The sequence below is a fragment of the Lacihabitans soyangensis genome (assembly GCF_024343775.1).
GTDB lineage: Bacteria > Bacteroidota > Bacteroidia > Cytophagales > Spirosomataceae > Leadbetterella > Leadbetterella soyangensis.
In genome coordinates, this window is record NZ_RJUF01000003.1 from 115343 (window position 1) to 173013 (window position 57671).

Genomic DNA, 57671 nt, shown 5'->3' on the forward strand with positions numbered 1-57671 from the left:
AAATCTTTTCTGGTCGCAAAGGCAACTTTTCCCTCTCCTGCCGGAAAAAATACCCCCGTTTCTGTTACATTCTCACCCAAAAACATAGGTAACACCTCGGCATATAGTCCATTTTCAAGAAATGTGTACTTAAGGCCACTCGCCTTTATGTAGTCTTCGGTGAGATAATGGTCCTCCAAAAATGGCTTCAGTGGTGATGTCTGGATATCATTCATACTTACGCCTGTGTAAAATATGTGTTTTACTCCAGCCTCTACAGCGGCATCAACAGCATTTTTGTGTTGCCCAATACGGTCATTAAAATCGTTTGAGGATATCAAAAGTAGTTTTTCGACATTTTGAAATGCTGTTTTAAGGCTTTCTTTACTATGATAATCTCCCACCCTAATCTCTATTCCTTTTGCTGCTAAATGCTCTGCCTTTGAGGGGTCTCTCACCAAAGCTGCTATCTGGTTGGTTGGCAAGGTCTCTGCCAGCTTTTCAATCACAATTTGCCCAAGTTGTCCGCTTGCTCCTGTTACTAGTATCATTTTTCTGTTCGTTTTAATTATTAATGTCCAAAAGTATATTACATTTGCTATATAAAATATATCAGTATACTTTAGTATAGCGATATCAAAAAGTATAGTTATTTGATTATCAGCGAGATGAAATTCTTTGAAAAACTCGAAAACGTAAAGAAGTGTCCGGTATCCTATGTTTTGGCAGTCCAAGACACTCTAAATGCATTTCACGGAAAATGGAAAATGCCCATCATAGGCACCCTCCTTTTTGGCAAGAAACGATTTAAGGAAATAGAAAGGGAAATAAGCAAAATAACCCCCAGAATGCTTTCTCAAGAACTCAAAGACTTGGAAGTAAATGGCATAGTGACTCGCACGGTTTATAACACCACACCTGTGACTGTAGAATACGAACTCACGCCTTCTGGCCGAGAATTGCACCTAGTGATGGAGTCTATGATAACCTGGGGGCTGCAACATCGCCAAACTAATATCATGGAAAGCTTGCCAGCATTGAATATGGGTAGACGGAGTGCCTGAGGGTGTTTAAATATTGTAGGTCGGTACCTAAGGTCAGACCTGTCTAAAATTCATGCTTTATCCGAATGTGTTTCTAGGCTTTATCCTTTTTCAGGTCCGGCCTGCGGTACTTACCTTACTCTTGAATTACCTCTGATTGCTTATGTCAGTCACATATTTTGGTGTTTCTGGGTCACCTTTGAAGAAATCACCTGTTTTGCCTTGTGAAATGGCCCAGCGGTCAAGCCACGAAATGCCGCACCTACCAAATTTTGTTATGGGTGTTTTATAAGCTTCATCGGCCATTGTTTGGTCCATTGAGGTAAATTTATAGCCGTTTTTGGTATATATTTCGGCTAAAGCTTGGATATAATCTGCATTTAGAAGGTTGGCGTGAATCAGCAATATTTGTGGAATTTGTCTACCAAAAAGTGCATGAGACATCTTTTCGTAGTAAAATATCTTTTGCTCCATGTAGCTGATATAGTCTTTTCCTATCGTTTGGGCTAAAACCGTATCTTTCTTTATCAAGGCTTTTTGGTAGGCATTTGCAAAGAGGTAATCTTCGTTATCAATAGTAACTGGGGCGGTGATATAATTGTGCTTTTTGAGGAAGTTTTCTAAAGAATCTGCCCGATTTTTGGTAGCTCCGACATGCAAAAATGGATGCCTGAAGTACTTCATTTCCTTGTTGTATTTGCGAAGCAATGCTTTGGTGATTTTCTCTCCTTTCAGTATTTTGGCCATATAATCACTAAAATCCACATTGTTGAAATCTTTGTGGAATAGCGTATGATTGCCCAAATCCATTCCATATTTCAACCATTTCTCGAGATTCGCCTTTTTAAAAGCAATGACTTTCCCTTTGGCATCATACATTTTACCTTCGTTTACAAAACCAATGGCCTGTATATCATACTTTTTTAAGCCTGATAATAATTTGTCTGTGATTTGATTATGAAATTCAGGCGTATTTATTCCGTAATTCACCACAGGGAGGTCATCAATGCTGAAACAGACTTGCTTTTGTTGGGCAAATAGTGGGTTTGTGGAGAGAATTAGGAGAGATAGTAAGGTTTTTAGTGTTTGCATTTTCTTTCTAATGGAATTGGTTTTCCTAATTTTCTCACGTTTTCTGAGCGTAATCAGATAACTATCGGTACGCTTTAGTGACATATAAAGGAAACATTCTTCGTACAACTAGGTTTCTGTGGGTTTCGCCCTCTTTACCAATTTAAGAAGGCATACAAACGCTATTACGAACCAATTATAAATGTTAAAAATCCTTTTTTAGCAATCTAGCTTTTCTTATTGAATCTAAACCTCCCTCTTCTACTGAATAGTCTAGTAATCTAGAAAAATTTTCAAACAAATTCATTTCATCTATTTCTTTATTTTTTACTACATCAAAAATACATTCATTAAGTACTTCGCCATTTTTCAAAATATTTACTTTTAATATTCCAACTTTATCACAAGGTATGATGTAGCAGTAAAAATTATCTCTAATACGATTATAACAAATATTGCTTTTTTTGTGAATAACTTGAATATCAGGTTTCTTTCCGAAATAAAAAATCTTAAGTGCCCCATTGAGTTCGCAAATTTCATTTGAAAAAAAAACATTATGACCCATTTTCTTCAGAATGGGAAAATAGAACGAATGATTGATGAGCATGTTATTAATTCCAAAAAACTGTTTTACGATAACTCCATTAAGCAAGGACGTATCTATTTTTTCTATATCAAATGATAAAGAATAAGCTTCTCCCAAAGAATCTACCTTCAAAAGATAAGATGTATAAATAGGCTTATCTGGGCATTCATCATCTTGTTTGTTTTCTGAATCTGAACGGCAAGAACTTAAAATAAAAACAAACAATATTAAATATTTCATTTAGAATAATTTCAAAACTTAACCCTTTTTATAAACTCCATATCAGAACTCTTGTTATTTTATCATTTACATTTCTTTAATTTTTCAATTGTGTTAACGTATTTAGAATAGTATAAGTTATATCTATCATAGTCTGTCCGTGACAGTAAACCAATTGATTCCTTCGGGTTTACTGTGTCACAAAATACTTCAATTTTCAAATTGTTAATATACAAACTGTCTGAAGGCTTAAAGCAATGAGTTGGATTTAAAATACTATATTTTTTTCTTTTGTATTCAAATTCAACAATAACGGCTGATCTGGTTTTAGAATACTCGGTAACCCCTGTTATTTGACCAACAATTATTCTTCCATTTTGCAAACGTTTTTTATCCACATTAGCTTTTTGTAAATAAAAAAAAGCTACCAATCCAGACAAAAGAGCTATGGATATAATCATCTGTATTTTGGGGTTTATCCTCATTTTTTATAATTTGAATTTAAAATTTAAATCGTCCTCGCAAAATACCATTTTCGGAACTTTTGATGTGTATTATTTATATTCCTTCTTTTCTTGGGAGTGAAACCTAAATAACGTCGGTTCGTACTCAATTGCCTTACTAAAGCTGGCTATTTCCTATTTATTTTATTACAGATGAATTTTCTGCAAATGAAACAAATAGTTATCGGGTGGCTCGACACTCCCACCTACAAGGGAAATATCCTTCACACAACAGGTGCTAATCGCTGTGCGAAGGATCCGACCTTCGTACGTGTGTATTTCGGTCTTTGACCGAAGTGAAACAGAAAGAGAATTTTGTTACAAGTCATAATTCCTTTCTTTTTAATACATTTTGCCAACATTCTCAGGTCCGACCTGTGGTACTGACCTTATCTGGTTAATTTTCAATCTTATACCCTATAAATACTCCCTTCCTCCAAAATGTCCCTCCCATTCATTTTGAGGTATAATTGTGCTAGGACTACAACGTCTTCGCGGCAATATTCGGCTATTTTGGAGAGGTTTTTTTGGTGGTAATAGTTGGGGTTTACTTCTGAGCCATCCATGAGGCTTTTGGAGCCTGGGATGTCGAAAACTGAGGCGAGCAGGTCGAGTGAGGTATAGTTTTTATAGTCGCCAAATTTCCAGAATTCAAGGGTGTCTATGTGCATTACTTCCCATGGCTTTTTGCCGGTTATGTCTAAAACCGCAGGTAATTTTATACCATTGATGAGCATCCGTCGGCACAAATACGGGAAGTCAAACTCTCGGCCGTTGTGGGCACAAAGTATCAGATTTCCTTTGGCAGTGTGTTCTTCCAAAAGGTTTTTAAATTCGAGCAACAATAGTTTTTCATCAGTATTGACCAAAGTTTTGGCTCTGAACTTGGTGTCTTGCTCATAAAACCCTCCTACCCCAATGCATATCACTTTCCCAAACTCGGCGTAGATGGCCGCTCTTTCGAAATACAAATCCTCAGGCTCTAGCTCACCCTCATTTTTGAGTTTGCTAGCTTTTCGTCTCCAATGGTCTTTAAGCCTTTCGGGCAACTCCGAAAAGTTTTCTGTAAGCGACACTGTCTCGATATCGAGAAAGAGTATGTTTTTTAGTTGTAATGGGCTCTGTGACATGCTTTTTTGTGTTTTATAACCCAAACCTAGCCGAGATCTCCAACATGCGATCTATGGCTGCTCTGGCGTCTTTTATGGTTTTTTCTGGTAAAATAATCTCTGGGGTTTCGTCTTTCAAGCAATTATAAAGTTTCTCCATGGTATTGAGCTTCATGTGCGGGCAATCTTGACATGCTTGACATGCACGACCGTCTTTAGAAGTTGGTGCCACGTGGAACACTTTATCTGGAGAAGCTTTCTGCATTTGGTGCAAAATGCCTGATTCGGTGGCTACTATGAATTCTTTTTTCGGGCTGTTGATGGTATATTTCAATAATCCTGTGGTAGAACCGATGTATTCTGCAAGATCTAAAACTGGTTTCTCTGATTCTGGGTGGGCAATAACGCAGGCTTCAGGATATTTTTCTTTCATATCCTTCAACATTCTCGCTGAAAATGCCTCATGAACCATACACGCTCCGTCCCAAAGTATCATGTTTCGGCCAGTTACCCGGTTGATATATCCGCCCAGGTTTTTGTCTGGTGCAAATATGATTTGTTTGTCGGCCGGTACGCTTTCCACTATTTTGATGGCATTGGTACTGGTACAAACTATGTCCGTGAGTGTTTTGAGTTCTGCTGAACAATTGACATAAGAAATCACGACGGCATCAGGATAATTTGCTTTGAATGCTTTGAACTTATCAGCAGGAGCAGATTCTTCAAGCGAACAGCCTGCATTCATATCTGGCAAAACGACTTTTTTGTTTGGCGAAAGGATTTTGGCAGTTTCTGCCATGAATTTTACCCCAGCAAAAACTATCAAATCAGCTTCAGTTTTAGCGGCTTCTTGCGAAAGTCCCAAGCTATCACCAATGTAATCGGCCACATCCTGAATGTCGGCTGTTTGGTAATAATGTGCTAGTATTACGGCGTTTTTCTCTTTTTTAAGTCTGTTTATCTCTGCTACAAAATCCATCTTTATTATTTACAAGTATATTTAAATGTTGCTACGTTTATGATTTGACCATCTCTGTTAAAGCTGGTTTCCTTTATGCAATTGTTATTTGCGTCGTACTCTTTTACTTTTCTGTTTGCCAGTTCGTTTCGGTAATAACTTAGCACCTCGGTTTGATTTTTGCCAGTGTAATTGTATTCCAAACGATAATCTTCTTGGTTGTTTTTTGTGAAAGCCATGACTTTAATTAGGTTGCCATCTGCATAGTCATAGATGCTGTAACTCTCCAAAATACCGTCAAGATAATTTTCAGAACGGGTCATTTTATCTTCTGAATTGAACTGAAATTTCTCGGTCTTTTTTACTTTACCTAAGAAGTCTTCATACTGGTTTTCCACAACTTTTCCAGATGTGGATAGTATCTTTTTCTCACTGGAGAGTATGTTGTTTTGGGCATCATATTTCGTGATAGACTCTGTATTGGCATTTATTTCTGAAATATGTTTTGCCGAAATAGAACCGTCTTCGTTTAGAAAAACCTGCTCTAATTTATTGTCTAACTTAATGGCTCTGTTGGTAACTTTACTTTCTTTTGACTCTGATTCACTCAAAAGGTTACCTGCATTGTCATACGTTTTATTGACAGTTCTTGTGAGTTGATTTCTAAAAAAATAATCTGTTTTTACTGGTTTGTTTTTGGCATTATACTCATGACTAACACGAGAGCTTACCCCTACTCCATCGTAATACTGAATGGTTTCTTTAGAAAGTATATTATCGAATTTATCGTACTGAATCAATATCTTGTTAATCGGCTGATTATCCTTTGTCAAGAGCATTTCGGTCATCAGACATTTATTGCTCTGAGCAAATGATAAATTGTTTAAAAGCAGAGAAGCAAATAATATTTTGATAGAATTGCTCATTCAGAATCTATTTTTTTTCAAAGATAATTACTGACATCCGACTAAAATCAATTTCATTAAAAAATATACCCGCAATAGTCAAAGTCAATCTTCAAATCAAAAAACACCATATATTTCACTGGCGTCACCTCGCCGGTGGGGCCTTCATTTTTGCCAGTCGTGGCACCGTTCGAAAAAAAACGAATCGGAGTGGCGTACCACCAAAAAAAACAGCACCCAGCAAACTCACGCACTTAAAATTCTCTTAGTAAGTAGTTTATGTATAAAATATTTTCGAAAGAGAATTTTAATTGCGTTCAAACAGTGCTGGCTGATATAATGAACCATTTTTATTTATTTTTAATCGTTTAACAGAAATTGAAAATGTGATATTGACTTCTTGAAAATTTAATTCGAACAAAGTTTTATTGATTTCTATTCAAGTATTTAAATGATAATACGTATAGTTATCAACATATAAAACATTGTTAATGAATTAATTAACAATATCTCCACGCAATTCTCTGAAACGAATTCTTGACTGTGCACCATAAATACTACCTGGATAATCTTTAAGCAATTGTCTGTAGTATTCCATGGCTTTTTCTTTATCCTTGATGTTTTCTTCGGTTATTTTGGCCAAAGTAAACAAGGCATCGTCAGCCAAAATATCGTATTTGTAGTTTTCTAAAATACTTTTCAAATCTGCTACGGCCTCATCTATCCTATTGATTTTCAGTAAGGTATTTGCCTTTAGCCAAAGAATTTCGTCCGCCAAACTATGGCTTTTATACTGTTTGAAAAGCTCATTTAGCTTAACAACACTCTCCTCGTATCTATTTTGGAATATCAGTAAGTCTATTTTAGAAAAATCAGCCATAGCCACTTCAGAAGTATCCAAACCTGTATTGTCCTGAATCAAAAGACTCAGCTGCATTGCATCGTTCGATATTTCTCTGGTTGTGGCTTTCTTGAGAACATCCAATATTTCTTTGGAAAGTTCAAACTGACCTGTGTAATATTGAAGTTTTGCATTTTTAAGCTTGGCTATTTCACCCAAATTGTCCTCTTTCTGCGACTTTTCCACTTGCATGTACAATAGTGTAGACTCCCAAGGCTCATCTTTAAGAATATAGATATCTCCAAGGTCGAGTTTGCACTGATCCTTGAATTTTTGGTTGTTTCCAGCCCCTGCAATGGCCGATTCGAGTATCTCTATGGCCTTGTTGTGGTCTTGTAAATAAAAGGCGTTTAAAAGGGCCATATTGCGTAAAGCGTCAACTGTTTTGGGATTGATGCCCACATCTACAATCATCTGTTGATATTGATTGATCAAGTCCTTAATCTGTTGATTATCAATAGGAAAAGTAGTTTTTACCAACTCTTCTTTGCTCTGAATCAACCACCTACGAGCATAAGGATACAGTTCGCCGTCGGGATATTCCTCCATTATGTACTGATACATTTTGGAAGAGTTTTTGAAATCTTTGGCGTTAAAACTCTGACCAGCAAGTTCGAATACCTTGAAGCCATTGAGTTTTTCACGTCTATCTAAGGCACGAGCTTGTATAAACGCACGGGCATAGTCTGCTTTTTGGGTAAAATGCCAGATCAGAATTTCAATATTAAAAGTTTCGTTGGGTTCTGCTTGAATTTTAGCGTAAAGCATTTTTTCGAGCATATCTATCTCCTTATCGCTTTTAATGTTGTCTTGAATGGTAGCCTGTACATACGAGTAGTTCTTGCTCCTCTGGCCAAAGCCAAGCACCTCTTCGAGCATCTTATCCTTTTGGTCTAGATAGAGATATGCTCTGGCCAGCTGCGTATCGAATTTGAACGGATCTTTACTTTTAGTTCTGGCAGTGAGCAATAGTCGCACTGCAAAATCTATTTTATTGGCTTTATAGAAGAAATTCTGTAGCTCATACACATAAGCGTCCGTTTTTGAGGCTTCCTCTATGAGTTTATCGTACTCTTGGTTCGCTAGGTCTGTTCTGCCGGATATTTCAAACAATTGAGCCAAATCTGCTCTATAAGACAACAGATTACTATTGTTCTTAATCTGTGTCTTTAAGAATTTTTCAGCTGAGGGTATGTCTTTCAACTTAATCATAGTGACTAGATAATCATTGTGGATTAATCTGGCTTGATCTTTATTGTTGCTGAGCTTCTTGTATATTTCCGCGGCTTTGTCGTACTCTCCTTGCTTATAATACGTGTTCGCTAATTCCATTTCTTGTGCAGCCACAGAAAAACAAACGGCGAGCCAAATGAAAATAGTTTTTCTTATTTTAGAATTCATATAATATAAAAGAAGATTATTAATATAAATTATTGTTATTAATTATTATGTCTGTGAATAAGTGGAATACTTTATTTGGTAAATATAAATGTTTATTTCTTAAGTTTTCTGTGGATAAGTTATTCCTTTATCCACATATAAACGCTTGTTTTTAAGTTTTTTAGCTTTGAATGTTAATTTATTATTAAATTTAATTAACAAGTTTATTATGCTTTTTGATTGTTTGATTCCTGTTAGTAATTTTCTCTAAGTTGTTAGTTATATTCTTTTATTGGTTATTGTGACAATATATTCTTGAAACTATGTTTTTAACTTTGATTACCCACGCTTTAATCCACATTTATACGAGGTTTTACACAGGCTTATCCACATGTTACTCTATTTTTTGATCTTTTAGTTCAAAATTTGCTCTTACACGAATTGATTCCTTACTTATTAACACTCTTTCGGGTAGTTTTAAAGTTTTAATATTTCCTGGATCCCAAATACCATTCTGGTTTTCATCAAAAATTATTTTAACGAGGTATGAGCCGGGAATGATATTTTTAAAATAAAATTTATTTGTGAATACTTGTGTATCGGTTACTAAGCCAGAATCTTCATTTATCAATTGTGCAATTTTTGTGCCTTTGTCTGTTATTGTATTTCCTTCCATGGTTCCTAGGTCGTCTGGGCCTAGGATGGGATTTTTTATTGCAAAGATGGAATTGGTATCGCCCTTATAATTTTCAAGGATGTTGGAAGGAAATATTATCTCAGTTTGTTGCTTGGCTTTGGTAGTTAGGCTGACTTCAAGATTATTTTTGGATATCCATTTATAATTTGGTTTTTCAATTTGTAACGTGTCTGTTTTGAAAATGACCTTGGAAGAATCAAATCTAGTTATGGGATATTGAAATAGAAAATTGAATTTTAAGTTTTTGGTGAGTTCTTGTCCATTTTTAATATTACTGTTAGCAGTGAAGCTTTGTATTTTTCTTTTAGTTTTTAGAGGTGATGAAAAATAGATCTTTTGGCTGATGGTGTCGGAAATATTCAGTGAATCGGTAAGAATTATTTGTGTTAATGTGGTATCTGTTTTGGGTGAAGAAAGTTTGAAAACATTTATGTTCAGTTTATCATAATTATAGACCAAGGCACTGTCCTGAATATTTATACTCGCAGATTTAATAGGTTTGTCTAATTGTAATACAAACTCACTTTCCCTACTTATACTTTTTTTGATTCTGTTTTTTGTAAAGTTAGCTGAATAGGTTTCGAGTGTGTCTATGGTTTTATTTTGATTTAAGACAATGGAGTCTTTCTTGAATGCAATGTTTTCATTTTTTTGGTCATATAGGAGATTTTGATTTTTATCCGTAAAGGCCATCAAGAAATATTTATCAGCTTTTATGTTTTCAAATTCATATTTACCTGAAGAATCGGTTTTTATAAAGTAGTCTGGTTTCTTTTTGCCGAATGGTATAGTGTCTTTCTTGTAAAGTCCTACAAGGGCGTCTAAAACAGGCTGCTTGTTCTGTAGGTCTATTATCGTCCCTGTTAGCTTGAGAGAGTCTATTTCTGGGCCTGTGCTAAATACTATCTTGAGGTTTTTACTAGGGTTTCTTTCGCTCAAATCTTTAATACCATTTCTGAAGTTAAATGTGTAGGTGGTACTATCAGCGAAGTCTTTATCAAAGATTAGTTTAACGTTTTTATCCTTTTGTTTTATAACGTACAAGGAATTGGGATCAGGAATAATAAGGAGCTCTTGTTTGAGTGCCGTTATATCTATGTACTCATCGAATTCCATGTTAATTGTCCTCCCCTTGAAGTTTTTGGTTTTTGAGACAGGATCTGAACCCAATAGTTTTGGTTCTGCTTGGTCGGTGGGTCCGCCTGTTGGTGGAACAAACTGAGCACAGCCATAAAAGATGTAAGATATGAATAGAATTATTAGGTATCTCATCGTCCAAGGTGAAGCATAATAACAGATATATCTGCAGGTGAAACTCCGCTTATGCGAGAGGCTTGTCCCAAAGTAATGGGTTTTAGTTTTTTTAATTTTTGTCTGGCCTCTATTGAAATAGACTTCAAATTTTCGTAGTCAAAATCTGGATTGATTTTGAGGTCATCAAACTTGGTAAGTTTCTCGGCAAGGAGTAATTCTTTTTCTATGTATTTTTCGTACTTGATTTTTATTTCAGTTTGTTCTAATTCGTCTTTGGTATATTCATTTACTATACTTTCAAAAACGCTATTTCCAATTTTAACATTTTCTATATTCAATTCTGGTCTTTTCAAGAGGTTGTAAAAAGTTGTTTTTTCTCTGATACTTGCCGAGTTATGAGATTCTAAAAACTCGTTTATCTCGTTAGGGTTAATTTTTGTTTCTCCTAAAATTTTATATAGCTCCTCTGATTTTTCTATTTTCTTTTTGACATTTGTTAGTCTTTCATCAGAAGCTAGACCAATTTCGTGGCCTTTGGCTGTTAGTCTTATATCGGCATTGTCCTGTCTTAGAATTGTTCGGAATTCTGCTCGGGAAGTAAACATTCTATATGGTTCTTCGGTACCCTTGTTTACAAGATCATCTATTAATACACCTATATATGCTTCATCACGTTTCAAGATAAAAGTATCAAGTTCGTGTGATTTTCTATGTGCATTTATACCGGCCATTAGTCCTTGGGCACCTGCCTCTTCATAACCAGTAGTACCATTTATTTGACCTGCAAAAAATAGATTTTCTATGATATGAGTTTCAAGCGTTAGTTTCAACTGAGTAGGTGGAAAGAAATCATACTCTATGGCATAGCCCGGACGTAGCATTTTTATGTTTTCAAACCCAGGAATTTTACGTAAGGCAGAAAATTGGATTTCTTCTGGAAGTGAGGTTGAGAATCCATTTACATACATTTCTATGGTTGTTCTTCCCTCGGGTTCCAGAAATATTTGGTGACTATCTTTATCGGCAAATCGGTTTATTTTGTCTTCGACTGATGGGCAGTAACGTGGACCGAGTCCTTGGATACGACCGTTAAACATAGGGGATTTATCGAAACCCTTACGGAGTTCGTCGTGAACACTGAGGTTTGTGTAGCTGATCCAGCAGCTGTTTTGGTTTACAAGCTTTGGTGTATTTGTGTATGAGAACTTCTCTGGATTTTCATCGCCTAGTTGTTCTTCCATTGCCGAGTAGTTCACAGTACGAGAGTCTACTCTTGGTGGAGTTCCTGTTTTCATTCTACCAGATTCGAAACCTAGGCTTATTAATTGTTCAGTAATTCCAAATGCTGCCGATTCACCCGTGCGTCCACCACCGAAGTTTTTTTCACCAATGTGTATTTTGCCATTTAAGAAAGTACCATTTGTCAGGACTACAGATGTCGCTTTTATTTCTAAACCTAGTGCAGTTTTAACGCCGATTACTATATTATCTTCAATCAAAAGACCAGTAACCATTTCTTGCCAGAACGACACATTTTGATTCTTTTCGAGTTTATCTCTCCAGTTTAATGCAAACTCCATCCTGTTCGATTGACACCTAGGTGACCACATTGCAGGACCTTTTGAGCGATTGAGCATTCTGAATTGTATCATTGTCTCGTCAGATACTATACCCGACATTCCTCCTAGTGCATCTATCTCACGTACTATTTGTCCTTTTGCGACTCCTCCCATTGCTGGGTTACAAGACATCTGTGCTATGGTTTGAAGGTTCATAGTTATAAGTAAAACTTTTGAACCCATTGTGGCGGCTGCATGAGCGGCTTCACAGCCGGCATGTCCCGCTCCTACTACTATTACATCGTATTTTTCGAACATATATATTTGTGTTTCACGTGAAACATGCACGTAATAGTTTCACGTGAAACATTTATTAATTGATTCTTTTGAAATAACTATCTGTTTGTTTTTTATAGAAAGGCGTAAAGTTTGGAGGTGTAGTTCTTAGTAATTCCACCTGTTTTTCTTTTTCCTTTCTGAACTTTTCAAGGTCTGGTGGGCTGACACGATTAAATGTAACACCAGTATTTGATTTACGTTTCGCGTCTAACTCTTGTTCTTTTATAGCTTTTTCGGCTTCAAGAAGTCTGATTTCAATTTCCTTTTGACGCTTAAGTAGATTAGGTGTGATACGTTTGTTTACCAAATCGTTTTCACTCTCATCCATTTTCTTTTGTATTTCTTCAAGGTTATTACCCATTTTTTTACCTTGCTCAGTACCATTCATTTGCTCCTGTAGGTCTTTCAACTGTTTTCTGATCTTCGCTTGCTCGTTGGCTATTTTGGCTAATTCCTCAGACATCTGTTTTCCGCCTTGACCCGATTGTCCCAGGCCTTGAATTTTTTTGTTAAGTTCCTGTTGTTTTTGGCCCATGCCATCACTTGGAGCATTGCCATCTTTTCCACCTTTTCCAGAGCCTGGCATAGACATGGCCATCATTTGTTGCATTTGTTTAAAGGTATCTCCCAACATCAAGGCTAGATTATTCATCGATGTCATTGAGAATTGTTGTTTGGATGCGGCCTGTGGTGTTTTACGCTCTTTGATGAATTTCACAGACTCGTCAATGCTATTTTTCATATCCGTTACTTCTTTGGTTATGAAAGATTCTATTTGCATTACACGTTTGGCTAGTGAGTAAAGGGAGTCTTCTACTACTTTTGCATCGTCAGAGATTTTCAATTGTTCCTGCGAGAGAGAGACAAACCGAGGGTCAGAAACCGAAATTGATCGGAAGTTTTTCATTACTCTTTCTTGGTCATGTGATACTTTTAGAAGGTTTTCCAGAATATCTCTTAAGGCATCTATGTCAAGGTCAAGTTGTTTCATCTCTCCTTCTTGCATGCTTTCGGCCATTTGAGCTGCCATGTTACGCATTGATTTCGAAGCCTTCTTTTGAGCCTTACTAGCGGCTTTGTTATCTTTGTTCTCCATCTCCTTTTGAGCTTTTTTCTGCTCTTCAGAGACTTCTTTTTGGTCTTCCTTTTGTGTGTCTACATCTTTCTTAAGTTCTTTACTCAGTTTTTCTATGTCTTTTAGTTTTTCTTTTTTCTCCTCAAACTCCTTGTTTAGTTTTTCTTGTTCCTTCTTTAGTTCTTCGTTTTTTGGCGATTCTTTGTTTTCTTTATCGGTTTTTTCAGCCAACTCTTCTTGTTTATCAGCAAGTTTTTCTAGTTCTTTTACCGTCTCTTGTACTTTTTGTTTAAGTTGTAAATCTTTAAAGAGCTTCATGGTGCGGTCTATCTCCTTATCTATATTTCTTTGGTCTTTTTTGAAGTCATTCATTTTATCCAAAGATTTTTCATTAAGCTGTTCCTCCATCATTTTTTTCAGATCTTCTAATACTTTACTTTCCTCACTTTTCATGAGTTCGTCTAGCATCTTTTGTAGGAGATCCATTTTCTGCTGTAATTCTGGACTTTGTTTGTCAAACCTATTTTGCTTTTCTTTGAGATCTTCTAATTGTTTTTGAAGATCTTTAAGTTCCTTCATCATTTCGTCTTTCTTTTTCAACAGATCCTCAAACTCTTTTTTGTCTTGAAAATCCATTTCTTTTTTCTTCTTTAAATCGGCTTCAAGGTTTTCAAGAGCCTTTTTAAATTCCTTGGACTTTTGAAGTAAATCCTCAAACTTATCTTCTGTTTTTTCTATTTGTTTTTCTACCTCTTGGTCAAACTGCTGGGCTGTTGGCATTCCAAAAACCATAGTACCCGACTTAGTAGATTTACGGCCATTTACGCCATCGTTGTCAGTAACTTGGAGATAATATTCTAGTTTATCACTTTTTTCTAAGCCAAGATTGTTGATGTTTACTTGATAAAAGAATGTTTGTGAAAGAGATGTTTTGTTGAATGGAATATCTACTGCCTTAAAGGGCGTATTGCCCGATTTGGTGCGGTACATAAATTTAAAATCAGAAAGGCCGTAATCATCTGTTATGCTCCCTCCTATTCCGATATAATTGTAAAGACTGCTGTCTTTTATTTGTTCAAAGCTTATCTGCGGGTACTTGTCAGGTATTACATTGATGTAATAAGAAATTTTGTCTGCGTTGGTGGTAGCATTTTTGTTTTTTAGGAGTACCTCGTAGTTTTGGGACTTTGCAAATCTTTTTTGAAAGTTGAAGTCTGTTATTAGACCTTTAGAAACTTTTAGAGGTTTTGAGCCTTCAAAAATTACATTCAATGAATCGGCTTCGTCAGTTTTGAATTTCCACTCCACAACGGTTCCTTCTGGCACTATGAGGTTACCAACGTTGTCAAAATCTTCTGAAGTTTTGTTTAAGTAAGCTGGATATTTTAGCTGAACATTGAACGACAATAAACTTGGCCTGGCTATCATACCGAGCTTGAAAGTGTTCGAAGTAAATCCGCCCGCAAGAAAGTGGAATTCGGTTTCTTCCTGAACTTTGGAAAATACGAAATCAAAGTTTCTTGGGTCTTTGAGGTTCATTTTGTATTTTCTGTCATTATAGACTAGGAATACATCTTCAGGAAGGGAATTGCCTATCAGTTTCAAGTTTAGTTGATAGTCTTCGTTTTTTACTGCTTGTAGATTTTTGTTCAAGATTTCGAACTGAAATGGAGCAGGCTCGGCGAAGTTGCGTTTGAAATATACGATACGTTCTGTACTCTTGAAAAAGGATGGAGCTATCGCAGAGATTAATAAAATTGCCAGTAGTGGTGGCAATGCATATTTAAGATATTTTTTGTTTTCCTGTAGATTTATGGCATCTGCAAATTTGACCAACTTAAGTTCTTTGGTTTTCTGTGCGATGCTGGCTTCTAAAAGTGCATTATCGGCATCAGAAAGTCCGTTCGCAAGCTGTAGTGTATTTAGAAGCTTATCTTTGATATTTGGAAAAAACTGACCAATTTGTTCTGCGGCAGTTTCATCAGATATGGGCTTGTTTATATTCAGTAAATAAAAAAGTGGTTTTAGAATATAGAAAAACAGCGTGTAGGCCGACACCCCTATAAAGCCAACCAGCAAGATGGCCCGAAAGTTAGAGCTGAATCTTCCGAAGTATTCAAGAAAATTGACAACTATGTAGGAAACCAGAATAAGGGAAAGACCAATAAGGGCTCCTTTCAAAAGTAAATTTTTGTAGTATTTACTTTTAAACTCTGATATCTTCTCTAAAAGGCCTGAAAACTCAATGTTGTTTTTCATAAAATATTGAATATCAATAACATATAGAAATATTTCTATTTATAGACTCAACTCCACTGAAACAGGGCAATGGTCAGACATGACCACATCTGCATGTATTGTAGAATCCGAAACTATGTTTTTGTGGCTCTCGTTTACAAAAATGTAATCAATACGCCAGCCCAAGTTTTTAGGCCTCGCTCCTGCCCTATACGACCACCACGTATAATGGTGAGGGTCAGGGTTTTTCAGCCTAAAGCAATCAATAAATCCACTATCAAGAAACTTGCCAACCCAAGCCCTTTCACTTGGTAAGAAACCAGATGTATTGGCGTTGGATTTAGGATTATGGATGTCTATTTCGGTATGGCATATGTTTACATCACCGCATACAAAAATAGGTTTATCAGACTTTTCTAAAGAATGTATGTAGTCATACATATCGTCAAGAAAAGCCATTTTTATCTCTTGTCTAATATCTCCAGTGGTCCCCGAAGGAAAGTAGGCACTCATCACGTGAAACTTTTCAAAAGTTGCGGTAATGGTTCTACCCTCTGAATCGTATTGATGAATACCAACACCATATTTTACTTCCAGTGGTTTTTCTTTACTTAACAAGCCCACACCGGAATAACCTTTCTTTTGTGCCGGATACCAAAGACAATGATAACCCAATGACTGAAAAATAGGTTCTACCAGCTCAGTTTCAGACAGTTTTATTTCTTGTAAACAAAGAACGTCAGGATTGTGGCTTTTAAGCCATTCTTCAAGGCCTTTGTTCAGGGCAGATCTAATACCGTTTACGTTGAAGGTAGTGATTTTCATATATGTAGGCCAATGTCGTTTCTAAAGTATTCTATTATGTAATGTTTGAGTAATTGTTCCTGACTCAAAAGATCAAAAGAAGGCAAAGGTTTTATCAGTTTCCAATGCGGCCAGCCTTCTGTATCGATTCCGTCCAATTCATAAAAACCACCTAAACTTAGCACTTTGCATATAGCTATGTGCATGAGGTCTTGTTTTTCTTCTTTTGAAAAACGCAAATTACCTTTGCCTAATTCCTGAATTCCGATTAAAAATAGAACTCCGTTTAAGTCAGATGGTTTTTTACCAGTCGTTTGTTTTAAAAAACGAATTAAATTGTCCCATATTTCTTTATTATCTTTGATTTCTAACGACATACAATTATGAAAACCACATTTAAAAGATACCTCAACTTACTTTTGGATTTTGTTTATCCTCGGGTCTGTGTGAGTTGTGAAAAAAATTTACTTGGTCCAGAGAACCATTTGTGCATAGAATGTCTGTTCTCGATTCCTAAGACAAATTCTCATTTGCACCCAATTGAGCTTTTAGAGCGAAAGTTTTGGGGAAAATTAAACGTGAAACAGGTGTATTCTTTTTTGAAATTTTCTAAAAAAGGAAAAGTTCAGAACATTCTTCATGCACTTAAATACAAAAATAAGCCAGAATTGGCAGAATATATTGGAAAAATGTATGCAAATGATTTAAACAGTGTGGATTTTGCTGAAAAAATAGATTTGATAGTGGGAATTCCGCTCCACACAGACAAGCAAAAGCTTAGGGGCTACAATCAGGCCGATGCTTTTGCGAAAGGCCTCTCAGAGGTCTTAAAAACGCCTTATGACGACACTTCAATGATACGTCAGACATTTACGATTTCTCAGACCAAGACTGGGAGCAGGTTTAAAAGGTTTAAGAATATTGAAGGAGTTTTTGTAGTTGAAAAACCAGACAATATTAAAGGAAAAAGAATAGCTCTAGTGGACGATGTGCTTACTACAGGATCAACTTTAGAAGAAGCTGGAAATGCACTCCTAGGAGCTGGCTGCGTGGAATTGTATATAATAACAATCGCCTCGGCTTACTGAAAAACCGAGGCGATTAAGTATTTATTCGAGACTAAATTCTTACAAAGATTTCTTTCCTTTAGGCCCTACTGAAATCATTGCACATCTGAATCCTATAGTGGCTGTTGAAGAGTCCTGATCCAATGATCTTCTTGTACCTGGAGACAACCAGTAAGCGATATCGTTCCAAGAACCACCTTTGTAAACTCTTTGTTTGTTGTCTATCAAGGAGTTAAAGTTTTCTTTGTCGTAAAGCTTGGCTTCGTCTTGGAAGTCGCTTCTACGGATTGGGTTCAAGTCGTTAAAGTCTTGGTAAGAACCTTGTCTGTAAAGGTCATATACCCACTCGTTCACATTTCCGGCCATATTGTACAAACCAAAATCGTTAGGAGCAAAAGAATAAACCTCTTCAGTAATGATTGCCTTATCGTTTTGTTTTCCAGCTATACCAGCGTAGTCACCACGGCCTCTTTTGAAGTTGGCCATCATATTTCCTTTGTTTTTACCTTTAGCTTTACGCATGGCCGAGCCATCCCAAGGATAAATTCTCTGATTTGACTGGTTCTCGTCGATGTATTGCGTTCCAATCATACTTTTTGCGGCATAGTCCCATTCAGCCTCAGTAGGTAGTCTAAAGTCAGGAATGTTAATACCTGTTTCTATAGGCACCCTACCCGTTACTTTTGGTGCGGCAGCAACTTCTGCAGCAGCCCCTTTCTTTTTCTTACCAAACGGAAGACCGCCCTTTTTCTTAGAACCGTCGCCATATTTGGCTGACAGGCCTGCATTCACAACAGCAGAACGCCATTTGCAATAGTCATTGGCCTGAATCCATGATACTCCCACAACTGGAAAGTTTCTGAAACCAGGGTAACGAAGATATTGATCTACGTATTGGTCGTTGAATGACATCTCGTTTGCCCATACAGTAGTATCTGGCAAGGCAGCTTGTACAAACTCACGAGTTGAGTCTTGACCGATAGAATAAATGTATTCGAGATAGTCAATGTTGGCTATTTCGGTTTCATCCATGTAAAAAGATGCTACGGTAACCGTACGCTCAATGTTATCGCGGGTGTAGGTAACATCCTCTTCAAGTGTACCCATGGTAAAACGTCCCCCCTCGATAAAAACCATGTTAGGACCAGCAGGTTGTCCAGCAAAAGAAGCTACTTGAAACCCTTCTTTTCCTTTTTTAGCATAGGCTGCTCCAGTGGTTCTACTCTTTTTACCTGGATTTAGACTAGTTGCTTTTTTACCTTTGCTACATGAGGTAGCTACAAAAAGAGAAAGTGTAAGCATTGTCACACTGAAAATAAGTCTCTTCATTCTTTTTTTATTTTGTTTTCTGCGAATTAAAACACAAAAATAGTTTAAAATATATTATTAAGTCATTTTTTGGCATCAATGAAAGCCACAATTTTTTCGAATAAATCATTGATTTTGTTGATATTAACGGTGTTTTCTGCTGAAAATATCAATTTGTCTTTGATTTGCTTTAAACTGCACTCTTTAGGATGCAATTTTATGTAATCAAGAATTTTGCCAAACTTATCCGTTTGATAATAATCTTGGTGCTTTTCTGAAACGAAATACCCTTTAAGGATATTATTTTTAAGTGTTATTTTTTCAAAACCTATGTATTCGGCCTTCCAACGCACTTTTACGATCTTGAATAATTCTTCTACTTCTTGCGGTAATTTTCCAAATCTATCAATCAATGAAACAGATAATTTGTTGAGTTCGTCCTCAGTTTTGAGATCATCTATGGCATTATAGACCGAGAGTCTTTCAGACATGTTAACAATGTAATGGTCAGGGATTAATATTTGGAGGTCGGTTTCTATCTGACAATCTTCTACCTTAAAGGTTTTTTGTGAAAGCTCGCCTGCAAATAAACTTTTGAATTCGTTTTCTTTTAATTCTGCAACGGCCTCGTCCAATATCTTGTGATACATATCATATCCTAGGTCATTCACAAACCCGCTTTGCTCCGCACCAAGTAGATTTCCAGCTCCGCGAATGTCTAAATCTCGCATGGCAACCTTAAATCCATCCCCCAAATCCGTGAATTCCTCTAAGGTTTGAAGGCGTTTTCTGGCATCTTTGGTGAGCCCAGAACTCGGTGGACCCAAAAGAAAACAGTAGGCTTTTTTGTTTGATCGCCCTACCCTACCCCGCATTTGATGCAAGTCAGAAAGACCAAACATGTGGGCTTGATTGATAATGATGGTATTGGCGTTTGGAATGTCAAGTCCCGACTCAATGATATTGGTGGAAATCAAGATATTTATCTCGTTTTCAATAAACCGCATCATTACTTTTTCGAGTTTGTCGCCTTCCATTTGGCCATGGGCAATGCCTATTTTGGCCTCTGGAACTAAGCGATAAATGATATTGGCTATGGACTCAATATCTCCAACTCTATTGTGCACAAAAAACACTTGGCCGCCCCTGTTGAGCTCATAACTGATGGCGTCACGGATGATTTCTTCCTTGAAAACCTCAACCTGAGTGGTTACGGGTTGGCGGTTGGCAGGCGGAGTGGCTATTACTGACAAATCGCGAGCACCCATAAGGGAGAAATGCAGTGTACGAGGAATTGGCGTAGCTGTAAGTGTCAAAACATCTACGTTTAGTTTCAATTCCTTTATTCTATCTTTTGATTTAACACCAAACTTTTGTTCTTCATCGATAATTAATAGCCCCAAGTTTTTGAACTCTATATTTTTGTTGAGCAATTTGTGCGTGCCTATTACTATATCCACTTTGCCTTCCTTCAGCCCCTTCAGAGTTTTGGTGTTGTCGGCTGCTGACTTGAATCTATTCAAATAATCGACGTTAACAGGCATTTTGGCAAGTCTTTCAGAAAAAGTTCTGTGGTGTTGCATGGCCAAAATGGTGGTTGGAACCAATATCGCCACCTGCTTGGAGTCGTTTACGGCCTTGAAAGCCGCACGAATAGCTACCTCAGTTTTTCCAAATCCAACATCACCACAGACCAATCTGTCCATTGGATACGGTTTTTCCATATCCTCCTTGACTTTTGCGGTAGCAGAGGCTTGGTCGGGCGTATCCTCATACATAAATGAAGATTCTAGCTCAATCTGCAGGTAATTGTCCGGTGAAAAAGCGAAACCATGAACTTCTCGCCGTTTGGCATAAAGAGCTATTAACTCTTTGGCAATGTCTTTTACTTGACGTTTTGCCTTCGATTTTTTGTTTTCCCAATCGCCCGAACCCAACTTACTCATGTTTGGAGCATTTCCTTCTTTGCCTGAGTATTTGGCTATTTTGTGCAAACTGTGGATGTTGATATACAGCAGGTCGTTGTCTTTGTAGACCAACCTGATGGCCTCTTGTTTTTTGCCACCTACATCGATGGTTTCCATGCCCGCAAAGCGACCAATGCCATAGTCTACGTGCGTCACATAATCACCTGTTTGTAAGGTTTTTAATTCCTTTATGGTTAGGGCTTTGGACTTTGAAAAACGGTCTTTTACCTTGTATCTGTTCAGCCTTTCAAATATCTGATGGTCGGTGTAAACAAGTATTTTATTCTGGAGGTCTATGAAACCTTCTCTGAAATTGGCATAAACCGAAAGAAACCGAATCGTCGGGTTGATTTCTGTGAAAATGGTTTCTAGTCTATTGAGCTGTTTGAGCGAATCAGAACTTATATAACATGAAAATCCATTGGCTTGATTTTCGGCGATGTCATTTATTAATATTGTAAAGTCCTTATTGAAAGATGGTTGTGGCTTTGATGAGTAGCTAATTTTATGTGATTCTTTAAGGAAGCTTTTTCTGCCAAATTCTACGGTAGGATAAATTTTGAGGAAATCAGTAAATTCTTTTTTAGCAAGAAAAGAATGGTCAGGTTTAAACAAAAGATTGATGTCTCCCCCACTTGCCATTTTGGAATCATAAATTTCGGTTATCCGACGGAGGTTGTCCTCTACTCTATCCTGCGTAAAAGCAAAGTCTTTTATCCAAAGCGTAGTTTTTTCAGGAATAAAACTGAACACGGGAACGGTCTCCTCGAAACGAAGTTTCTCATGGATGTTGGGCACAATACTAATGGCATCCATGTTTTTGTTCGAAAGCTGTGTTTCGGTATCGAATATCCTTATGCTCTCTATTTCATCGCCAAAAAGCTCTATTCTGAAAGGTGTGTCTGCTGCGTAAGAATAGACATCGAAAATACCACCTCTAATGGCAAACTGACCAGGTTCATAAACGAAATCTGTTTTTTCGAAATCGTAAGAAACCAAAAGCTCCGTAACGAAATTGAGGTCAAGTGTATCACCTACTTTTACACGTAATGTGTTGGCTACCAGTGTTTTTTTGCTTACCACTTTTTCGGAAAGGGCTTCAGCATAACTCACGATAAGCAATGGATCAACAGAATTATTGAGGCGATTGAGCAGCTCGGCTCGCTGGATAACATTAGCGTTTTCTATTTCCTCATATTCATAAGGTCTTTTGAAAGATGCCGGGAAATACGCAATTTTTGGACTTTCGAAACCAAAAATATTCTGCAAATCATTGAAGAAATATAAGGCATCTTCTTTGTCTGGTAGTACAATCAAGCTCGATTGAGGATTACTCTGATAGGTTGCAGCAACCAAAATAGCATCCAGACTTCCTGAAGTACCTTCTAGGTGAATTTTTGAATGCGTTTTTTGCGACAAAACGATGTTTTGTACAAAACTATCTTCGGAGTATATTTTTAGGAAATCCTCTGAGTTCAAAAGCAGCCTGTTTCTTTTGATAAATGCATTATAATAATCTATAAATACCCTTATCGAGATTAAATTATTTTATTGAAAAGCACTCTTTTTGGCCGCTAATGTTTTGGCCATACTTGAAAACCATAGCAAAGATACTAAGAAAGATGATTTTGCAGGAAATTTCATTTCAAAATATCAAGACATTCGGAGTATTCCACGAAGATAACCCACGGACTCCGTGAGGCCGTAAGCGGCATTTTCGGCATCTTTTTCGTATTCTACTCCTATAATTCCCTCGTATTTGAGTTCTTTGAGAACTTGTAAGTATAAAGAAATGTTCATGACTCCCCTTCCAATTTCCACATTTTCGGCCTCAGGTTTTTGGGAATTGAGGTCTTTCAAGTGAATATCGAAGAGTCTGTCTCTAAATTTACGAAATTCCGCCGCTGGGTCTTGATTTAGCCTAAAAGTATGCCCCGTGTCTATGCAAAGGCCGATTCGAGCGTCGAGGTTTTTGATTTTTTCATACACGCTAGCTGGCGATGGAAAGATTTTATCTTCTGGTCCATGGTTATGAATGGCTATTTTTACATCGGTGGCTTTAACCATTTCTTCTACTTTGGTCAACAAATGGTGTTCAGGTGCCCCAACTATCATTTTCAAGCCAGCGTTTTGTGCATATTTGAAGTATTTTTCTACTTCTTCGTTGGTTTTCATGTAAATAACTCCCCCAGCGTATACATTTAAGCCGTTAGATTTGAATTTTTCAGCTGTGGCTTTTAATTCCTGAGGTGAGGCATCATAAGGTAAATGAAAACTCTTGAGGCATACATCTTTTATGGCTAGGCTTTTCATAATTTCTATGACTTGGTCCACAGAATATTTGCGTAAAGTGTAAGACGCCAAACCGATTTTTAAACCTTGAAATGCTGGTAAAGACTCAAAATGGGCCTTCGTTGACAATGCCAAAGAACTTAACCCGAGGGTTTTGATGAACTGTTTTCTTTTCATTTTTTGGTTGAATTTACGGAACAAATGTTTGTTTTTTGCGTTCTAGGTATCACCAATGTCAATGACTTTACTGGTTTTAACAATTTAGGAAAATTGTTTTACCCTTGATTCTGCTGTTTGATGGTATCAATCAAACCTAAAAGCGTTTGTTTCCTAGCTTCATCAGGTTCTGGATAGCTCATTTTTAGTTCTTTAAGCCTTTCTACAATTATTTTAGCGACAATTAAACGCATGTTTTTTTTGTCGTCGGCGGGTATCACATACCATGGATTTTGTTTGGTAGCTGTGGTGTTTATCATTTCTTCGTATGCTTTTTGGTAATCGTCCCAAAAGCCCCGCTCTTTGATATCTCCTTCTTCAAATTTCCAATTTTTTGTGATGTCTTCTATCCTCTCTATCAGGCGGTTACCTTGCTCCTCTTTGGATACATTTAAGAAAAACTTTAAAACCACTATACCATTGTTGGCCAGGTAATCCTCGAAGTTTTTAATGTCTTGGTATCTTTTTTCCCAAACACCCTTTCCTTTTAATTCATCAGGTATTTTCTGGTAATTTTCTAGTATTTCGGGGTGTACTTTCACCACCAAAACTTCCTCATAGTAGGAACGATTGAAGACCTGCATCTTACCTCTTTCTGGCAGTTCTTTAAAGCACCGCCACATATAATCATGGTTAAGTTCGGTTTCTGAAGGTCTTTTGAAAGAATAAAAACTCAGTCCCAATGGGTGAACTCCCTGAAAAACAGCCTTCATGGTGCCATCTTTTCCGGCAGCATCCATCGCCTGAAAAACAGCTAAAACACCATATTTGGAGTGGGCATACATGATGCTTTGCAACTCGTCCATTTCGGTTTGCAGTTTTTTCAGAATCTCCTCATAGTCAGCCTTATCCTCGTAAAAATCTTTGATTTTTGTTGGATGGCTTGTGGGTTTATATTTATCGTTGCCAGAAATTTGAAAGTTTTTTATGTCGAAATTTTTCATTTTTTAAGATAATATTGGTTTGAGCAATTCACAATTTGACGCAAAGAATACAAAAGGTTTCACGGATGTTTTTGGTCAAAAAAATAATTTTTTATGCAAGATATTTATTTTATTCGAAGAAAATAATTGAGGATAGTTGATAATGTAAGATGAGATGTTTGGTGGGGATGTTTGTGAGGACACAAACATTGGCGATTGAGAAGTTTGTGCAAAGACATACTTGGACTAGATGGACATAAACATGGGCCGAAATGTTTGCGAGGACACAAACACGGGCGATTGGGGATTGAGAAGTTTGTGCAAAGACAAACTTGGACTAGGTGGACATAAACATGGGCCGAAATGTTTATGAGGACACAAACATTGGCGACACAAACATATGCATCACAAACGGGTAATGTGTTTGGGTAAATACAAACTTTGATTTACATTTGATAAAAAAACAATTCGACCAAAATGAAAAAAACAATTTTACTGCTGATGGCTATGACCATTTCTGTTTTGAGTTTCGCCAAGAAAAAGCCTTCTAAATATTATGAACTTAGGGTGTATTATTGCCATCCCGGTAAACTACCTAACTTAATAACCAGATTTACAGACCATACCACCAAACTTTTTGAAAAACATGGTATGGAAAACATAGGATATTGGACACCAACAACGGCAGACAATAATGTGCTTTATTATGTGTTGGGCTACCCAAGCAAAGAGGCAAGAGATGCATCTTGGAAGGCATTTGGAGCAGACCCAGAATGGAAAGAAGTGGCTAAAAAGTCAGAAGAAAGCGGTAAAATTGTGGCCAAAGTAGAGTCTAAGTTTATGACTCTACACCCTGAACTCACCAAGAAAATTAAATTTCAACAAGCCAATCCAGAGCGTTTGTTTGAAATGAGAACCTACTATTGTTTGCCCGGAAGGTATCCAAACATTGTAGCACGTTTCAGAGATCATACGAGAAAGCTTTTTGAAAAGCATGGAATGGAAAACGTTATGTATTTTGAGACTATTGAAAAAGATGGTGGTCAGGCTACCCTACTCTATTTTCTTGCTCACAAAGATGCAGATGCCGCAAAAAAATCATGGGACGGTTTCAGAGCTGACCCAAATTGGATAAAAGTACGAGATGCTTCTGAGGAGTCTGGCAAAATTGTAGAAAAAGTGGAATCTGTATTTATGAAACCTGCGGGTTTTTCGAGGATAAAATAGAAAGAGAGGGCTCATAATTGCCCTCTCTTTTGAATCTATTAATCTGAAAAAAGCTATGCGGTTGTGTGGAAAAAACGGAGGTTAATTCAGAATGCCGCCTAAAGAAATACTAAGTGAAAGGTTGGTTTGAGCCCCAGCGTTTACACCAACACTTTTTAGGTCTACATTACTCTTGATATTAAGCAGTGTATTTAAACCCAAGCCTAAAGCATTTTTATCAGGTTTGTCACAGTAGACTTCATACTCACCAGCAGGCAAATAGGCTAAAGTAAAGTTACCCGCACCATCAGTTTTGGTACTTGTAATGGCATTGGCAAACTTTAAATCGCTTGAGCCTTGGCCATTTATTTCCTTACTGCTGTTAAAAGTTCCCTTTTTGTAAACATACACCACAACATCAGACTTTGCGATGGAATAATTTTCAATTTTGCCCTTTAATGTTCCAGTGGCCGCTTTGTTTTCAGCCCTTACGGCAGATTTTAGTTCACCAAGTGTAACAAAGGCAAATCCATTATTTTTGGATTTAATGGACTTTCTTAAATCAAAATCCATTACGATTTCGGTGTTTGCGTTTTCATTTATGGTGAAGTTTTTTGGTTTGAGGTCAATTTCTGTGGCACCATTTCCGGATATTTCAAGGGCTTGTTTTGTACCGTTTGTTTTGGTTATATAACACCCAGGAGCATTTTGAGCCTCGTCTTTGGTAGCGTCAATCACCAATGTGAGCGTACTATACGAATCTACGGCCGCATCACCTTTGCCTAACTCGAGCGTATTGCCATTTTGTAGTGCCAAAAGATTAACCGTTTTTGGCCCCTTAAAGCCCGAAAATGTTTTTCCGTCTACTTTTATCTCTGTGATAGTCACGAAAACAGCAGATACATCGCCTTGGTCTATTGGTGCGTCAGTGATGCTCAAGCTGAGGCTACCTTTGGCAGAATCAGTATTGTTGATGTCGTTTTTTGGGCCAAATAATTCGGATTCACACGAGATGCTGAAAACAGACAAAGTGACAACGGTGGCGATTAGTTTTTTTAGATTTTTCATAATTAGAAATGTTTAGTTAAAAAGAAATTCCATCAAAAAGGCCCATTCAGAACCTGCCACAAAGGAGAAAAGCCCAACTTAAATGGAAATTAAATCAAGATTAAATTTTTTTTAATGTGTTCGTGGAGGATTAAAATTGTGATTTTCGATAGTCTTTTTGGCTTTATGGTGATAGATTTACGTTAGAAAACTATTGTGATAGACGTTTGATATTTAAAAGATTTAATTTGCATTTGTGCTTATTCGGCTTGGTGGGACTAGCCTTTGCGGCCGTAATGGCTTCCAACACCCTACCCTATTTCGACTTCGTCCCGCGTAAAGGTTTTCTGGGTACTAAGACATTTGCAGTTACTTCTAAGCTTATTTTTAGAATTGGCTTTTACTTGCACATCAGTTCTGCATTGGTGGTTTGGCTGGCGGGTATTCCACAGTTTTGGCCAACCTTGATTCTGAAATATCCGAAATGGCATAGAAATCTGGGCAAAATTTATGTTTTCGGAATTCTTGCGTTGGCTGCCCCTTCAGGTCTTATTCTTGCTCGATTTGCCAACGGGGGGTTATCGGCACAAGTCGGGTTTGCTTTGCAATGTTTGGTGTGGTGGTTTTTGACTTTCAAGGCGTTTATGTTTATCAGAGAAGGAAACATTTCCGAACATGTCCGTTACATGATCAGAAGTTTGGCAGTAACCTTTGCGGCATTTAGTTTACGTACAGAGAGTTATATCATGTATCAATATTTTGGTACAAAACCCATAGAAACCTACCTCACTGTGGTTTGGTTAAGCTGGGTGGGCAATTTTTTTCTGGCAGAAATTTTAATATTAACTAAAATAGACAGATATTTCGTAAAATTAATAAACCCCCTAAAATGAAAACTAAACTGTTATTGATTGCTGTAATTGCTATTTTTTTAACCCAACTATCATGTGCCGATAAGAAGAAAATGGTATTACAAACCCACAAAGAGGCTGTGGATACCCTCAGCACCGGCTCCAAAGATACTTTGGTGAAATTTGCAGACATAGACATTCATAAGTTGCTAGATACGAGCGATCTATCTCGGATGTTTTGTAATTATGATTCGCTCGGGGCGTTTGATAATCGCTTTGATGGCTTTTTTGGAGAGGATCATTATCGTATTCAGTTCTATTTTGCTAGCGTAAAACGTGACAGTGTCAACCATTTGGTTTATAACATCGAAGGGAAAAGCAAATTCAAAGAAAATATAGCTCCCTTTAAAGGAAAAATAGTGCTTGAAAAAGCAAGAAGCTTTACTGATCCTAAAATAAACTTGGCTGAATGGAAATACAATGGGGATTCGTTAACAGGGATATACAGCTTAGTTGGGCGGTTGATTTTGGAAGAAGACAAAAAGCTTGGTCATGCGGGTGTTTTTAATGGTGATTTCAGAGTGGAGTTTGCCAATATGGCCAAAAGCGATAAGTTTCTGTGGTTTTACTCACCTTCCATTGGCTCCAAAGGGGCTGGATTTGCTTCGGCAGGAACTTGGCAACAATACGGAAAGCCTAATGCCAAGCCATTTGTATTTGGTAGAGATATTTTTATGTTTGCCAATGATATCCTAGCAGACTTCAGCTATGGTGAAAGAGATATTCAAATCAATGAAAAATATGTACACCTCGGCTGGGACAATTACTGGGAGCAAGATGAATGGTGGGTAGAATCTAAAAAGGCGATGTGAAGTACTTTTATCAATCTAATAGCCAAGCACTTTGCTTTTCAAGTGTTTGGTTATTAACTATTAAACCTCCAGCTTATACCCCTTCCCATGGCTGTTGGTGATTTTGACGGAAGGATCTCCAGCAAGTTTTTTACGGAGTTTTGATACCAATACATCTAAGTTTCGGCTGATAACAAATACGCCCTCATTTTCCCAAATTTCTTTAAGAAGATGCTCTCTAGCAACGGTTTCATTGGGTTTTTCAAGAAGAAGATTCAGCAGCTTGTTTTCTTTTTCTGAGAGTTCAATTTTTTGAAATTCTAGGACCAGAACACCCGTCTGTTGGAAATAATTAAATGCCCCAAGTTTCTGAAAATCACCTGCATTTTCGGTAGAAATGGTTTCATCTTTTTTGTTTTTTCTAAAGAATACGACATAAAAAAGTAATAGAACCAAGAGAGCTACAAAAGCTCCCCAAAGCATGTTGGGATTAATGCCTGATTGGAGCACTTCTATTTCTACAATATAACAGTTCTCGGGTAATCCTCGACCCAAGCAGGTTACCTCTTCCGTACTTTTAGGACTCCACTCAAAGCCATATACCATTTCAGTTTTTTGGCAGGTAAACACACTCACACGATACTGGTTCTGGGGATTGCTATTTTGAAGGGTTTTTATGGTAATATTGGCCAAACTATCCGGCATTATCTCAAAACTATTTTCGAACCTAATCTGATAAATGCCATTTGCGGTTTTCTGAATAGGCATGATGCGAGACGTGGAATCGCCCGAGGCTAACAATAGTTGATGCCCAATAGTACGAAAAAGTACTATTCGGTGTTTTTCATCATCCTGTGTTCGGCTGCATGAAAACCCCAAAAACAATAAAAGAAATAGAAGTATTTTGCTTTGCATTGTGTTGCAAGATATTTCAAAAAAAGCTCATCTTACTTATCTTTTGCGTTCGTTTTGCAATTATTTACATTCTATTTACATTTTTTGGGGTCATTGGGAATAGTTTTGGGTAGTTCTTAGGAGGCCGTGTGAAATAAACATGTTTTGAAAAGTATTTAAAAAAAAGTGGAGAAATGATGTATTTAAAAACCATTTTATTGATAATGATAAGTTTTGTAGCTTTTGGACAAAAATCGAACGAAAGGTTCCCAAAAAGCCAAACACCAGGATTCTTTACATTAAATACACTCAAAAATTCTTGTTTTGATAACTCTCAAAAAAAGCAAGTCAGTGAATACATCAGAGAGATTTATGAGGACAAAAAGGGCGTGTTGTGGTTTGGCACCAATGGTGATGGCGTTTGTAGGTACGATGGTTCGAAAATGCAGTATTTTACCAAAAAAGATGGCTTGGCGGGGAATCAAATAAATGGAATAACGGAAGACAAAAAGGGAAATATATGGCTGGCGACGGATGAAGGACTTAGCCGATACAACGGGAAAAAGTTTACCAATTACACTACAAAAAATGGACTGTCTGATAATCAATTGTGGAGTATTCTGTTGGACAGAAAAGGTAATGTTTGGATAGGGACTTTGGCCGGTGTAAATAAGTTTGACGGACGCAAATTTCATAAAATTGATCTGCCGAAATTGGAGAAACCGGGTATTTCGAGGTTCAACCAGTCTGTGGCTTGGAGTATGATAGAAGACCGCAAGGGAAATATTTGGTTTGGTACAGATGGGGGAGGCCTGAAGAAGTTTGATGGTAAAACATTTTATAGCTTTACACAGAAAGACGGCCTTGGTTCCAACAATATTAGAAGCGTTTTTGAAGACGACAAGGGCTTGGTTTGGATAGGGACACAAGGATCAGGCGTTAGCAGATTTGACGGCAAAAAATTCACAAATTTTAGCACAAAAAATGGCCTGAGTAGCAACGATGTCTGGACTATTTATGAAGACAAAAAGCATCAAATATGGTTTGGAACTGGTGGCGGAGGAGCGATTCGATACGACGGAAAAAGCTTTAAAACATTTAAGGAAAACAAAGGTCTTACAAAAAACCATGTTCAGAGTATCGGGCAAGACAAAAGGGGTAACCTTTGGTTGGGTTTTTCGGGTGGATTATACAGAATGAAGGGCGATACAGTTGAGAATGTGCCAGCTGGAATGTTGGTCGGATGTTAAGTATTTCAAATAAAACAAACAAATAAGAGGTATGAAAAAAATGATAGTGGTTTTTATGCTTGCTCTATTAGCAGAGTCTTATGGGCAAGACACTTTTTCAAGTTGTTCGGCCGTATTTCTTAACGACCAGATGATTGTGGACGAATATTCGGCCTCTGCCAAGGCAAAAATTTCTAAAGATGCCGTTGGGTGGATTTCGGCCGGTGCAGTGAACTTGGGTGATGTGAGTAAAGGGGAGAAGAAGGCCGAGATTACAGAAAAACTTGAGTTCGGAGTTGCGATTAAAGACGCAAATACCGGAACGATTATTCTTTTTTCAACTAAAACACTCAAGAAAATAGAAGCGGAGAAAGTCCTCGCAAAGTGTAAGAAAGGCGACTCGATAATTATCATGACCACCGATAATACATTTGCACTCCCTCACAACGAAATATTGGTTTATTGACTATGAAAAACATTCTAATACTACTTCTAGTGGCCTGTTTACCAGCTATTTCACAACAGAAATTGGTTTTGAATATCGCTGAAAGCAGTGTGCATTGGAAAGGAAAAATGTGGCTCGGAAACGACAGTCATGACGGGACTATTCGATTTTCTAATGGAAGTATGACGGTGGATAAGACAGGAAAAATAACCGCCGCAAGCTTCGAAATAGACATGAATACAATTCGGACAGAAGGTGCAAGGCCTGATAATGACGGACTGGCTGAGCACTTGAAATCAGAAGATTTTTTTGCTGTCAAAAGATTTCCGAAAGCGTATTTTGTGGCAACCCAAATAGATAAAACCGTTGTGCCGAACAATTATAATGTACAAGGCAATTTGACGATTAAGGGCGTACAGAAACTAATATCCTTTTCAGCGAAAATACTGGCAAGCCCAACTGGCACGAAAGCTGGTGCTGAAGCTACGCTTTTTAGGTCTTGGTGGGGAGTAAGTTACAAAGCACCAGATTTTCTATCCTCTCTAAAAAATGATTTAATTGCAGAGGAGGTACCTATTAAATTGAACTTGGTTTTTGTGAAGTAAGCTTGGTTTTGTTGAGAAATGTATGCGACATTAGCCGGTCATAATTTATAGCTATTTACACCAAAGTTTTTTTGATATACAATCGTTTTGAAGAGCCAAACATCAGGTCTATTTCTTGTCTTTTTCTACGAGAACATCCGCAAGAAAGACCATTTGTGAGTGAAAGAACCCCAGATTCGTACTTTAAGATGTATTCAGTATTAATCAAGAACGATTTGTGAGGTCTTATGAAGCCACAGCCTTCGAGCTTTTCTTCCATTCTTTTGAGGGTAGTGGCCACCAAAAATTCCCGTCCATCTTTCATTTTTACAATCGAATAGTTGGCTTTGGCTTGCACGTAAACTACGTCGGTTGATCGAACATTCTTTTGGCAACCAACAAAAATGTATTTTAGGTTCATAGGTTTTGTACTTGATACATGTTTTTTAAATAAAGTAGAGGGCTTTTATACCGCTCTACTTTAAAATTCATGGCAATAACTTTTTACTTCTTGGGTTTTGAATCCATCGCTCTTAATCTTTAGAGACGTTCAAAGAATTAACAACAGTACAATTTGGCGTGAAGATATTTCAGGCGAAAATAAATTTGAGGAATGCTATGGAAAAGTAGATTTCATACCGCCATTTGTAGATTAACAAAATATTAGGAAGACCGTTTGTAGATTATACCTAATTTTACGGAAAGGAATTAACCAAGTTGAATGTACAATTGTGTAATTGTCGATGACAGCCTCATAGAGCGGGATTTGATGGCCTTACATGTTTCAAAAATCAAAAACCTAAATGTCGTAGCCGAATGTGCTGATGGGCTAGATGCAATGGAGGTGATTCAAAATCAGGATATTGACATCGTTTTTTCGGATATTGACATGCCCGATCTTTCGGGAATAGGCCTAGTGAAGGCTCTAAAGAAAGCCCCAGTTTTTGTGTTTGTAACCAGTTATGCCGACTATGCCGTGGAGAGTTATAACCTTGACGTTATAGACTTTATTGTTAAGCCTGCAAGTTTTGAGCGGGTTTTTAAGGCAGCCAACAAGGCCATTGAGTACCTAGAACTCAAAAAAAAGCAAAATGAAGACCCGAGAATTGAAGCTATAAAACCAGAAACGGACACTTTTTTTTATGTTAAAGACAATCATTCTTACATAAAGGTGGTTTATGATGAAGTTTCCCACATAGAAAGCATGGGCGATTTTTCGAAAATTTATACCCTAAACAACAAAGTATATGTGGTTTTGGTGAGCCTTAAGAACATCATTGGTCAACTACCTCAAGACAATTTCAGAAGAGTACACAAACAATTTATCGTAAACCTTAAGCATATCTTGGCGATTCTCCCTACCGAAATAAACCTCTCCAATAATCAGTCGGTACCCTTTAGTGCCAGTTATAAGGCCGAGTTTATGGAAACCCAGGTGGACACAAAAACATTGAAAAGGTTTGGTTAATATTTATCCTTTTTGTAATTCAAGCGTAAACATACTACCTTCATTTTCAGCACTTTGTGCAGTCAGTTGACCTTTTATCAGTTTGGCAAAAGTCTTGGAAAGCATTAGCCCCATGCCGGTACCTTTTTCGTTTTGAGTACCCGTGCTACTTTCAATGAGTTGATTCTTTGGGTCGTTTATTTGTTGAAGTTTTTCGAGCGGTATTCCTTTTCCGTTGTCTTTTATGGCGACTTTTATTGCATTGTTTTCTTCTAAAGCTGTAACTTCTATCTTTCCATTTTTAGGGCTAAATTTTATGGCGTTGGCCAACAGATTCCTCACAATTAAGCTCAGCATATCGGTATCTACCAGAGCCGTGGAGGTTTCCGAAATCTGGTTATTTATCTCTATACCTTTCAACTCTGCTTGATTTTTGATGTTTTCAATTACCACATTTATTGCCTGAAAAAGGTTTTGTTGCCGGAGTATGGGTTTGTAGCCCTGCATTTGGCTAGCAGCCCAGCTGAGCATGTTTTCCATGAGACTAGTGGTGGAGGTCAGCTGATTCTTCAACTCGGCGGCATAGAGGCTTAGTTTTTCTTGAGAGATTTGGTGGTTTTCGAGCAAAGTGATAAACGAAATGAGGGCATTCACAGGCGTACGCATGTCGTGGCTCACTAGGCTAAACATCTTGTCTTTCACCATTCCGAGTTGTTCTAATTCAATTTTTTGTTTAGAGATTATATCGTTTAATTTCTTGGTTTTCTGTTGGTTACGATAAACTAAAATCGCAAGCACCAGTAAAACTGAAGCAGATATTCCGAGAATCCATTGGATCTTTTTATCAAATTCCTGCTTGCTTTTATATTCTTCCTCTTTGATTTCAAAGTCAAGTTTTAGCTGTTTTCGGGTAATTTCCTTTTCTTTTTCTTGGTCTATAATTTGATCTTTTACAAGCAAAAACTCACGGTGTCTTTCAAGGGCTGCTTGATAATTCCCCAATCGTTCTTCTACTACGTTCAGTTTTTCGAGGGCCTCTTTTTGGTTTTCAAGAAGTTTCGTTTTTTTCGAAAGAGTGAGGCTTTTGGTCAGAAACGTTTTGCTTTCAGCGTAATTTTGGTTTTTCAGGTGATGCAGCCCTAGTGAAAGATACAAGTCGCTCAGGTTTTCGTCAATATTTCTTTTTTCAGCTATTTCTAGGGCTAAATTATAGTTTATCAGGGCATTCTTTTCGTCATTAATCTGGTCATAAAGTTCGGCTTTTTGCATGTAAACCGTTCCGTTTAGCCCCTCATCTTTCATAGCTTTAGCCACTTTTAGTGCTTCGTTAAGATATTTAAAAGCTAGGCCTGACTGTTGGTTTTTAGAGATATTGAGCTGTTTTAATTCTTCAGAATGGCATTTCATGTACGCCTCGGCTAGATTTAAGTTGGCCGAATATACGCCGTAGTTTATTCCATTTTCCGAAAGTACAAAAGCTTGATTGGCCTTTTTGATGTATTCGATGGCCTTTAAAGGTTGACTGAGGTACAGATAAATATTGCCGATATTCATGTAGCAAGAGTATAGGTCGTCTTTAAGACCTTCTTGTTTATACAGCTCCATTGCTTTTTCGGTGGCTCCAAGTGCTTTTGGATAGTCTGAAATTGTTGAATATAAAGCACTTAAGTTTAGATAAAAATTGGCTTCTTTAGATCTGTTTTTTCTTTCGAGAGCTTGCTCTATACCTTTTAGATATATTTTTTCGGCTTCCAGAAACCTAGAATTCCCATGGTAACACATCCCTAGGCGTTCGTAAACATTAAGGTAAATATTGGTGTTTTTTAGGTTTTTTGAGGCGTCTAATGCTTTCTGGCCATATTCTGCTACTTTATTAAAGTTGGGAATTTTGTTGTACGCCACAAAAATTTTGATGTAATGCTTTGTCTTTACGGAGTCGTTGGTGAAACTTTTTTCTGGAATGGCCAAAAGGCTATCAAGGTTTGGTTTTTGGGCTGTGGCCAAAAGAGAAATATTTATGGCCAAAAAAGTAAAAACAAGTTTAAACATTTATCCTGCAAAAGGTACGGTAAGCCATTCTGGCTTTGACATAGCAAATTTATAGAAATCTAATCTTGATTTTGCCAAAACCCTCAATTTATAACAGAATTCTTGCGAGAGATTTAGTACTTTTAAAATCAAAATTCGACCAAAATAAAATTATGAGTTTAAACAAAGCATTCTTGCTTATTTTGTGGTGCCTGGGATTCTCCGTAACTGCCCAAAAACCAGCGATTAGCCTATTTAATGGGAAAGATTTCACCGGCTGGCACATAGATGTGCCCAAACTTGACGAAAACCCCAATGGTAAGAACCCATTTATCGTCCGAGAGGGTAAATTGGTGAGCTTGGCGGATCCACAGGGCCACATCATCACAGACAAAGTCTATGAGAACTTTGAGCTCGAAGTCCAGTACCGTTTCGCTGGAAAACCAGGCAACTGTGGCGTTTTGGTGTTTTGTTCTACGCCACGAATACTTTACAAAATGTTTCCAAAATCCATTGAATGCCAGCTTATGCACACCAATGCAGGCGATTTTTGGTGTATTGGTGAAGACGTTGTCACGCCAAATATGGAATCTCGCCGAGGCAAAAAGGAGGATTGGGGCGTAACCGAAGGCAAAGAACGCCGAGTGAAAAACCTCACGGATAATTCAGAAAAACCGGTAGGGGAGTGGAATACCATGAAAGTAAGGTGCGATGGAAATAAAATAACCGTTTGGGTAAATGGCGACCTTGTAAACGAAGGTTTTGCAACAGCGAGTAAGGGTCAAATAGCCTTACAAGCCGAAGGTTCGGAGGTTGAATTTAGGAAAGTGGAGCTGAGGGAGTTGTGAGTTTAATGAATTGTGTAATTTTCTATTTGTTTATTTTTTCAAAATATAATTACTTTAACAATTATTTAGAACCAAGCAACTCGTTCCTGAATATTAAATCACCTTTTATTTTATAACCACAAAAATTTAAATTATGTTTTATTCCGCAAACAAAACAAGCCTACTCACATTTTTATTAGTACAATTTTTTTTAACCACCTACTCACAAACGGTTTTTAAAAAAGGTTATTATCTCGATAAAACAGGCCAGAAAGTACAATGTTTGATAAAAGACGAAGATTGGTTAAAGAACCCGAAGGTTATTGAAACCCGATTGGAGGATAACGAAGAAATAAAATTAATCTATCCAAAGGATATTCAAGAATTCGAAATTTATGAAAACAGCAAATATTTAAGTAGGACAGTTAAAATTGATGTTTCTTCTGATGATATTGGGAAACTAACCTCTGACAAGGAGCCCCTTTGGGAAGAGCGAGAAGTGTTTTTAAAAGTATTGCTTGAGGGTATCAAAGGGTCGTTGTATTCGTTTAATGGAATTGGTTTTCGTAGACTCTTTTTTTCTAATAATTCCCAAAATTTAGAGCAGCTTATTTATAAGAAATTTATTGTTACCGAATCAAAAACAGCTTATAATTTAGCTTTTAAGTCCCAATTGATAAATTTAGTTGGAGAGGATCAGAGTCTTAGAATACTTAATATGAATTATTCTGAGCAGGCAATTATGGATATTTTTAAATTCTTTAATAACAACGACTATAAAGAGTTTGTCCGAAAGGAAAAGAGAGATAGGTTTGAGCTTAAAGTACTACCAGGACTGTCCTACTCTGATATGACTTTAAATCTTGGAAGGTCCCAAGTTAAATATGAAAATCAGTTTGACTATCGGATTGGTTTAGAGCTTGGTTTTACCTTGCCTTTTTTCAATAACTCTTGGAGTGTAATTGCAGAACCGAATATATACATAAGCCCTACAAGGAAACCACAAGGTCAAGTGGCTATCCAGGATATTGAATATAAGTTTTTGACTGTTCCTTTGGGCATTAAAGGTAAATCATTTCTAGATAAGAAACGGAGTTTGGTTTACAAGGGATTGTTTGATTTTGGAACAAAAATATACCCGAGTTTCAATAGAAATGAAGGAAATGGATTTATCTTCTCGGGAGGAACCAACCTTACTGTTGGAGTGGGTTACGAAGTTGGTAAATCTTGCTTTGAATTTAGATATGTTACAAACTCGAATATTTTGCGTCTGTACCCAGATTATAATTCTCTACATCAGAAGTTTATGATCGTTTATGGATATAGTTTGTTGAAAAAGTAGTTTACAGAATATAGAATCTCCTTAAAAAAATGAAAGTATTATTTATAGGCGGTACAGGCAACATCAGCACTCCCGTAAGCGAAATGGCCATTGCACGAGGCATAGATTTGTATCATCTTAATCGTGGCAATAGAACGCCGATAGAGGGAGTTAAGAACTTGGTTGCCGATATTGAGAACTTAGCCGAAACCGAGAAAGTATTAAGAACCCACGAGTGGGATGTGGTGGTAAACTGGATAGCTTATACACCTGAGCAGGTGCAGCGAGATATCGATCTTTTCAAAAACAAAACTCGGCAGTATGTATTCATCAGCTCGGCATCGTGCTACGAAAAACCGCCGACCAATTATATTATCACCGAGTCTACTCCACTCAAAAACCCGCATTGGCAATACTCCAGAGACAAAATAGCGTGTGAAGATTTGCTCGTAAAAGCTTTCAGAGAGCAGAATTTTCCAATGACCATCATCAGGCCTTCACATACTTACTATTCGGTCTTTCCGCTGTCTTTGGGTGGGTGGATGGAGTTCAACGCCGTCGATCGTATGCGAAAAGGCCAGCCTGTGGTGGTGCAAGGCGATGGCACATCACTTTGGACAGTTACCCACGCACGTGATTTTGCAAAAGCATTTTTAGGTATGATGGGCAGACCAGCGGCTATAGGAGAGGCATATCATATCACCTCCGACGAAGTACTCACTTGGAACCAAATCTACACCCAACTGGCTGAGGCAGCAGGAGCTAAGGCTGATATTGTGCACGTGCCTTCTAAAAAAATCATAGAATACGCTAACGAAAATGGCTTTGAGTCTGAAGAAGGTGGACTATGGGGCGACAAATCGCATTGTGCGATATTTGACAACACTAAAATCAAACGCTTAGTACCCGATTACGTGGCCACCATTCCTTACGCCGAAGGTATCAAAGAAACAATTGCCTGGTTTGAGGCAGACCCAGCTAGAATGATTATCAATCCAGTAACCAACAAGCTTTTGGATGGTTTGGTGAAGAAGTGGGGGTGAAGCTTGAATTTAAGAATTTGGCTAAAGCCCAAAGTAGATATAATAAACAAACACCAGCTAAAGCTGGTGGGAATTCAAAAATAAATCGATCTAATTTTAACGCTGCGAGATTTTAATTACCACTGGCTTTAGCCAGTGGATGGTGAAAAGTCAGAACTTGTTTGACTTTAGTCAAATTGCGGTAATTGGAATATTCTGTTTCAAGATAAATGAATAGAGTTTATCTAATAACAAAACCCGTCTCAGGTCCGACCTATGGGTCTGACCGCCTTACAGGAAACACCCTAAACCGATATCTTCTCCTCCAAAATTCTAACAGTTGGATTCATCATATAAGTCAAGATACTATTGTCTTTCATGACTTCTACCACCCTGAAACCGCGGTATTCGGTGCCCCAGTTGCCGCCAAAGTGGGCATCAAAAAGGTAGGGGAGGCCATTATGCATTTTTAGACCGTCAAGTGAATGGATATGCCCATGAAAAACGGCTTTGATATTCTTGTATTCACCGAAAAGTTTTATCAAATCGGGGCTATCGATGCAATGTTCCACCCAAGGAACCTGCGGAACGTGTAGAAAAATAAAGGTGTTTTTTTGTGCTTTGGCCTTTTCGAGTTCGCTTCTCATCCAATTGAGATCAGGCATCAAATATTCGCCTTTGATGTTAGAGGTATTTCCCAATATTACTGCGTGATTTTTTGTGGTAAAACTATGATTTACAGGCATTTTCCATACTTCTTCCCAAAGGTTGTCCGACACCCTGTCGTGGTTACCTCGGGTTACGTAATAAGGCGTTTTGAGTTGGTCTAGCTTTTGTTTTACTTGTGGCAACAGGCTGGGGTCGTCGTGAAAAAGGTCGCCGTTGATGACACAAAAATCAACTTTTTCTTTTTCGGCAAACTTATTTACGTGGCCAATCAGGGTATCGTGCATGGTATCAAACTCCGTTTTGGGCTGACCATAATGACCATCAGATGCCACGATGAAGCGGAGTTTCACCTTACTTCTTGAAGCCACAAAGCTGTCTGCAGAAAAAGCTTCACCAGACAAAAATACGGCACCCGAAAGCCCCAATGTTTTTAGAAAATCTCTTCTATTTTTCATGATTGTATTTGTTTTTTTACACAGAGTCACACGGCGTTTTTTTTTACTCAGATTGCGTTTTTGAGTCTCACAAAGTTTTTAGCTTTGTTTAATTCCTAGCGTCTTCCCGCCTTTGCGGTTACAAACTATGTTCTCTCTGTTTAATAATTCGACACAGTGTCACGCAGAGATTTCTTGAATTCGCTTTGCGTTTTTGAGTCTCACAGAGTTTTTCGCTTCGCTCATTTCCTCGCGTCTTTCCGCCTTTGCGGTTAAAAACTATGTTCTCTTTGTTTAATAATTCGACACAGTGTCACGCAGAGATTTCTTTTATTCGCTATGCGTTTTTGAGTCTCACAGAGTTTATACGTAAGAGTTTGTTTTCCAAAGGCTTTGGGTTTTTAAATTTGTGTTAAAAGTATTAGAATTTATGAATTTCTACATTCAAAATTTGGTTGAATAAATTCTTTCCCTAAATTTCGGGTTTTTCAGGCTTAATCTCGGTTAAACGCTTATGGTTTTGACAATTACAAAAGAATAATTAGGACGAATATACAATATTTTATGCATCGTAGCCTAAATTCTTTTTGAACCAGAAAATTTAAATAAGCAATTCAATTTGACTGAAATTTTCCCAAATACAAAGTAATAAGACCCAAAATTTTCTTACTATAAAGATGACTAAAAATCAATTAAACACAATTGGTCTTTTAATTTCGATTTTACTTTTTAGCCTAGCAATTTTTAGACAGGACCTGTTTTTCTGGCCGAGCAGACCACGAATAAACTATTTTTTATCGCAATATTTCAATAATTATTTAATTTCTCTTTCTTTCATACTGTTTTCCATTTTTTTTTCAAAACTATTAAGGCAAAAATGGTGGTTACTACTTTCTTTTTTTCTTTTGTTAGAAATCGCTTATTTGTTCTCATTAAACTTCGGACCTGTCTTTTTCTTTGACAAAATAAGAAACACAAAATTACTTTATCACTTTCAAAGAGTTAGCCTTTCCGTCAGACCTTTGATACAGTTTGAAAAAGAATGTTCGAGATTTGACAAAGAACTACTTTATACTTTAAAACCAGGTAGATCGTCTTTTAATCACCATGAATTTGACATTCAGTTAGAGATTAATTCAGTTGGACTTAGAGATAAAGAAAATGATTTGGCTTCTCCCAAGGCTATTTTTTTAGGAGATTCCTATACGATGGGGTGGGGTGTAGACCAAGAGAATACTTTTGTGGAATTGTTCCAAAAAGCTTCAGGTCTAAAATCACTAAATGCGGGAGTTTCTTCTTATGGTACTGCAAGAGAATATTTGATGTTTAAAAGGTTGCAAATGGACTCTCTGAAATTGGTTGTCATTCAGTTTAATGAAACGGACCCTCCAGAAAATCAATATTTTATAAAAAACCAAACACTAGGTATTAAAAAGGAAGAAGATTATAATGGTTCTGTATTGTCGAATAGTAAACTTAAAAAGTATTATTTATTTAAGTACATAAAATCGGCTTTTATGATCTTTGTAAACGAAAGTCTGATTCCATCATTGAAGAAAGAAAAAATAAGGAACAGTTCATTCGAAGAAGAGTTTCCAAATTATGCCCCTGAATTCATTTACTTCGTGGAAAATATCAGAAAAATGTACAATGGTGATATTTTAATAACTTATATTGGAGGTTTTAATACGCCGAAGAATGTCATAAATACTTTTCAAGATCATTTCAAGGGCAGTGAAAGAGTTCATTTTTTAAATCTCGGAGAGACATTGAAACCAAGCGATTATTTTTATTTAGACGATCATTTAAACACTCATGGGCACAAAAAGGTATCTGATGAGTTGGTTCGAAAATTTGCTGGTTTAAATAAGGATTAAACCCATGGCCAATCACTAACAATACTAACTATAAAACAGGCCCCAATCGTCAGGAATATCGTTGGATTTGTCGAAACTGTTTACCCAATCGACAAAAAGAATTCTGAATTCCTCCATCTCCTCACGCAAAAGATTGAGGTGTTCTTCATAGCCAAGGTTCATCATTTTAAGTCCAGACGTAATGGTAATAATACTTCTAGCATGAACTTTAATGAGTACCGCATTTTCCATTCGGAGTGTGTAAAGATCACCAGCCTCTGCACCTCTTATTTTGGCATTTATGATAGCAATATCTTCAAAAAGGGTTTCTTGGTAGCGAAATTTGTCCTTTTCTGAGTCTATAGTTGCAACGAGGCTACTTATGGTCTCAAAAATCTCATTACCTTTCTTTGTAATGGGCAAATTTGCTACCCTTTTACGTTCCTCTGCCCTTTTTCTTTCAAACTCTTCGTCACTTTCGAAGTCGTCGTCATCATCGTCAAAGTCCATTTTTTCAGATAATTTGAATTTAACCTCACTTCACAAACGCCCGTGAACTCGTTTTATCCACAGTCGGAAAATCTGAGGGAATCGGAATGGTCACTTTTCCAGTAGCCGCCCATTGTGAGCCTCGGAGTAGGGTAGTGATAAACCCTACGCACTCCACAGAGTAATCAATATGGCCCATTGGTGTATGGAAAATCCGCCCTTTGCCGTAGTCTATGGTCATGAGCATAGGTTCGTGGCGTGCGGTTCCTCTGTTTTCTTTTGATGAATATGCCGTGGCCAAAACCTTCATGTTTTCGGCCGGGCCTCGCAGACGGTCATATAGTTCGTCTTTGGCGTGGAGCCATTTCATAGGCATACCTTTGGTTATCGGATGCTCGGCGTCTCTGACTTCTATGGTGTATTCGTGCTGTGGTCCATGTGAGCCAGCTTTTCCAGGCGAGTTGTCTCTAACCAATTTGCCGGCATCGTCAAAATAGACATACGGGCCATCTTTTTCGGTGCGGTCGCCCCAGCCACCCAAACCAATCATTTGGTTATAAGCTGGCCAAGTCGGAAACGAATTATCTGCTGCGTGGATAATTACTACTCCACCGCCTTTTTTCACAAAATTGTCAAAGGCTTGGTTGGTGGCATCCGGCCAAGGGGCGGCATTCCAGCCAAAGTTGACAATTACCAGGTCGTATTTCTTAAAGTCAGGTGAGAAATTAGGGTCGGCTTTTGGCTTTTTCTCGGCTGTTGTTTGAGGCACACCAGCTATAGCAAAATCATTGATTTGGCCATCGGCTTCTCCCCAAGTATAGGCACTGCGTTGCACATCGACCTTAAAAAGACCGGTTTCCTCCAAGTACTTCTTCATCATGTAGGTAATCTTTGGCCAGTGTGTATGGTTATTCTGACCGTCTACAATAAGCGTTTTAATAAGTTTTTTCTTGGATTGGGCAGTGGAGGTATTGACCATAAAGAATGCTAAAGCAAATAAAATAAGGTATTTGATTTTCATTGAAACATTGGGGTTGAATTTGGTATAAAGATATAAAACAAATATTTAAATCGAATTGGGTTTTTCTTTCAAAAACGACAAGTTATGGGTTTTCGGAACAAATAAAACGGAAAAACTAGGTCTCAGAATATTTAAGAGTAGAAAACAGGACTATTTTTACAAAAAAATAATTGAAATTGAAGAAGCTGTTAATGTTACTTTTTTTGGCCACCAATTGCTATTCACAACATTTTTTGAGAGACATTAAAAAAGAAATTGATGCATGGCGACAGAAAGAATGGAACCACGAAAGTATTTATAAGTATAGTGCTTTAGGTGGGGTTCAGCAAAATTTGCAACAACAAAGTTTTTCACAAAATCAATTTAGGGGTTTAGGTCTGGCCGTTTTTGGAAGCAAAGTGGTGGACAGAACTAAATACGAAATGGGCGTTGAACGGTATTTGAGTGCTTTGCCATTTTACAAATCAGAAAATGGATCGGCCAATTCATACTCCGGAAATATGTCTTTAGCAAGGCATTATTTGAGAAAAGTAAATAAGAACTTTGCCATTGGAGCTCAAGTTTCTTTTAATGTTTCTGCCCGATTTGGGCCCGAATACGATAACAATTCTATTTCGTCGGAAGTATTTTTGAGCCTAAATCCGAAAATAAAGTATGTAAGAGAATTTAGATTACTTAGAAAAAGCTACGCCATCGATTATAGCCTTTCGGCATCATTGGCCAGTGTAGGATTCTGGACGCCAACTTTTACCTCCAATTTTACCAACAATAAGTTTGATGGATTTCTTCCAAACTCTTACAACGCTGTCAATAGCAGGCTTTTGTTGAGATTTCCGAACAAAAAGCGTATTACAAGTATAAGCCCAATGCTGGGCTACGGTTGGAACTTACAAGCCCTTACACCGAGCAAATATCCAAGTGTAATCAACGGCACCCACACCATTTATTTAATAGCTAACCTTCATAAAATCAAGTAAATATGAAAAAGTATATCGTTTTAGTATTTGCCGTTTTTTTGTTGTCATGTGAGAGCCTTTTCATGAAGCCTCAGCCTGAAAATACCCCGAAATCAATCTTTGATCAAGTATGGACTTTCGTAAATGAGAAGTATGCTTTTTTTGAATTTAAAAATGTGGATTGGAAGCTGATTTATAACAAATACCAGACTCGGATAAGTGATAATATGTCTGACGAGGAGCTTTTTCAGGTATGTTATGACATGTTGTATGAGCTAAAAGACGAACACACCAACCTCATTTCCAAGTTTAATGTCTCACGAAATCCTGAAGTATTTTTGGATTATCCTGAAAATTATTCGGGAGATTTATTGAACAGAAACTATTTCAAAGGCCGCACTCAGATTGTGTCTCCGTTCTCTTATTTTGATTTTGGCGATGTGGCTTATTTTAGGTATGACTCGTTCATAGATAGCATTTCGGACGAAGCCCTCGATTATATTTTAGAAAAGTCAAAAACAAAAAAAGGCTTGATATTGGATGTGCGGAATAATGGGGGAGGTGCCGTCATAAATATAGATAAGTTGGCAAGCAGATTTATTAGCGATACGACGTTATTGGGAACTGAATTTCATAAAAACGGACCAGGTAAAAATGATTTTGTAGAAGAAAAGTCTGAAATTTATCCTGCTAAAGACGTTGAAACCTATCTCGACAAACCCCTTGTAATTCTGACAAACCGTGGGTGTTACAGTGCTACCAATATGTTTGCAGCATTTATGAAAGGTCTTAAAAACGTAACACTAATTGGTGGAAAAACTGGCGGTGGCGGAGGCTTACCTACAGCCACTGAGCTAAGTAATGGTTGGATTTTACGAGTTTCTGGTTCAATAACTTTAGACCGAAATGGCTTTAATATCGAAAACGGGATAGAACCCGATATGAAAATAGATATGTCGAAAGCGGATATGGATAAAGGGAAAGATACTATTTTGGAGGAAGGGATGAAGGTGATTAGGCAGAATTGAGACAAGCTTTGTTGATTTAAAACCACCCTATGAAATTTACACTTTAAGGCAATTGTGAAAAACTCAGTAGCAATTCTATATGTAAAAAATAATATCCTAAGCAGTCTCTATTCTATGAGTTGCTATTTTGCAAAATAATATCAATGCCTAAAATAAAAATCTCCATCAAACTCGGAATACCAAGCGGGTTTTTGCTGGTCGTTGGTTTTGAGTTTTACGGCTTTTGAGGTTTCTTTTACTACTTCCTCTAGCTTAAGGTTGGGTTTGTCAATAAACTTCAGCAATTCTCCCGTGAAAATACCGTTTCGGCTTCCTTCGCCTTCTAAGGCCGTTTGGTTGGCCGATGCAGCATAAAATATAAATGAGCCTTGTGGGTTTTGGGTAGGGGCAGACAGGCCTCGTGAGCCAGAGCCACGGGTGGCGTTTCTGGCATCCAGCGGATTATCTCTACAAGCATCCAAAATGATGATGTTTACTTTTGAGTTGGCTTTTTTCATTTGTCCAAAAAGCTCGTCCACTTCCACACAATATTTGTTGAAATCTTGGTCGGTTTTGATGGCTTCGGCATCTATGGGTACCAGAAAATTGGTGCCGCTGCCGTTTTGCAAACCGTGGCCAGCATAAAAAAACATACCCACGTCATAACTGGCCAGTTCTCTACCGAATTTTATAAATGCCATGCTCATTTCTTCGGCTTTCAGGTTTTTGTGTTTGATTACCTTAAAACCCAATCCTTCGAGTTTTTTGGCCATGTCGTCCACGTCGTTCAGCGTGTTGTTGAGGGGTTTGTGTTTGTAGGCGGCATTGCCTATCAAAAGGGCTATTCTCCGCTCTTCAGCCTCTGGATTTTGCGATTTTATTTTGTATATTTTTCGACTTGACTCCACACTTCCTCCAGAGTTTTTAGCCACAAATCTGAGGTTTGTAAGGTTGGCGTTGGGTGGTATAGTTACCTGTTTTTCAAATCTATATGGGCAGTCGGGTTGTTTGGATGGTACTATGACGAAATCTCTAGAAGTTAGCTCTACACCGTCGGCATACAAACTCATGGTTGGTTTTTCCGAACTATTTACACATGCTTTTATGGTTACTACATTTTCTGAAGTTTCTATAGTTTCTTGTGCTGGATATACCCAGCTGATGGTTGGTTTTGAATACTTAGGCGTATTTTTTACAACCACTTCCTCTTCTTCAGTTTCGCCGCAATCTACACTTAAGGTTTCGAGTTTGTTCTTGCTGAAATTATCGTTTGAATTTAATTTTATGGCATATTCAAAATTCTCTTTGGCTTTTTCACAATCTTCCAGTTTGATATAAATCATACCTAAGTTTCTGAAAGCCAAATAAATGTCTTTCATGTTAAGGTCGATAGATTTTTGGGTGTCTTCTATTGCCTCATCGATATTGTCCAACATGATTTTTGAAAAACCACGGTAATGATATCCGTAAGGATCATTGGGTTTTTGTTTGATATAAAAATCAAAGTCTGCTATACTTTGTTTCCATTTACCATTGCTCAGATAGGCATTTCCTCGCCAATAGTAGAGGCTGTAATCTGTTGGTTTATAGGGCATACTGAGCGTATAATTCTCAGCAGCTTTACCAAAGTCAGAAAGTGCGTAGTAGGCGTTGGCTATTTGATAATAGCAGTCTCCGGGGCTGTATTTATACATCAAAGCAAAGTTAAAATCTTTGATGGCTTCGTTGTATTGGCCACGTTTGTGCTGGGCCAGGGCTCTGTCATAAAGGGTCAATCCATACGCTTTCAAAATATTGGCGGGCATTTCTCCGATTTTGGTGTATCCGAGTTTGTTGAGGTCTTTTACAGCAAGGTTATAGTCTTCGTATGCTTCGTTGTATTGTTTTTGGTAATATTTACACAATCCTCTGTAAGTTAGGGTATTATATGCCGGTTCAATGTCTTCATCTAGGGCACTATCGAATGCTATCTGGGCATTTTTGTAGTCTGCTTTTTTGTAATATTCTACACCTTTTTGGTAAGAACTTTGTCCAAAACTCAGCAAAGGCAGCAATATTATTATCAATATATAAAGTTTGTTTTTCATTGAATTCATGGGTTTTAATTCACATGGTTTATTTCTAGGGTAATAGGGATTACGGTTTTGCCGTTTAGTTTTGCTTCAAAGTTTATTTTGTCTTTGGCTAGGTTTATGCTTCTGTTTTCTACCATTTTATTTTGAAGGACGGCCTTTAGCTTGGTATCAAAACTACCCGATTGCCTTTGCATTTGTTTGGTTATGGCTTTTATGTCTAATTCTTCTTTCGAAAACAAAATACAAAGATAATCTGTGCCGATGTTGTTGTCCAGCTGTACCCAATAATCTTCGTTGGGTATCATAATTTCGTTTTTGGAGTAGTCTAAAAGGGCACTGTATCCATCAAAAGGGAAGATATTGCTTACTTTTTGGGTGTTGGTGCCATAACTTAGTAAATACACATAAGCGGGTTGATTGTTGGTAAAACTCAAACGAAACTGTGTGCCTGTGCTGTATGATTTGGTGGCGGTGTAGTTTACGGTTTCGGTTGTAGAATTATTTAATCTCACCGGCATGCTATTGCCATTGTCTAATATTACCTCAAAACTTCCTGCCAAATCGGCCCAGGTATTGTTTGGTGTAGAGGCTTCATAATCAGCCATTTCATAGGCTTCGTAGGTTACTGCTGCAAAGTCTTTGTATTTAAGCCACGTAAAGCCCTCGTTTCCCCAAAACGTACCCCAACTATTGATGATTTCAAATGCACCGCCATATTTTGTGTCGTCGTATCCAATCACAGTAATGGCATGTCGGCTAACCATTTTGCCCTTTTTGCCTTCCCAAAGCCCTTTGGTGGCTGAAGCACTTGGTCTTTGGAACGAATCATAAACTTCCATGGCAATCACTACGGGGCGTTTTTCTGATAGACTTTTTTTGATGTTTTCCATCATTTGGCTGCGGTCAGAATTGTAATCTCTCGAAAGACGTTTGTAGTTTTTGATTTTGAATTTTGATGCCATTCTTACGTCTTGATTTTCGATAACAGGGGAGCAGCTGTACTCAAAGTCAACGTTTTTGATGGATCCTAAATCTTTGATAAGTTTGACGGCATCTTGTATGTAAGAGCCTTGTTTACACGCCGCTTCGGTTTGGCTAGATTTTATCTGACTATAAGTAAACGACGGTGCAAAGGTTTCAGCGGTAATGGTTTGTCGGTTTTTTATGTTGTTCCTGATGGCGTAAAGAATCGTTCGGGCAGCGTAAGTGGTAGACCAGCCTACGCAGTCGCTGTATTGTTGTAAACCGGGTTTCGGGCAATATTCTTTCAAAGAAAACCGCTCTGGCAGACTTGTGTAGGACCTGTTAATGAGTCTCGATACTTGTGGAATGGATTGATATTGAGCTTCGTCGCTCATCAAACCAGTGAGTGTGGGAAGACTTTTGTCGTATTTGTTTTGTAAAAAATCAAAGGCTTTTTTTACGGCATTTTCATCGAATCGGCTTTTTAGATATGGCTCGATGTAATTGCCATAGTTTTGTTCAAATGATTGGCCATTTCTTGCCAAAATATCCATTATGTTGGTTAGCTCCTTTTCTAATGGTATGTTTTCTGACTCCGAAAAAGAGCGGGTAGTTGTACTTTTTGAAAGCTCTTGGTTTTTTATCAAAATGCCTAATTCTGTGGTGTTTATATTAGGGATATTACTATCAATATTTATAAATCCGCTTGGAGAAAGTAGGTTTAGTTTACTTTCTTTTCCAAAAATTAGCAGAGATTTTTCTGAAACCTGGTCTCCTTTTTTTAGTACTTTTCCATTAAGAGAAACCTGTCCTTGAGTTTCTAAAACGTAGATCTGGGCTTTGGAAATATTAGATAAAAAGACACAAAGAATCAGGAAGAAGGTTTTTTTCATTTAAATATTTTAGGTTTTAATGGCTAGGGTATGACAATTTACCTTTCAAACCTCAATATTAATCTTGAAAATTCATAGTTCGGCGATTTTAACCGTCAATTAACATAAATTTTTAAATGGAAATTTGTAAACGGAGGACAAAATCTATTGTTTCACGATAATCTTGGAATATATAAATATTGAAACCTCTTTATCTTACAGACCTAAATTTGTATTTACGAAATCATTAATCCTTTGCACGGTTGTACAAATCATAACATCCTCATATTATCGTTTTTAAGAATTACTTCTTGCCAGTTTTTTTTGCAAAAAAAATACCCTGATTTGCATCAAGGTATTTCAAATTAGGTCATTGATTATCAATTACAAACTCCTCTTTCAGCCAAGAAAACCGTTCCGTTGGCGGCTAAAAACCCAGGTGAAAGCTCTATGGCTTGTGCTGAACGGTAGGTAATGTTAGCGGTTCCGGTTATTTTATTTGCTGCAGTTATTTTTACGTTCGAAGCCTTTACTTGAAGACCCGTGCTGTAGTCATCAGTGGGGCTAACGAGATTAAACGTGGAGCCACAGATATTTACAACAATAGGTTTGATGTCTGTGCAGCCAGCAAGGCTAGTTGCCTTGATGTAGTACGTTCCGGAGTTTGCCACGGCCGTTGGAGTTGATAAAATGTTGGTGGCCAATAAGTTGGTAAAATAACTCAGGATGGTTCCAGATGGCAAAGTACTTCCAGAGGTAGCCGAAGGCACCGTGATGTTTACGGGGCCATTTCCTGGAGTATTTTGATTCGTAATTACCAAAATAGGATTTGGATTTACCGTTACAGCAACAGTTCCATTGGCCGAACAACTTCCAAGCGTGACAGTAACCGAATAGGTACCCGACATGCCTACCGTTGCTGTATTTGAAACCAAGGGATCTTCAAGTATAGAACTGAAACTTGACGGCCCAGACCACCCATAAGTGGCTGATGGTGTATTGTTTACGTTTAAAGTCAAAGCAGCCCCTTGGCAAATATTTACTGGTGAGGTTGTAGAAACTGTTGGTCTAAGATTAACCACATTTACTACTGTAGTATTTACACTGCAGCCATTTAGGTTTACAGTTACGCTATAGGTTCCGCTGGCATTGGTTGCTGCCGAATTTATAGTTAGGTCCTCTAAACCAGAAGTAAAACTATTGGGTCCGGTCCAACTATAGGTAGAACCTGCAGTAGCGTCTATTCCAAAGTTCAAGTTATTGCCAGAACAAATGGGTGAGTTGGTATTTGTTCCTGAAATGACAGGAAGGGGTTTTACAGTTACCGCTACTGTGTTGGATGCATTACACGAACCGAGAGTAACCGTAACAGAATATGTGCCCGACATACCTGTAGTGGCTGTATTTGAAACCAAAGGATTTTGACCCGCACCTGCAAAAAACGGCCCAGACCACAAGTAAGTGGCTGAAGGGGTGTTGTTTACTGCCAAAGACAAAGGCTGGTTTGCACAAATTATTACGGGTGAAGTGGTATTGGCAGTTGGGGTTTGGTTTACCACGTTTACAATGGTAGTATTTACAACGCAGCCATTTAGGGTTACCGCAACACTGTAAGTGCCACTCGCACTGGTACTTGCCGAATTTATCGATTGATCCTCAGTAGTCGAAATAAAGCTGTTTGGTCCTATCCAGCTATAAGTCGAGCCAGGGCTTGCATTGAGACCAAAGGTGAGTGTAATGCCAGAGCAGATAGGCGAGTTGGTACTGATTCCTGACAGTACAGGTAATGGTTTTACGATTATTTTTATCGAGTCTATTTTAATACAAGCATTAGGTGACATATAAGAAACTTTGTAAAATCCTGAGTCAGCTAAAGTCACAGCAGAAACAGTTTTATTACCACCACTTCCACCAATATTTACATTCCCTCTTGCCCATCCTAAAAACGAGTTTCCAACAGCTGAAGAAGTAAGATTAATATTTTGACCTTCACAAACAGGCGAATTACTACCTAGCGTAATAACAGGCAGGGGGTTTACGGTTATTATCAAGGAAGCAGATGAAGTGCATCCTGCCATAGTTGATGTAGCATTAACAGTGTATGTTCCCCCACCATTGGCTGGAATATTTGCTCTGGTAGGAGCATTTCCGGTTGCTGTAAAACCTGCCGGTCCTGTCCATGAATAAGTGGCTGGTACATTTGAATTTACACCCAAAATTAATGTTGCCATTTCACAAGGAACGGTATTATTTGCAGATGGCGTTAATGTTAAACCTATAGTCAGCGAAGTGGCGGCCGTGTCTCTTATCATAGGTAAAGTGCTTTCTACCATTACCTTATAGCCAGATGCTATGGCTATATTATTGGGTATGGTACCCACCAATGTGTCGCCTGTAGTATTCATGGACGAAGTGATACCAACAAAATTCTGACCAAGGCTATTTGAAAGTTTAATTGTAAAAGTACTTATCAGGGCCGGATTATTCCGTGGCCAATTTCCTGTTGTATCAATCGGTATTTTTATTATTCCACCGGGGCAAAATTCTGTGGAAAGCGTATTATTCGCTAGTCGGGGTTCACCTATTTGCATTTTTATGGTGGTATCTATCCGTACTACGGTTTGGTAAAAATGTGAGTTTTTTGAACTTACTATGCTCGAATCGAGCATAGTTGAACCAAACACTTTGAAGGTCATCACATGTACACCATGCGATAGTCCGGTAGTTGTTATTTCTCTACTACCAATCACGTCGGAGTCAAAGCTGTCACGCTTTAGTGTGTCGGCTACATTGAAGGTCACATTTAAAAAATCATTAGGAGGCGTGCCCACATAAGAATAGCCACCCAGAGCATATCTGATAGAATCTACCCTCGCCAATTCACCTGATTGCCTACCCATAACTAAAATGCTTTCTGATTGCCAAGGAGTGAATAATCCATATTTGTCTTTAAACCTAAAAAAGAGCTGGTTGGCACCTTTTACTGCCCCAGCAGTGGGAAAATTGAGATTAAATGTGAAATTATTATCCGACGCAGGCATTAAAATAGTTTGGGAAGGATTGGTGTCTGAGTTCCAATAATAGGTCATTTCTTTCATTTCTAAGGAATCAACTTGGTCAGTTGCACCAGCTAAATGATTTTCGGGACTTATTAATATCGGCTGACCTTCTGCCTGTGACCAAAGGGTGTCGTTAAGCTTAAACCTTACAAAGAGTATATGTTGACCGGCGGTTAATGGTCCAGCTACATTTAGGTTGAACGTTTCGTCTCCAATACCGCCAGATATTTCGGAGGGCGTTAGTGCGGTACCCAGTCCAACACCAGGGTCGGTATTCCAAAAATATTCACCCGCAACAATATTTTGTGCAGATGCTATATTAGAAAACCACACCCAAAGAGTAACTAAAAGCAATAATTTTTTCATAGGAATATGATTTTTATTATTTTGATAATAAGTTATTTACCATCAAAATATTAATTATTGGTTTTGGCTTTTACGGTAACAGGTATCACAGAGTTGGCAGCAGCCAAAGTAGGTACAGACATGCTATAAATTTGTGGGCCAACAGGTATGCCACTCAAAACATAAGGTTGGTCGCCACCGAATGGACCAGCGTCAGTAACGGGTGAATTACTTGCATAAGGAGCTTTGCGACCATAGTTGGTGGCAGGACTTCCCGGTGATAGCACTGCCCTTCCATCTGCATTATTTAGGCCGTTGGTGTTGGTTGGATAGCCACCGAATATTTTGGCTGTAGTTACAAGATTGTCGCTAGGCAAGGTGATACCAGAGGTGAGTTTGTCTATAATGTTATACTTGAATGCATAAGGATGGTAAAGTGGGTTGGTGGGATTAAACATGTAAATTGTGGTGTTTGGAAAACCCCCTTTAAATACATTGTTATAGAATGAAATATTATTGATACCTCCACTCATAGCAAATACTTCTCCAGCTCCAGAGCCTCCTGTGTTTGTACTATCTATATCAAAAACGTTGTTTATTATTAGGCCCGACGAGGCATTGTCGTGGTCAAATCTAAGTTTAGTTAAACATATATTGTTGGCAATCAAATAGTTGTTCTGAATTACTCCTGCAGAAAAACCAATATTTATAGAGGCATAAGAGCTACTATTCGTAGTACCAAGATAGTTTTGAGTTATTTTATTATTTGTTGTACTGACATTACCTTGGTTCAGGTCATACCCCATTAGAAATTGGAAGAAAATTTTATTTCGGGTGATGGTATTGTTACTAGAGCCAATGTAAAAGTCATTTAGAATATCCATTCCAGCAATATAACTTCCGCTTGAGCCCGTTGTTAAATTCATGTTTGTTACTTGTGCAGAACCAGCAGACCTAAAATAACCTGGGCCCAAAATGGTTAGTTTTTTATTGATATTTATAGTGCTACCTGTGTAGTTTCCAACTCCCACAATTAACACATCCCCCGCAGTAGCATTTGTAATCTTTGTTTGTAAATTGTCACCATTTACCACTGAAATAACGGCAGCTTGGCCAATTAAACAAGCAGAAAGCATCAAAAAAGAAAGAAGTAAAAATTTTGTTTTCATTGTATTAAATTGTTTAAAATCAATTGATTAAATATTTTTGAATGTAGTTTTGAGCATCTGCTGCTCTGCGACGAGAAAAGGTAATCTTGACGCCATTGTTTAGCTCAACGGTCTGTTTGTTTGTATTATCGCCAAGGCATTTTACATGAAATGCATTCAGCATAACTTGTCTATTTACCCTTACAAAGGGGGCATCTTTTACAATTTCAGAAATCTGTTTCAGGGTTTTGGCAACAGTAAGTTTTCTGCCATTTTGAAGCCATATTAGAGAATAATTGACGTCCGATTCAAACATCAAAATATCTTCCGGATCTAACTCTATGTTTCGGATGATATGCAGGTTCTTGAGGGCCATAATCTATTTTGGATTGATAACCCAAAATTGATGGTAATTCAAAGCCTTGTCAATAAGGCATTTGCCCTATTTTTGTGTTATTGGTTACCATTGGATAAATTTCTAAATACGTCATTTGCCTTATTGATTTTAATATTTGTTATCTTGTATTTTTGTATAAAAACAAACTCCATGATTACCATTGGCCTCGTTGACGACAACCCAACTTTGCTCCGAAACATTAGTCAGAATCTCTCGATTTTTGATGAAGTTGAGGTTATTTTTAAAGCCAATGGAGGTCATGATGCTTTGGACAAGCTTAACAATCACCACCCTGACATGCTGCTGATGGATATAGAAATGCCCGAAATGGACGGCATAGAAACCACCAGGCGGATAAAGGAGCTTTTTCCTGAAATAAAAATCATGATGTTGAGTGTGCTCGACCGTGAAGACAAAATTTTTGAAGCCATAAAAGCCGGAGCTTCGGGCTACCTGACCAAAGACGAAAAACCCTCAAAAATAGTAGCTGCCATAGAAGAATTGATGGAAGGTGGTGCACCGATGTCGCCAACTATAGCCATGAAAACTTTACAAATACTAAGAAATCAGGAGATTGTTGGCCAAAAGACCGAATCTTACGAGAGTCCGGAATTCTACAATCTGACAAAAAGAGAAATAGAAATACTAGAAAAAGTGGCTGCTGGATTAACTTATAATCAGATAGCAGACCAGCTCTTTATTTCTGCCAAAACTGCCCGTAAGCATATAGAAAACATTTATCAAAAGCTTCACGTACATTCCAAACTGGAAGCCGTAGCCGTAGCACAAAAGAATAGGTGGGTATGAGAAGTTCGTTTTTCTGTATTTTTATTTTCGTGTCATTAGATGCTATGGCACAAAAAACCAATCCTCAAGCTTACATTGATTCAGCCTATCATTATCTATATGATCATGAAAATTTCAAACTTTCAAAATTTTGGATCAATAAAGCCGAAAAAAGCCTTTTGACAAAAGCCAATACCCTTCAAAAATTCAATTTAATGTATTTTTATGGTAATTTATATCATGAATTAGGCGATAAAGAAAAATCTATAAATAGTTTCAAACAAGCCCTAGAATTTGCGAAACTAAAAAATGATAATAACTTGATAATCAGAGGAAAAAGAGGCTTGGGGAGTGCTTATTTTCATTTTAACCTCATACCCGAAGCCAAGAAAATATACATTAATTTAGCAAAAAATTATCTAAAACAAAACGACTCTACTAATTATGCCAATACTCTATCTGTTTTAGGAAATCTACAAAGAAAGCAGGGTGATTTTTCTAATGCTTTTGCTAATCTAAATAAGGCTTACAATATTCAATTAAAAATAAAAGATGTTTGGAGAATAGTAAACACTACGCGATTTTTAAGTATGTATTATACTGAAACTGGGAATTATAAACTGGCAGAAAAGTTAATTGAAGAATCAGATCAGGTAATAAAAAAGAACAAATATGACTCTGAAATAAACAAGACTTTAATTGTTCGACAACGACTTGCTTTTGCGAGTAAAAATTTTACCTTGGGCGATGAACTTGGCAAGTTAATTAATCTTAGAATTGACTCCGCACGAGTCAAAAAAAGAGAAAAAGAAATGGTTGAGTTTGAAGCACGATTAAAAACTGCCGAAAAAGAAGCCAAACTGAAAGAAGCACAACTAGAAATCTCACAAAAAAGAAATTGGATTATAGGACTTAGTCTTGGATTTTTAGGAATAATGGTAACAGGTGGATTATTGTGGCGAATATCCACTATAAAAACCAAAGCAAAAGAAACTGAAAAACTAAAAAACCTTGAAATAGAAAACCAGAAAAAACTGCTTTCTGCCAAAGAAATCGAACGCCAACGCATAGCCAAAGAACTCCACGATAGCGTAGGAAGTCAACTTACGGTGGTAAGTACTAGTCTTGACAATGCCTTTTATCTGTTTGAAAATCAAAAACTTAAACCTGAGAAACTTGAGAATATTTCAGTGGAGGTTCGCTTGGCTGCTCAGAGTTTGCGAGATACGATTTGGGCCACCTATAATTCAGAAATTTCAGTTGCAGATTTGAGGTCAAGGATTCAGGAATTTGTAAAGAAATTCAGTGATGAAAATAGCTTCAACGTAGAAATTAGTATAAATGGTGAAGGGGTAGTTTTAACGCCAATTGAGGGTCTAAATCTATTCAGAATCGTGCAAGAGGCACTTAACAATACCCAAAAATACGCTTCGGCGAGTTTGGTGAAAATTAATGCTGATTTTTCAGAAAAAAATTACGTTTTAGAAATAGCTGATAATGGTAAAGGCTTTGATTTAGAGCAAAATAAAGTCTCGGAGTCTTATGGACTCAACAACATGAAAACCCGTGCTGAGGAGATTGACGGTAAAATAGAAATAAAATCCACTGTCGGTGGAGGTACAGCAATTATATTTGAGAAAACATAGCAACGTGAAACTACAAAACCTCCTTGTTTTGTCTCTATTTCTTTTGCTTGGTATAGCCTGGGCACAGCCTGGACCTACGCATTTTGCACAAATAACAGAACTTGCGTATGAAGCCGTATATGACAAAAATTTTGCTGAGGCTGCTAAAAAAATTACCGAGTTAGAGAAAATTTGTCTGGCTACGAAAAGTCGAACACAGTTTTTTGAACTTTGCTATTAGAGATAAAATCAATAAAGAGAGGCTGTTGGGCAAACTTAAGTATAGCTCTGTTTAAAATTGACTAAAGATGGGTTCAGTCGATATGTAACAAAAATCGTCGGCATAGTTGAAAAAACCATACCGACGTTTTAAAAAGATGATCTTAAAATTTACTTCTTAGCATCAATATCTTTCAAAAGCACTTCAACTGCTGTTTTGAGTTGGTCGTCAGTGCCTTTTGAAATCCAATCTAGTTGGTTTTCTACGATAATATCAGGTATGGCTGGCCCGAGTTCTTGATTTTTATCGGTAGCTTTAGTAAACCAGCCACGGAAAGGTAAACGTACAAACGAACCATCCATTAATGCTTTACCACCCGTCGAAATTACAGAACCATTGGTTGGCACTCCCACCAACTTCCCAATTCCAAGTGTTTTGTAGGCGTGCGAGAAAATTTCAGCGTTTGAGTAACTGCCTTCATTACAAAGGGCTACCGAAGGTTTTGTCCAAGCGGCATAAACTAAGCGTTCGCCAGTTGGGTAATAATCCTTGAACTTCAATTTATCTTTTTCTAAATCATTGCTCGCTCCTCTTGGAATCGTGTAGGCGTGTTGCTTATAATTGAGCATCGTCATCAAATAATCAGTTGTTGAGCCTCCGCCATTATAACGTACATCAATCAATAATCCTTCTTTTCCGTAGCCAGCTGCTGTAAATTCACGCTCAACTACTTCAAAACTCGGAAAATCCATGCCTTTAATATGAATATAACCCAAGCGTCCGTTTGAATATTTTTCTACCAATTTCTTGCGATTTTCTACCCATTCTTCATACAAATTATTCGAAATGCTCGCAGTCAATCTGATAGCTACTTCACGAGTTTTTCCATCAGTAGCTTTTACAGTCAATAATACTTTTTCATTGACTAAACCATTCAATAAACCATGAAAGTTAGCAGTTTCACTTACATTTTCACCATTTACTGCCACAATTACGTCCCCCTCGTTGAGTTTACTTTTCTCTTTATCGGCTGGAGTTTCTGGCACAATATGATTGATTTTCACACCACCACTCACAGGCACAATTTCTGCTCCGAGCAAACCCGTTGCTTCACGTTGAGTTTCGGCACGGTCGGTTACAGTAAGCCCCATGTGGCTTGAGTTGAGTTCGCCCAAAAGCAGGTTAAACATATCTCTAAAATCATTGCCCGTGCTGGCATTTACGCAACGCTCTTTGTATTTATCGTGGAGTTTTACCCAGTCGTTTCCGTGAAATTTAGGGTCGTAGAAACCATCACGGATGGTACGCCAAGCTTCTTCAAAAACCTGTGTACGCTCGGCGGTATAATCAACTTTCATTTTTGAAACAAAAGGTAGATTTTCCGATGCACTCGTTTTTATATCAATTCTGCCCAAAGCTCCTTGTTTGGCAAAATACAAGTATTTTCCATCTTTGTCCATCGTCACTCCGCTCGGATTTGCACCGCCTTTCGTGATTTCTTTCAAATCTTTTCCGTCCCATTTGATGCTGAACAAATCTCTGCCTTTGGCGTTACTGCTGGTAGTTGTATAATAAAAGGTTTCACCGTCTTTCGAGATTACGAG

General features: G+C 37.7%; 47 protein-coding genes (2 of these 47 running past the window's edge). 17 read left to right on the forward strand and 30 right to left on the reverse strand.

What is annotated here, in order from left to right:
• Positions 1–530, reverse strand: the 5' portion of a protein-coding gene (locus EGI31_RS02530) for an SDR family oxidoreductase (RefSeq protein WP_255035562.1). It extends 334 nt beyond the left edge of the window; 530 of the gene's 864 nt are visible here — the first part of the coding sequence; its start codon is at positions 528–530; the stop codon falls past the left edge of the window.
• Positions 531–647: 117 nt separating this feature from the next.
• On the opposite strand from EGI31_RS02530, the gene EGI31_RS02535 reads away from it, so the two are divergent.
• Positions 648–1043, forward strand: coding sequence for a winged helix-turn-helix transcriptional regulator (locus EGI31_RS02535; protein WP_255035564.1), 396 nt, complete (start codon positions 648–650; stop codon positions 1041–1043).
• Positions 1044–1169: 126 nt separating this feature from the next.
• On the opposite strand, the gene EGI31_RS02540 is transcribed toward EGI31_RS02535, so the two are convergent.
• From EGI31_RS02540 to EGI31_RS02595, 12 genes are all read right to left on the reverse strand, one after another.
• Entirely contained in the window at positions 1170–2198 is a 1029-nt protein-coding gene (locus tag EGI31_RS02540; protein WP_255035565.1) for a polysaccharide deacetylase family protein, read from the reverse strand.
• Between the two features lie 100 nt (positions 2199–2298).
• On the reverse strand, positions 2299–2919 hold the full coding sequence (locus EGI31_RS02545; protein WP_255035566.1) for a hypothetical protein: 621 nt from the start codon (positions 2917–2919) through the stop codon (positions 2299–2301).
• A 62-nt stretch (positions 2920–2981) separates the two neighbouring features.
• A complete protein-coding gene (locus EGI31_RS02550; RefSeq protein WP_255035567.1) occupies positions 2982–3383 on the reverse strand; it encodes a hypothetical protein in 402 nt (133 codons plus the stop codon).
• Between the two features lie 428 nt (positions 3384–3811).
• Positions 3812–4531 (reverse strand): 3'-5' exonuclease, encoded by a 720-nt coding sequence (locus EGI31_RS02555; RefSeq protein WP_255035568.1) that lies wholly within the window; start codon positions 4529–4531, stop codon positions 3812–3814.
• Between the two features lie 13 nt (positions 4532–4544).
• A complete protein-coding gene (gene nadA / locus EGI31_RS02560; RefSeq protein ID WP_255035569.1) occupies positions 4545–5489 on the reverse strand; it encodes a quinolinate synthase NadA in 945 nt (314 codons plus the stop codon).
• Positions 5490–5494: 5 nt separating this feature from the next.
• Positions 5495–6394, reverse strand: coding sequence for a hypothetical protein (locus EGI31_RS02565; protein WP_255035570.1), 900 nt, complete (start codon positions 6392–6394; stop codon positions 5495–5497).
• Positions 6395–6869: 475 nt separating this feature from the next.
• Positions 6870–8675, reverse strand: coding sequence for a tetratricopeptide repeat protein (locus EGI31_RS02570; protein ID WP_255035571.1), 1806 nt, complete (start codon positions 8673–8675; stop codon positions 6870–6872).
• A gap of 373 nt (positions 8676–9048) precedes the next feature.
• Positions 9049–10623 carry an Ig-like domain-containing domain gene (locus EGI31_RS02575; RefSeq protein WP_255035572.1) on the reverse strand — a complete coding sequence of 525 codons (1575 nt, stop codon included), beginning with the start codon at positions 10621–10623 and terminating at the stop codon, positions 9049–9051.
• Entirely contained in the window at positions 10620–12482 is a 1863-nt protein-coding gene (gene mnmG / locus EGI31_RS02580; protein ID WP_255035573.1) for a tRNA uridine-5-carboxymethylaminomethyl(34) synthesis enzyme MnmG, read from the reverse strand. The genes EGI31_RS02575 and mnmG overlap by 4 nt, the downstream gene beginning before the upstream one ends.
• A 55-nt stretch (positions 12483–12537) precedes the next feature.
• A complete protein-coding gene (locus EGI31_RS02585) occupies positions 12538–15837 on the reverse strand; it encodes a DUF4175 family protein (protein WP_255035574.1) in 3300 nt (1099 codons plus the stop codon).
• A gap of 39 nt (positions 15838–15876) precedes the next feature.
• A complete protein-coding gene (locus EGI31_RS02590; RefSeq protein ID WP_255035575.1) occupies positions 15877–16641 on the reverse strand; it encodes an exodeoxyribonuclease III in 765 nt (254 codons plus the stop codon).
• Complete coding sequence (locus tag EGI31_RS02595; protein WP_255035576.1) at positions 16638–16997, reverse strand: hypothetical protein; 360 nt, start codon at positions 16995–16997, stop codon at positions 16638–16640. The genes EGI31_RS02590 and EGI31_RS02595 overlap by 4 nt, the downstream gene beginning before the upstream one ends.
• Positions 16998–17003: 6 nt before the next feature.
• Here EGI31_RS02595 and EGI31_RS02600 point away from each other — a divergent pair, with 6 nt between their 5' ends.
• Complete coding sequence (locus tag EGI31_RS02600; RefSeq protein WP_255035577.1) at positions 17004–17708, forward strand: ComF family protein; 705 nt, start codon at positions 17004–17006, stop codon at positions 17706–17708.
• A gap of 39 nt (positions 17709–17747) precedes the next feature.
• Here the strand turns inward: EGI31_RS02600 and gldJ are convergent, their stop codons facing one another.
• The 4 genes from gldJ to EGI31_RS02620 all read right to left on the reverse strand — a co-directional run bounded on the left by gldJ (position 17748) and on the right by EGI31_RS02620 (position 24414).
• Entirely contained in the window at positions 17748–19016 is a 1269-nt protein-coding gene (gldJ, locus tag EGI31_RS02605) for a gliding motility lipoprotein GldJ (protein WP_255035578.1), read from the reverse strand.
• A gap of 62 nt (positions 19017–19078) precedes the next feature.
• Complete coding sequence (mfd, locus tag EGI31_RS02610) at positions 19079–22441, reverse strand: transcription-repair coupling factor (RefSeq protein WP_255035579.1); 3363 nt, start codon at positions 22439–22441, stop codon at positions 19079–19081.
• Positions 22442–22615: 174 nt separating this feature from the next.
• Positions 22616–23431, reverse strand: a complete 816-nt coding sequence (locus EGI31_RS02615; protein WP_255035580.1) for a sugar phosphate isomerase/epimerase family protein — start codon at positions 23429–23431, stop codon at positions 22616–22618.
• A 98-nt stretch (positions 23432–23529) separates the two neighbouring features.
• The gene (locus EGI31_RS02620; RefSeq protein ID WP_255035581.1) at positions 23530–24414 is read right to left on the reverse strand and encodes a PPK2 family polyphosphate kinase; all 885 of its coding nucleotides are present in this window, start codon (positions 24412–24414) and stop codon (positions 23530–23532) included.
• A gap of 456 nt (positions 24415–24870) precedes the next feature.
• On the opposite strand from EGI31_RS02620, the gene EGI31_RS02625 reads away from it, so the two are divergent.
• Positions 24871–25620, forward strand: coding sequence for an NIPSNAP family protein (locus tag EGI31_RS02625; protein ID WP_255035582.1), 750 nt, complete (start codon positions 24871–24873; stop codon positions 25618–25620).
• An 81-nt stretch (positions 25621–25701) separates the two neighbouring features.
• Here the strand turns inward: EGI31_RS02625 and EGI31_RS02630 are convergent, their stop codons facing one another.
• Positions 25702–26667 carry a DUF4382 domain-containing protein gene (locus EGI31_RS02630; RefSeq protein WP_255035583.1) on the reverse strand — a complete coding sequence of 322 codons (966 nt, stop codon included), beginning with the start codon at positions 26665–26667 and terminating at the stop codon, positions 25702–25704.
• Between the two features lie 227 nt (positions 26668–26894).
• Between EGI31_RS02630 and EGI31_RS02635 the strand changes: the two genes are divergently transcribed.
• Positions 26895–27539, forward strand: a complete 645-nt coding sequence (locus EGI31_RS02635) for a DUF2306 domain-containing protein (protein ID WP_255035584.1) — start codon at positions 26895–26897, stop codon at positions 27537–27539.
• A complete protein-coding gene (locus EGI31_RS02640; protein ID WP_255035585.1) occupies positions 27536–28369 on the forward strand; it encodes a hypothetical protein in 834 nt (277 codons plus the stop codon). The genes EGI31_RS02635 and EGI31_RS02640 overlap by 4 nt, the downstream gene beginning before the upstream one ends.
• A gap of 60 nt (positions 28370–28429) precedes the next feature.
• Here the strand turns inward: EGI31_RS02640 and EGI31_RS02645 are convergent, their stop codons facing one another.
• A complete protein-coding gene (locus EGI31_RS02645) occupies positions 28430–29263 on the reverse strand; it encodes a winged helix-turn-helix domain-containing protein (RefSeq protein ID WP_255035586.1) in 834 nt (277 codons plus the stop codon).
• 173 nt (positions 29264–29436) lie between these two features.
• Here EGI31_RS02645 and EGI31_RS02650 point away from each other — a divergent pair, with 173 nt between their 5' ends.
• The 3 genes from EGI31_RS02650 to EGI31_RS02660 are packed head-to-tail and all read left to right on the forward strand — an operon-like array spanning position 29437 to position 31521.
• On the forward strand, positions 29437–30492 hold the full coding sequence (locus EGI31_RS02650) for a ligand-binding sensor domain-containing protein (RefSeq protein WP_255035587.1): 1056 nt from the start codon (positions 29437–29439) through the stop codon (positions 30490–30492).
• Between the two features lie 31 nt (positions 30493–30523).
• Positions 30524–30937 (forward strand): hypothetical protein, encoded by a 414-nt coding sequence (locus tag EGI31_RS02655; RefSeq protein WP_255035588.1) that lies wholly within the window; start codon positions 30524–30526, stop codon positions 30935–30937.
• A gap of 2 nt (positions 30938–30939) precedes the next feature.
• Positions 30940–31521, forward strand: coding sequence for a YceI family protein (locus EGI31_RS02660; protein ID WP_255035589.1), 582 nt, complete (start codon positions 30940–30942; stop codon positions 31519–31521).
• 55 nt (positions 31522–31576) lie between these two features.
• Here the strand turns inward: EGI31_RS02660 and EGI31_RS02665 are convergent, their stop codons facing one another.
• Positions 31577–31921, reverse strand: a complete 345-nt coding sequence (locus EGI31_RS02665) for a LytR/AlgR family response regulator transcription factor (protein ID WP_255035590.1) — start codon at positions 31919–31921, stop codon at positions 31577–31579.
• A gap of 300 nt (positions 31922–32221) precedes the next feature.
• Here EGI31_RS02665 and EGI31_RS02670 point away from each other — a divergent pair, with 300 nt between their 5' ends.
• Positions 32222–32968, forward strand: a complete 747-nt coding sequence (locus EGI31_RS02670) for a LytR/AlgR family response regulator transcription factor (RefSeq protein WP_255035591.1) — start codon at positions 32222–32224, stop codon at positions 32966–32968.
• Positions 32969–32971: 3 nt separating this feature from the next.
• On the opposite strand, the gene EGI31_RS02675 is transcribed toward EGI31_RS02670, so the two are convergent.
• Positions 32972–34996, reverse strand: coding sequence for a tetratricopeptide repeat-containing sensor histidine kinase (locus tag EGI31_RS02675; RefSeq protein WP_255035592.1), 2025 nt, complete (start codon positions 34994–34996; stop codon positions 32972–32974).
• A 152-nt stretch (positions 34997–35148) separates the two neighbouring features.
• On the opposite strand from EGI31_RS02675, the gene EGI31_RS02680 reads away from it, so the two are divergent.
• The 3 genes from EGI31_RS02680 (at position 35149) to EGI31_RS02690 (ending at position 38166) form a co-directional block, all read left to right on the forward strand.
• A complete protein-coding gene (locus EGI31_RS02680; RefSeq protein ID WP_255035593.1) occupies positions 35149–35823 on the forward strand; it encodes a 3-keto-disaccharide hydrolase in 675 nt (224 codons plus the stop codon).
• Positions 35824–35956: 133 nt separating this feature from the next.
• Positions 35957–37144 carry a hypothetical protein gene (locus EGI31_RS02685; RefSeq protein ID WP_255035594.1) on the forward strand — a complete coding sequence of 396 codons (1188 nt, stop codon included), beginning with the start codon at positions 35957–35959 and terminating at the stop codon, positions 37142–37144.
• A gap of 29 nt (positions 37145–37173) precedes the next feature.
• A complete protein-coding gene (locus tag EGI31_RS02690) occupies positions 37174–38166 on the forward strand; it encodes an SDR family oxidoreductase (RefSeq protein WP_255035595.1) in 993 nt (330 codons plus the stop codon).
• A 284-nt stretch (positions 38167–38450) separates the two neighbouring features.
• On the opposite strand, the gene EGI31_RS02695 is transcribed toward EGI31_RS02690, so the two are convergent.
• Entirely contained in the window at positions 38451–39269 is an 819-nt protein-coding gene (locus EGI31_RS02695; RefSeq protein WP_255035596.1) for a metallophosphoesterase family protein, read from the reverse strand.
• An 884-nt stretch (positions 39270–40153) separates the two neighbouring features.
• On the opposite strand from EGI31_RS02695, the gene EGI31_RS02700 reads away from it, so the two are divergent.
• Positions 40154–41125, forward strand: coding sequence for an SGNH/GDSL hydrolase family protein (locus tag EGI31_RS02700; RefSeq protein ID WP_255035597.1), 972 nt, complete (start codon positions 40154–40156; stop codon positions 41123–41125).
• 24 nt (positions 41126–41149) lie between these two features.
• On the opposite strand, the gene EGI31_RS02705 is transcribed toward EGI31_RS02700, so the two are convergent.
• Entirely contained in the window at positions 41150–41614 is a 465-nt protein-coding gene (locus EGI31_RS02705; protein ID WP_255035598.1) for a hypothetical protein, read from the reverse strand.
• A 25-nt stretch (positions 41615–41639) separates the two neighbouring features.
• Positions 41640–42614: a ThuA domain-containing protein gene (locus EGI31_RS02710; protein ID WP_255035599.1), complete on the reverse strand. Its 975-nt coding sequence runs from the start codon at positions 42612–42614 to the stop codon at positions 41640–41642.
• A gap of 176 nt (positions 42615–42790) precedes the next feature.
• Here EGI31_RS02710 and EGI31_RS02715 point away from each other — a divergent pair, with 176 nt between their 5' ends.
• Together EGI31_RS02715 and EGI31_RS02720 are read left to right on the forward strand one after the other, a co-directional pair.
• Positions 42791–43591, forward strand: coding sequence for a hypothetical protein (locus EGI31_RS02715; protein ID WP_255035601.1), 801 nt, complete (start codon positions 42791–42793; stop codon positions 43589–43591).
• Between the two features lie 2 nt (positions 43592–43593).
• Complete coding sequence (locus EGI31_RS02720; RefSeq protein WP_255035602.1) at positions 43594–44598, forward strand: S41 family peptidase; 1005 nt, start codon at positions 43594–43596, stop codon at positions 44596–44598.
• Positions 44599–44738: 140 nt separating this feature from the next.
• On the opposite strand, the gene EGI31_RS02725 is transcribed toward EGI31_RS02720, so the two are convergent.
• The 5 genes from EGI31_RS02725 to EGI31_RS02745 all read right to left on the reverse strand — a co-directional run bounded on the left by EGI31_RS02725 (position 44739) and on the right by EGI31_RS02745 (position 53415).
• Positions 44739–46664: a caspase family protein gene (locus EGI31_RS02725; protein WP_255035603.1), complete on the reverse strand. Its 1926-nt coding sequence runs from the start codon at positions 46662–46664 to the stop codon at positions 44739–44741.
• A 14-nt stretch (positions 46665–46678) separates the two neighbouring features.
• The gene (locus EGI31_RS02730) at positions 46679–48508 is read right to left on the reverse strand and encodes a C1 family peptidase (protein WP_255035604.1); all 1830 of its coding nucleotides are present in this window, start codon (positions 48506–48508) and stop codon (positions 46679–46681) included.
• Positions 48509–48867: 359 nt separating this feature from the next.
• Positions 48868–51912, reverse strand: a complete 3045-nt coding sequence (locus EGI31_RS02735) for a 3-coathanger stack domain-containing protein (protein WP_255035605.1) — start codon at positions 51910–51912, stop codon at positions 48868–48870.
• Positions 51913–51962: 50 nt separating this feature from the next.
• Positions 51963–53060 carry a right-handed parallel beta-helix repeat-containing protein gene (locus tag EGI31_RS02740; protein WP_255035606.1) on the reverse strand — a complete coding sequence of 366 codons (1098 nt, stop codon included), beginning with the start codon at positions 53058–53060 and terminating at the stop codon, positions 51963–51965.
• Positions 53061–53079: 19 nt separating this feature from the next.
• Positions 53080–53415, reverse strand: coding sequence for a LytTR family DNA-binding domain-containing protein (locus tag EGI31_RS02745; RefSeq protein WP_255035607.1), 336 nt, complete (start codon positions 53413–53415; stop codon positions 53080–53082).
• Between the two features lie 171 nt (positions 53416–53586).
• Between EGI31_RS02745 and EGI31_RS02750 the strand changes: the two genes are divergently transcribed.
• Both EGI31_RS02750 and EGI31_RS02755 read left to right on the forward strand, forming a co-directional pair.
• Positions 53587–54243 (forward strand): response regulator, encoded by a 657-nt coding sequence (locus EGI31_RS02750; protein WP_255035608.1) that lies wholly within the window; start codon positions 53587–53589, stop codon positions 54241–54243.
• Positions 54244–54287: 44 nt separating this feature from the next.
• On the forward strand, positions 54288–55868 hold the full coding sequence (locus EGI31_RS02755) for a tetratricopeptide repeat-containing sensor histidine kinase (RefSeq protein ID WP_255035609.1): 1581 nt from the start codon (positions 54288–54290) through the stop codon (positions 55866–55868).
• A gap of 369 nt (positions 55869–56237) precedes the next feature.
• Here the strand turns inward: EGI31_RS02755 and EGI31_RS02760 are convergent, their stop codons facing one another.
• Positions 56238–57671 carry the end of a S41 family peptidase gene (locus EGI31_RS02760; protein ID WP_255035610.1) on the reverse strand. The gene runs 1782 nt beyond the window's last position, so the window shows 1434 of its 3216 coding nt (coding positions 1783–3216); its start codon lies beyond the right edge, outside the window; the stop codon is at positions 56238–56240.

Coding starts and splice junctions, on each gene's coding strand:
- EGI31_RS02535 (WP_255035564.1), top strand. CDS start 648: ATGAAATTCTTTGAAAAACTCGAAAACGTAAAGAAGTGTCCGGTATCC.
- EGI31_RS02615 (WP_255035580.1), bottom strand. CDS start 23,431: ATGAAAAGAAAACAGTTCATCAAAACCCTCGGGTTAAGTTCTTTGGCA.
- EGI31_RS02660 (WP_255035589.1), top strand. CDS start 30,940: ATGAAAAACATTCTAATACTACTTCTAGTGGCCTGTTTACCAGCTATT.
- EGI31_RS02630 (WP_255035583.1), bottom strand. CDS start 26,667: ATGAAAAATCTAAAAAAACTAATCGCCACCGTTGTCACTTTGTCTGTT.
- EGI31_RS02755 (WP_255035609.1), top strand. CDS start 54,288: ATGGCACAAAAAACCAATCCTCAAGCTTACATTGATTCAGCCTATCAT.
- EGI31_RS02675 (WP_255035592.1), bottom strand. CDS start 34,996: ATGTTTAAACTTGTTTTTACTTTTTTGGCCATAAATATTTCTCTTTTG.
- EGI31_RS02655 (WP_255035588.1), top strand. CDS start 30,524: ATGAAAAAAATGATAGTGGTTTTTATGCTTGCTCTATTAGCAGAGTCT.
- EGI31_RS02690 (WP_255035595.1), top strand. CDS start 37,174: ATGAAAGTATTATTTATAGGCGGTACAGGCAACATCAGCACTCCCGTA.
- EGI31_RS02705 (WP_255035598.1), bottom strand. CDS start 41,614: ATGGACTTTGACGATGATGACGACGACTTCGAAAGTGACGAAGAGTTT.
- mnmG (WP_255035573.1), bottom strand. CDS start 12,482: ATGTTCGAAAAATACGATGTAATAGTAGTAGGAGCGGGACATGCCGGC.
- EGI31_RS02670 (WP_255035591.1), top strand. CDS start 32,222: ATGTACAATTGTGTAATTGTCGATGACAGCCTCATAGAGCGGGATTTG.
- EGI31_RS02595 (WP_255035576.1), bottom strand. CDS start 16,997: ATGTCGTTAGAAATCAAAGATAATAAAGAAATATGGGACAATTTAATT.
- EGI31_RS02720 (WP_255035602.1), top strand. CDS start 43,594: ATGAAAAAGTATATCGTTTTAGTATTTGCCGTTTTTTTGTTGTCATGT.
- EGI31_RS02640 (WP_255035585.1), top strand. CDS start 27,536: ATGAAAACTAAACTGTTATTGATTGCTGTAATTGCTATTTTTTTAACC.
- EGI31_RS02750 (WP_255035608.1), top strand. CDS start 53,587: ATGATTACCATTGGCCTCGTTGACGACAACCCAACTTTGCTCCGAAAC.
- EGI31_RS02665 (WP_255035590.1), bottom strand. CDS start 31,921: ATGAACCTAAAATACATTTTTGTTGGTTGCCAAAAGAATGTTCGATCA.
- EGI31_RS02725 (WP_255035603.1), bottom strand. CDS start 46,664: ATGAAAAACAAACTTTATATATTGATAATAATATTGCTGCCTTTGCTG.
- EGI31_RS02620 (WP_255035581.1), bottom strand. CDS start 24,414: ATGAAAAATTTCGACATAAAAAACTTTCAAATTTCTGGCAACGATAAA.
- gldJ (WP_255035578.1), bottom strand. CDS start 19,016: ATGAAGAGACTTATTTTCAGTGTGACAATGCTTACACTTTCTCTTTTT.
- EGI31_RS02735 (WP_255035605.1), bottom strand. CDS start 51,912: ATGAAAAAATTATTGCTTTTAGTTACTCTTTGGGTGTGGTTTTCTAAT.
- EGI31_RS02570 (WP_255035571.1), bottom strand. CDS start 8,675: ATGAATTCTAAAATAAGAAAAACTATTTTCATTTGGCTCGCCGTTTGT.
- nadA (WP_255035569.1), bottom strand. CDS start 5,489: ATGGATTTTGTAGCAGAGATAAACAGACTTAAAAAAGAGAAAAACGCC.
- EGI31_RS02545 (WP_255035566.1), bottom strand. CDS start 2,919: ATGAAATATTTAATATTGTTTGTTTTTATTTTAAGTTCTTGCCGTTCA.
- EGI31_RS02575 (WP_255035572.1), bottom strand. CDS start 10,623: ATGAGATACCTAATAATTCTATTCATATCTTACATCTTTTATGGCTGT.
- EGI31_RS02680 (WP_255035593.1), top strand. CDS start 35,149: ATGAGTTTAAACAAAGCATTCTTGCTTATTTTGTGGTGCCTGGGATTC.
- EGI31_RS02565 (WP_255035570.1), bottom strand. CDS start 6,394: ATGAGCAATTCTATCAAAATATTATTTGCTTCTCTGCTTTTAAACAAT.
- EGI31_RS02695 (WP_255035596.1), bottom strand. CDS start 39,269: ATGAAAAATAGAAGAGATTTTCTAAAAACATTGGGGCTTTCGGGTGCC.
- EGI31_RS02740 (WP_255035606.1), bottom strand. CDS start 53,060: ATGAAAACAAAATTTTTACTTCTTTCTTTTTTGATGCTTTCTGCTTGT.
- EGI31_RS02540 (WP_255035565.1), bottom strand. CDS start 2,198: ATGTCACTAAAGCGTACCGATAGTTATCTGATTACGCTCAGAAAACGT.
- EGI31_RS02745 (WP_255035607.1), bottom strand. CDS start 53,415: ATGGCCCTCAAGAACCTGCATATCATCCGAAACATAGAGTTAGATCCG.
- EGI31_RS02600 (WP_255035577.1), top strand. CDS start 17,004: ATGAAAACCACATTTAAAAGATACCTCAACTTACTTTTGGATTTTGTT.
- EGI31_RS02730 (WP_255035604.1), bottom strand. CDS start 48,508: ATGAAAAAAACCTTCTTCCTGATTCTTTGTGTCTTTTTATCTAATATT.
- EGI31_RS02645 (WP_255035586.1), bottom strand. CDS start 29,263: ATGCAAAGCAAAATACTTCTATTTCTTTTATTGTTTTTGGGGTTTTCA.
- EGI31_RS02685 (WP_255035594.1), top strand. CDS start 35,957: ATGTTTTATTCCGCAAACAAAACAAGCCTACTCACATTTTTATTAGTA.
- EGI31_RS02710 (WP_255035599.1), bottom strand. CDS start 42,614: ATGAAAATCAAATACCTTATTTTATTTGCTTTAGCATTCTTTATGGTC.
- EGI31_RS02590 (WP_255035575.1), bottom strand. CDS start 16,641: ATGAAAATCACTACCTTCAACGTAAACGGTATTAGATCTGCCCTGAAC.
- EGI31_RS02650 (WP_255035587.1), top strand. CDS start 29,437: ATGATGTATTTAAAAACCATTTTATTGATAATGATAAGTTTTGTAGCT.
- EGI31_RS02625 (WP_255035582.1), top strand. CDS start 24,871: ATGAAAAAAACAATTTTACTGCTGATGGCTATGACCATTTCTGTTTTG.
- EGI31_RS02555 (WP_255035568.1), bottom strand. CDS start 4,531: ATGTCACAGAGCCCATTACAACTAAAAAACATACTCTTTCTCGATATC.
- EGI31_RS02550 (WP_255035567.1), bottom strand. CDS start 3,383: ATGAGGATAAACCCCAAAATACAGATGATTATATCCATAGCTCTTTTG.
- EGI31_RS02585 (WP_255035574.1), bottom strand. CDS start 15,837: ATGAAAAACAACATTGAGTTTTCAGGCCTTTTAGAGAAGATATCAGAG.